General features: G+C 73.0%; 55 protein-coding genes. 28 read left to right on the forward strand and 27 right to left on the reverse strand.

Annotated elements, in window-relative coordinates; translation table 11 throughout:
- Window positions 1-342: 342 nt before the first annotated feature.
- The 5 genes from ACK8OX_RS15970 (at window position 343) to holA (ending at window position 6916) form a co-directional block, all read left to right on the forward strand.
- Window positions 343-1665, forward strand: coding sequence for a porin (locus tag ACK8OX_RS15970; protein ID WP_430665195.1), 1323 nt, complete (start codon window positions 343-345; stop codon window positions 1663-1665).
- Between the two features lie 170 nt (window positions 1666-1835).
- Window positions 1836-2396, forward strand: coding sequence for a DUF3576 domain-containing protein (locus ACK8OX_RS15975; protein ID WP_430665197.1), 561 nt, complete (start codon window positions 1836-1838; stop codon window positions 2394-2396).
- Window positions 2397-2521: 125 nt separating this feature from the next.
- Window positions 2522-5167, forward strand: coding sequence for a leucine--tRNA ligase (gene leuS, locus ACK8OX_RS15980; protein ID WP_430665199.1), 2646 nt, complete (start codon window positions 2522-2524; stop codon window positions 5165-5167).
- A gap of 1 nt (window position 5168) precedes the next feature.
- Window positions 5169-5864, forward strand: coding sequence for an LPS assembly lipoprotein LptE (lptE, locus tag ACK8OX_RS15985; RefSeq protein ID WP_430665201.1), 696 nt, complete (start codon window positions 5169-5171; stop codon window positions 5862-5864).
- A gap of 38 nt (window positions 5865-5902) precedes the next feature.
- Window positions 5903-6916 (forward strand): DNA polymerase III subunit delta, encoded by a 1014-nt coding sequence (holA, locus tag ACK8OX_RS15990; protein ID WP_430665202.1) that lies wholly within the window; start codon window positions 5903-5905, stop codon window positions 6914-6916.
- 22 nt (window positions 6917-6938) lie between these two features.
- Here the strand turns inward: holA and ACK8OX_RS15995 are convergent, their stop codons facing one another.
- The 6 genes from ACK8OX_RS15995 to ACK8OX_RS16020 form a co-directional block, all read right to left on the reverse strand.
- Window positions 6939-7808 carry a ParB/RepB/Spo0J family partition protein gene (locus tag ACK8OX_RS15995; protein ID WP_430665203.1) on the reverse strand — a complete coding sequence of 290 codons (870 nt, stop codon included), beginning with the start codon at window positions 7806-7808 and terminating at the stop codon, window positions 6939-6941.
- On the reverse strand, window positions 7805-8602 hold the full coding sequence (locus tag ACK8OX_RS16000; RefSeq protein WP_430665204.1) for a ParA family protein: 798 nt from the start codon (window positions 8600-8602) through the stop codon (window positions 7805-7807). The genes ACK8OX_RS15995 and ACK8OX_RS16000 overlap by 4 nt, the downstream gene beginning before the upstream one ends.
- On the reverse strand, window positions 8595-9224 hold the full coding sequence (rsmG, locus tag ACK8OX_RS16005; protein ID WP_430665206.1) for a 16S rRNA (guanine(527)-N(7))-methyltransferase RsmG: 630 nt from the start codon (window positions 9222-9224) through the stop codon (window positions 8595-8597). Before rsmG ends, ACK8OX_RS16000 begins: the two co-directional genes overlap by 8 nt.
- A gap of 42 nt (window positions 9225-9266) precedes the next feature.
- On the reverse strand, window positions 9267-11135 hold the full coding sequence (gene mnmG / locus ACK8OX_RS16010) for a tRNA uridine-5-carboxymethylaminomethyl(34) synthesis enzyme MnmG (RefSeq protein WP_430665208.1): 1869 nt from the start codon (window positions 11133-11135) through the stop codon (window positions 9267-9269).
- Between the two features lie 68 nt (window positions 11136-11203).
- Window positions 11204-12532, reverse strand: coding sequence for a tRNA uridine-5-carboxymethylaminomethyl(34) synthesis GTPase MnmE (gene mnmE / locus ACK8OX_RS16015; RefSeq protein ID WP_430665210.1), 1329 nt, complete (start codon window positions 12530-12532; stop codon window positions 11204-11206).
- 110 nt (window positions 12533-12642) lie between these two features.
- Window positions 12643-13023 carry a (2Fe-2S) ferredoxin domain-containing protein gene (locus ACK8OX_RS16020; protein WP_430665212.1) on the reverse strand — a complete coding sequence of 127 codons (381 nt, stop codon included), beginning with the start codon at window positions 13021-13023 and terminating at the stop codon, window positions 12643-12645.
- Window positions 13024-13235: 212 nt separating this feature from the next.
- Between ACK8OX_RS16020 and ACK8OX_RS16025 the strand changes: the two genes are divergently transcribed.
- The gene (locus tag ACK8OX_RS16025) at window positions 13236-13757 is read left to right on the forward strand and encodes a methylated-DNA--[protein]-cysteine S-methyltransferase (protein WP_430665214.1); all 522 of its coding nucleotides are present in this window, start codon (window positions 13236-13238) and stop codon (window positions 13755-13757) included.
- Window positions 13754-14725, forward strand: a complete 972-nt coding sequence (locus ACK8OX_RS16030) for a quinone oxidoreductase family protein (protein WP_430665215.1) — start codon at window positions 13754-13756, stop codon at window positions 14723-14725. The genes ACK8OX_RS16025 and ACK8OX_RS16030 overlap by 4 nt, the downstream gene beginning before the upstream one ends.
- Before the next feature lie 94 nt (window positions 14726-14819).
- On the opposite strand, the gene ACK8OX_RS16035 is transcribed toward ACK8OX_RS16030, so the two are convergent.
- The 8 genes from ACK8OX_RS16035 to hemH form a co-directional block, all read right to left on the reverse strand.
- The gene (locus ACK8OX_RS16035) at window positions 14820-15575 is read right to left on the reverse strand and encodes a GNAT family N-acetyltransferase (protein WP_430665217.1); all 756 of its coding nucleotides are present in this window, start codon (window positions 15573-15575) and stop codon (window positions 14820-14822) included.
- Between the two features lie 2 nt (window positions 15576-15577).
- Entirely contained in the window at window positions 15578-16144 is a 567-nt protein-coding gene (locus tag ACK8OX_RS16040) for an HD domain-containing protein (RefSeq protein WP_430665219.1), read from the reverse strand.
- 173 nt (window positions 16145-16317) lie between these two features.
- A complete protein-coding gene (rho, locus tag ACK8OX_RS16045) occupies window positions 16318-17592 on the reverse strand; it encodes a transcription termination factor Rho (protein ID WP_430665221.1) in 1275 nt (424 codons plus the stop codon).
- Window positions 17593-17862: 270 nt separating this feature from the next.
- The gene (locus tag ACK8OX_RS16050; RefSeq protein WP_430665222.1) at window positions 17863-19713 is read right to left on the reverse strand and encodes an ABC transporter ATP-binding protein/permease; all 1851 of its coding nucleotides are present in this window, start codon (window positions 19711-19713) and stop codon (window positions 17863-17865) included.
- Between the two features lie 175 nt (window positions 19714-19888).
- Window positions 19889-20341 carry a protoporphyrinogen oxidase HemJ gene (gene hemJ / locus ACK8OX_RS16055; RefSeq protein WP_430665224.1) on the reverse strand — a complete coding sequence of 151 codons (453 nt, stop codon included), beginning with the start codon at window positions 20339-20341 and terminating at the stop codon, window positions 19889-19891.
- A complete protein-coding gene (locus ACK8OX_RS16060; protein WP_430665226.1) occupies window positions 20341-20940 on the reverse strand; it encodes a hypothetical protein in 600 nt (199 codons plus the stop codon). Before ACK8OX_RS16060 ends, hemJ begins: the two co-directional genes overlap by 1 nt.
- Before the next feature lie 16 nt (window positions 20941-20956).
- Entirely contained in the window at window positions 20957-21655 is a 699-nt protein-coding gene (locus ACK8OX_RS16065) for an HAD family hydrolase (protein WP_430665228.1), read from the reverse strand.
- Complete coding sequence (gene hemH / locus ACK8OX_RS16070) at window positions 21652-22782, reverse strand: ferrochelatase (RefSeq protein ID WP_430665230.1); 1131 nt, start codon at window positions 22780-22782, stop codon at window positions 21652-21654. Before hemH ends, ACK8OX_RS16065 begins: the two co-directional genes overlap by 4 nt.
- 234 nt (window positions 22783-23016) lie before the next feature.
- Here hemH and ACK8OX_RS16075 point away from each other — a divergent pair, with 234 nt between their 5' ends.
- A complete protein-coding gene (locus ACK8OX_RS16075) occupies window positions 23017-24714 on the forward strand; it encodes a calcium-binding protein (protein ID WP_430665231.1) in 1698 nt (565 codons plus the stop codon).
- A 141-nt stretch (window positions 24715-24855) separates the two neighbouring features.
- On the opposite strand, the gene ACK8OX_RS16080 is transcribed toward ACK8OX_RS16075, so the two are convergent.
- On the reverse strand, window positions 24856-26004 hold the full coding sequence (locus tag ACK8OX_RS16080; RefSeq protein ID WP_430665232.1) for a hypothetical protein: 1149 nt from the start codon (window positions 26002-26004) through the stop codon (window positions 24856-24858).
- A gap of 223 nt (window positions 26005-26227) precedes the next feature.
- Between ACK8OX_RS16080 and ACK8OX_RS16085 the strand changes: the two genes are divergently transcribed.
- Window positions 26228-26548, forward strand: coding sequence for a hypothetical protein (locus ACK8OX_RS16085; RefSeq protein WP_430665233.1), 321 nt, complete (start codon window positions 26228-26230; stop codon window positions 26546-26548).
- 52 nt (window positions 26549-26600) lie between these two features.
- Here the strand turns inward: ACK8OX_RS16085 and ACK8OX_RS16090 are convergent, their stop codons facing one another.
- Together ACK8OX_RS16090 and ACK8OX_RS16095 are read right to left on the reverse strand one after the other, a co-directional pair.
- Window positions 26601-27989: an ATP-binding protein gene (locus ACK8OX_RS16090; protein WP_430665234.1), complete on the reverse strand. Its 1389-nt coding sequence runs from the start codon at window positions 27987-27989 to the stop codon at window positions 26601-26603.
- 7 nt (window positions 27990-27996) lie between these two features.
- Window positions 27997-29193: an ABC transporter substrate-binding protein gene (locus tag ACK8OX_RS16095; RefSeq protein WP_430665235.1), complete on the reverse strand. Its 1197-nt coding sequence runs from the start codon at window positions 29191-29193 to the stop codon at window positions 27997-27999.
- Here ACK8OX_RS16095 and rsmI point away from each other — a divergent pair.
- Window positions 29169-30074, forward strand: coding sequence for a 16S rRNA (cytidine(1402)-2'-O)-methyltransferase (rsmI, locus tag ACK8OX_RS16100; RefSeq protein ID WP_430665236.1), 906 nt, complete (start codon window positions 29169-29171; stop codon window positions 30072-30074). The two genes, ACK8OX_RS16095 and rsmI, sit on opposite strands and share 25 nt — an antisense overlap.
- A 42-nt stretch (window positions 30075-30116) precedes the next feature.
- Here the strand turns inward: rsmI and ACK8OX_RS16105 are convergent, their stop codons facing one another.
- The 4 genes from ACK8OX_RS16105 to hemW all read right to left on the reverse strand — a co-directional run bounded on the left by ACK8OX_RS16105 (window position 30117) and on the right by hemW (window position 33551).
- Entirely contained in the window at window positions 30117-30362 is a 246-nt protein-coding gene (locus ACK8OX_RS16105) for a hypothetical protein (RefSeq protein WP_430665237.1), read from the reverse strand.
- A 96-nt stretch (window positions 30363-30458) separates the two neighbouring features.
- Complete coding sequence (locus ACK8OX_RS16110; protein WP_430665238.1) at window positions 30459-31403, reverse strand: hypothetical protein; 945 nt, start codon at window positions 31401-31403, stop codon at window positions 30459-30461.
- Window positions 31400-32395 (reverse strand): polysaccharide pyruvyl transferase family protein, encoded by a 996-nt coding sequence (locus tag ACK8OX_RS16115; RefSeq protein ID WP_430665239.1) that lies wholly within the window; start codon window positions 32393-32395, stop codon window positions 31400-31402. Before ACK8OX_RS16115 ends, ACK8OX_RS16110 begins: the two co-directional genes overlap by 4 nt.
- Before the next feature lie 4 nt (window positions 32396-32399).
- The gene (gene hemW, locus ACK8OX_RS16120; RefSeq protein WP_430665240.1) at window positions 32400-33551 is read right to left on the reverse strand and encodes a radical SAM family heme chaperone HemW; all 1152 of its coding nucleotides are present in this window, start codon (window positions 33549-33551) and stop codon (window positions 32400-32402) included.
- 17 nt (window positions 33552-33568) lie between these two features.
- Between hemW and ACK8OX_RS16125 the strand changes: the two genes are divergently transcribed.
- Both ACK8OX_RS16125 and ACK8OX_RS16130 read left to right on the forward strand, forming a co-directional pair.
- Window positions 33569-34042 carry a YbaK/EbsC family protein gene (locus tag ACK8OX_RS16125; RefSeq protein WP_430665241.1) on the forward strand — a complete coding sequence of 158 codons (474 nt, stop codon included), beginning with the start codon at window positions 33569-33571 and terminating at the stop codon, window positions 34040-34042.
- Window positions 34042-34434 carry an MAPEG family protein gene (locus ACK8OX_RS16130; protein ID WP_430665242.1) on the forward strand — a complete coding sequence of 131 codons (393 nt, stop codon included), beginning with the start codon at window positions 34042-34044 and terminating at the stop codon, window positions 34432-34434. Before ACK8OX_RS16125 ends, ACK8OX_RS16130 begins: the two co-directional genes overlap by 1 nt.
- Window positions 34435-34458: 24 nt before the next feature.
- On the opposite strand, the gene ACK8OX_RS16135 is transcribed toward ACK8OX_RS16130, so the two are convergent.
- Both ACK8OX_RS16135 and gshB read right to left on the reverse strand, forming a co-directional pair.
- Entirely contained in the window at window positions 34459-34680 is a 222-nt protein-coding gene (locus ACK8OX_RS16135; RefSeq protein WP_430665243.1) for a hypothetical protein, read from the reverse strand.
- Window positions 34681-34751: 71 nt separating this feature from the next.
- Window positions 34752-35696, reverse strand: coding sequence for a glutathione synthase (gshB, locus tag ACK8OX_RS16140; RefSeq protein ID WP_430665244.1), 945 nt, complete (start codon window positions 35694-35696; stop codon window positions 34752-34754).
- Window positions 35697-35836: 140 nt separating this feature from the next.
- Here gshB and ACK8OX_RS16145 point away from each other — a divergent pair, with 140 nt between their 5' ends.
- From ACK8OX_RS16145 to ACK8OX_RS16190, 10 genes are all read left to right on the forward strand, one after another.
- The gene (locus ACK8OX_RS16145) at window positions 35837-36691 is read left to right on the forward strand and encodes a shikimate dehydrogenase (protein WP_430665245.1); all 855 of its coding nucleotides are present in this window, start codon (window positions 35837-35839) and stop codon (window positions 36689-36691) included.
- A gap of 19 nt (window positions 36692-36710) precedes the next feature.
- Window positions 36711-37313: a dephospho-CoA kinase gene (gene coaE / locus ACK8OX_RS16150; RefSeq protein WP_430665246.1), complete on the forward strand. Its 603-nt coding sequence runs from the start codon at window positions 36711-36713 to the stop codon at window positions 37311-37313.
- A 1-nt stretch (window position 37314) separates the two neighbouring features.
- A complete protein-coding gene (gene dnaQ / locus ACK8OX_RS16155; RefSeq protein WP_430665247.1) occupies window positions 37315-38025 on the forward strand; it encodes a DNA polymerase III subunit epsilon in 711 nt (236 codons plus the stop codon).
- A 49-nt stretch (window positions 38026-38074) separates the two neighbouring features.
- The gene (locus ACK8OX_RS16160) at window positions 38075-38845 is read left to right on the forward strand and encodes a (Fe-S)-binding protein (protein ID WP_430665248.1); all 771 of its coding nucleotides are present in this window, start codon (window positions 38075-38077) and stop codon (window positions 38843-38845) included.
- 4 nt (window positions 38846-38849) lie between these two features.
- Complete coding sequence (locus tag ACK8OX_RS16165) at window positions 38850-40295, forward strand: LutB/LldF family L-lactate oxidation iron-sulfur protein (protein ID WP_430665249.1); 1446 nt, start codon at window positions 38850-38852, stop codon at window positions 40293-40295.
- Window positions 40292-40537, forward strand: a complete 246-nt coding sequence (locus tag ACK8OX_RS16170) for a hypothetical protein (protein ID WP_430665250.1) — start codon at window positions 40292-40294, stop codon at window positions 40535-40537. Before ACK8OX_RS16165 ends, ACK8OX_RS16170 begins: the two co-directional genes overlap by 4 nt.
- Entirely contained in the window at window positions 40534-41301 is a 768-nt protein-coding gene (locus ACK8OX_RS16175; protein WP_430665251.1) for a LutC/YkgG family protein, read from the forward strand. Before ACK8OX_RS16170 ends, ACK8OX_RS16175 begins: the two co-directional genes overlap by 4 nt.
- 10 nt (window positions 41302-41311) lie before the next feature.
- A complete protein-coding gene (locus ACK8OX_RS16180; protein WP_430665252.1) occupies window positions 41312-41851 on the forward strand; it encodes a Smr/MutS family protein in 540 nt (179 codons plus the stop codon).
- Window positions 41852-42026: 175 nt separating this feature from the next.
- Window positions 42027-42422, forward strand: coding sequence for a helix-turn-helix domain-containing protein (locus ACK8OX_RS16185; protein WP_430665253.1), 396 nt, complete (start codon window positions 42027-42029; stop codon window positions 42420-42422).
- 79 nt (window positions 42423-42501) lie between these two features.
- Complete coding sequence (locus ACK8OX_RS16190) at window positions 42502-43563, forward strand: NAD/NADP octopine/nopaline dehydrogenase family protein (RefSeq protein ID WP_430665254.1); 1062 nt, start codon at window positions 42502-42504, stop codon at window positions 43561-43563.
- Between the two features lie 24 nt (window positions 43564-43587).
- On the opposite strand, the gene ACK8OX_RS16195 is transcribed toward ACK8OX_RS16190, so the two are convergent.
- Entirely contained in the window at window positions 43588-44640 is a 1053-nt protein-coding gene (locus tag ACK8OX_RS16195) for an NAD/NADP octopine/nopaline dehydrogenase family protein (RefSeq protein WP_430665255.1), read from the reverse strand.
- A gap of 13 nt (window positions 44641-44653) precedes the next feature.
- Window positions 44654-45622, reverse strand: coding sequence for a Bug family tripartite tricarboxylate transporter substrate binding protein (locus ACK8OX_RS16200; protein ID WP_430665256.1), 969 nt, complete (start codon window positions 45620-45622; stop codon window positions 44654-44656).
- A 190-nt stretch (window positions 45623-45812) separates the two neighbouring features.
- Between ACK8OX_RS16200 and ACK8OX_RS16205 the strand changes: the two genes are divergently transcribed.
- The 5 genes from ACK8OX_RS16205 to ACK8OX_RS16225 all read left to right on the forward strand — a co-directional run bounded on the left by ACK8OX_RS16205 (window position 45813) and on the right by ACK8OX_RS16225 (window position 50872).
- A complete protein-coding gene (locus ACK8OX_RS16205) occupies window positions 45813-46742 on the forward strand; it encodes a lysophospholipid acyltransferase family protein (protein ID WP_430665257.1) in 930 nt (309 codons plus the stop codon).
- A gap of 153 nt (window positions 46743-46895) precedes the next feature.
- Window positions 46896-48323 carry a tRNA (N6-isopentenyl adenosine(37)-C2)-methylthiotransferase MiaB gene (gene miaB, locus ACK8OX_RS16210; RefSeq protein ID WP_430665258.1) on the forward strand — a complete coding sequence of 476 codons (1428 nt, stop codon included), beginning with the start codon at window positions 46896-46898 and terminating at the stop codon, window positions 48321-48323.
- A complete protein-coding gene (locus tag ACK8OX_RS16215) occupies window positions 48320-49408 on the forward strand; it encodes a PhoH family protein (protein ID WP_430665259.1) in 1089 nt (362 codons plus the stop codon). The genes miaB and ACK8OX_RS16215 overlap by 4 nt, the downstream gene beginning before the upstream one ends.
- A 97-nt stretch (window positions 49409-49505) precedes the next feature.
- Window positions 49506-49937 carry an rRNA maturation RNase YbeY gene (ybeY, locus tag ACK8OX_RS16220; protein ID WP_430665260.1) on the forward strand — a complete coding sequence of 144 codons (432 nt, stop codon included), beginning with the start codon at window positions 49506-49508 and terminating at the stop codon, window positions 49935-49937.
- Window positions 49934-50872 (forward strand): hemolysin family protein, encoded by a 939-nt coding sequence (locus ACK8OX_RS16225; protein ID WP_430665261.1) that lies wholly within the window; start codon window positions 49934-49936, stop codon window positions 50870-50872. Before ybeY ends, ACK8OX_RS16225 begins: the two co-directional genes overlap by 4 nt.
- Window positions 50873-50941: 69 nt before the next feature.
- On the opposite strand, the gene glf is transcribed toward ACK8OX_RS16225, so the two are convergent.
- Together glf and ACK8OX_RS16235 are read right to left on the reverse strand one after the other, a co-directional pair.
- The gene (glf, locus tag ACK8OX_RS16230) at window positions 50942-52111 is read right to left on the reverse strand and encodes a UDP-galactopyranose mutase (RefSeq protein ID WP_430665262.1); all 1170 of its coding nucleotides are present in this window, start codon (window positions 52109-52111) and stop codon (window positions 50942-50944) included.
- Window positions 52104-53312, reverse strand: coding sequence for a glycosyltransferase family 1 protein (locus ACK8OX_RS16235; protein ID WP_430665263.1), 1209 nt, complete (start codon window positions 53310-53312; stop codon window positions 52104-52106). Before ACK8OX_RS16235 ends, glf begins: the two co-directional genes overlap by 8 nt.
- Window positions 53313-53587: 275 nt before the next feature.
- Here ACK8OX_RS16235 and ACK8OX_RS16240 point away from each other — a divergent pair, with 275 nt between their 5' ends.
- Complete coding sequence (locus tag ACK8OX_RS16240; protein ID WP_430665264.1) at window positions 53588-53992, forward strand: general stress protein; 405 nt, start codon at window positions 53588-53590, stop codon at window positions 53990-53992.
- Window positions 53993-54130: the final 138 nt, after the last annotated feature.

Raw genomic sequence — 54130 nt, forward strand, 5'->3', positions numbered from 1 at the left:
GCTGGGGCGGCCGGCGGTGGCGCTGGGCGGGGTGTCGTCGGCGACGGCGGGGCGGCTGCCGCGGCGGGGCGCGGGGCGGGCCGAGGGGTTCGCGGCCATCAGTGGGCTGGCGCGGGGCGGCCAGCGAAATTCCCGGAAACACGCTGTTGCTTCACCGCCACAGTGTTTCAATGAAGACGCGATGCGCCTCTTTGGCCGGTGGACGTCGGTTCCGGGGCCGGACAATAGTCTCGACGGGCCTGACCGTGACGGGGGAGTAATCCACCAGCATGGCGCCCTGCCGAGGGGGGCAGGCGGGCCGACGCATGCCGGGGGCTACCCGGTACAGGAGGAGTAGAAAGCATGCGCAAGATTCTGCTGGGCACCACGGCGGTGGCTGGCGCTGCGCTTCTGAGCCTGGGCGTCGCCCAGGCCCAGGGTCTGCAGGGCTACCTGGCTGGCGAGCCGCGCGGCACGCCGTCCCCGACGACGGGCGTCCCGGGTTCGGCCGCCGCGCCGGGCACCTTCGGCGTCCGCCTCGGCGGTTACTTCGAGTTCACCGGCGGCTGGGTGGATGACACCGCCGACCGTCGCGCCGTGGCGATCGCTGCCGGCGCTGCCGGTCCGGCCCGCACGGTCGGCCGCGACAGCATCGACTTCAAGACCGACGCCGAGATCGTCGTGATCGTCAACGGCAAGGCCGCGAACGGCCTGGCCTACGGCGCGCAGATCGAGCTGCAGGTCGACAACTTCATCCCGCAGGCCGCCACCACGGCCGGCACGGGCGTCGACACCGACGAGTTCTGGGGCTACGTCTCCTCCCCGACCCTCGGCACCCTGATGTTCGGCGACCAGGACAGCGCCGCGTCGCAGATGGCCGTCTCCCTGCCGGGCGCCGTGCAGCAGCTCGGCATGTCGACGAACTGGGACGAGTTCGTGGCGCTCGCCGCCGACGGCAACCGCTACCTCGTGGCCGACATCAACGACGGCAACGACAGCTCCAAGGTCATCTACCTGTCGCCGCAGTTCTTCGGCTTCGACTTCGGCATCAGCTTCGCGCCGAACCGCCGCGAGGGCGAGGAGTTCCGCTCCGTCGTCTCCGGCCTGACGGCCGGCACGCAGGTGCTGCAGCGCGACCCGAACGACAGCAACCGCAACGAGCTGTCGGGTGCCATCCGCTACCGCGGCACCTTCGGCAACATCGGCGTGGCCGCCGGTCTCGCCGCGCACCGCATGGACGCGCCCGAGAACAACGCGAACCTGCAGGACATCACCGAGTACCAGGCCGGCCTGAACCTGTCCGGCTTCGGCTTCACGGTGGGCGGCATGTATCGCTGGGGCAAGTACGGCGGCGTGACCGGCTCGGCGCTGCCGGCCGGCCGCGCGAACTCCAGCACCTGGGGCCTCGGCGCGACCTACGTGACCGGCCCGTGGGCGCTGGGCGCCTTCTATGCCCGCGCCGAGCGTGACAACGGCGGCGCGCTCGCCGACCGGACCCAGTCGGTGTGGGGCCTCGGCGCCTCCTACCTGCTGGCCCCCGGCATGGAGCTGTTCGCGAACTACACGAGCGTGACCGACAAGAACATCGCGCCTGGCAGCGCGGCCGCTGTCGCGGCGGGCAACGGCCCGCTCGGCAACAACCGCGACATCGACGTGATCGTCATCGGCACCCGCATCACCTTCTGATCCCCTTCGGGGACCGGAAGGCCGAGCGAGGCCGGGAAGGGGGCGGCGGGGCAACCCGCCGCCCCTTTTCCTTTCGCCCCGGGCAAGGGGGCTGTCCTTTTCGCCCGGCGCGGCAGGGGCTAAGAAGCGGCTGCGGGGCCCGGCGCCCCGGACGGCTTGGGATGGAAATCATGCGGCGGCTCTGGAACCTTCTCTCGGTCGGCATCGTCGCCGGCGTGCTGGCCGGCTGCGGCACCCTGGCCGACAATGCGCGGACGCCGGGGCTCGACGAGTACAACGACGACAGCCGCCGCGCCCGCGTGCGCGGCCGCCTGGCCGGCGAGAACGGCATCCTCATCTTCGGCAACGACCGCAGCGGCGCGCAGCAGCGCGCGACCGGCGGCGGCGGCGAACAGGCGGCGGGCATCGGGGTGAACGCCTTCCTGTGGCGCGCCACGCTCGACACCCTGTCCTTCATGCCGCTGACCTCGGCCGATCCCTTCGGCGGCGTCATCGTGACGGACTGGTACTCGCCGCCCGGCACGCCGGGCGAACGCTTCAAGGCCACCGCCTACATCCTCAGCCGCCAGCTGCGTTCCGACGGGGTGCGGGTGGTGGTGTTCCGCCAGGAACTGCGTGGCAGCGCCTGGGTGGATGCGCCTGTCGCCGCCGGCACCGGCACCGAGATCGAGGACCAGGTGCTGAACCGCGCGCGCGAGCTGCGCGCGCAGTCCACGGCCGCCGCCCGCTGAACGCCTGCCGCCGGCACGGGCGCCGGCGGCCCCTTTCGCAGGCCTGATCCGCTCACGCACGCCCTTTGCAGCGGGGCGTCGCGGCTCTATGCGTGCGTCCGAGCAGGATCACGCAGCACAGCACGATGAACGAGATCACCGCCTCCGCCGCCACCCCGTCCCGCGACGCGGTGGCGCGCCACGACTTCGCCGCCGCCGAGCCCCGCTGGCAGGCGGAATGGGACCGGCGCGGCTGCTTCGCCGTGCCGGATGTGCCGCCCGAAGGCAGCAGCAAATACTACGTGCTGGAGATGTTCCCCTACCCCTCGGGCAAGATCCACATGGGGCATGTGCGGAACTACACCCTGGGCGACGTGGTGGCGCGCTACAAGCGCGCGCGCGGGCACCTGGTGCTGCACCCGATGGGCTGGGACGCCTTCGGCCTGCCGGCGGAGAACGCGGCCCGCGAACGCGGCGTGCACCCGGCGAAGTGGACCTACGACAACATCGCCAACATGCGCGCGGAGCTGAAGCGCATGGGCCTGTCGCTCGACTGGTCGCGCGAATTCGCCACCTGCGACGTCGAATACTACGGCCGCCAGCAGAAGCTGTTCCTGGATTTCTGGAAGGCCGGCCTGGTCGAGCGGAAGGAGAGCTGGGTCAACTGGGACCCGGTGGACGGCACCGTGCTGGCCAATGAGCAGGTGATCGACGGCCGCGGCTGGCGGTCGGGCGCGCTGGTCGAGAAGAAGAAGCTCAGCCAGTGGTTCCTGAGCATCACGAAATATGCGCCCGACCTGCTGCAGGCGCTCGACGGCCTCGACCGCTGGCCGGAGCGGGTGAAGCTGATGCAGGCCAACTGGATCGGCCGCAGCGAGGGCGCGCGGGTGCGCTTCCCCCTGGCGGAGCCGGTGGCCGGCATGGCGGAGGTGGAGGTCTTCACCACGCGCCCCGACACGCTGTTCGGCATGTCCTTCCTGGCTGTCGCCGCAGAGCACCCGCTGGCTGCCGCTGCCGCGGCGCGGGACCCGAGGGCGGCGGAATTCGTGGCTGAATGCCGCCGCATGGGTACCAGCGAGGCGGCGATCGAACAGGCGGAGAAGCGCGGCTTCGACACCGGCCTGCGCGTCGCGCATCCCTTCCTGAAAGGCGTGACCTTCCCGGTCTGGATCGCCAATTTCGTGCTGATGGAATACGGCACCGGCGCGATCTTCGGCTGCCCGGGCCATGATGAGCGCGACCATGAGTTCGCGTCGAAATACGGGCTTGCGATCAGGCCCGTCGTGCTGCCGCCGGGCGGCGATCCCGCCGGCTTCTCGGTGGCGGACGCCGCCTACACGGATGACGGCACGATCTTCAATTCCGGCTTCCTCGACGGACTGGCCGTGCCGGCCGCCAAGCGCCGTGCGATCGAGGCGCTGGAGGCGAAGGGCCAGGGCACGGGCGTGGTGAACTGGCGCCTGCGGGACTGGGGCGTCAGCCGCCAGCGTTACTGGGGCTGCCCGATCCCGGTCATCCACTGCGAGGCCTGCGGCGCCGTGCCGGTGCCGGACGACCAGTTGCCGGTGAAGCTGCCCGAGGATGTGGACTTCTCGAAACCGGGCAACCCGCTCGACCACCACCCGGGCTGGAAGCATGTAGCCTGCCCGTCCTGCGGCAGGGCGGCGCGGCGCGAGACCGACACCTGCGACACCTTCGTCGACAGCTCCTGGTATTTCGCGCGCTTCTGCTCGCCCCGCGCGGCGGAGCCGGTGACCGGGGCTGCGGTCGATGCCTGGCTGCCGGTGGACCAGTATATCGGCGGCATCGAGCACGCGATCCTGCACCTGCTCTACAGCCGCTTCTTCACCCGCGCGATGGCGGCCACCGGCCACCTGAAACTGGCCGAGCCCTTCGCCGGGCTGTTCACCCAGGGGATGGTGCAGCACGAAAGCTACAAGGGCGCCGATGGCCGCTGGCTCTACCCGGAGGAGGTGGAGTTCTCGGTCGAGGGCGACGGCACGCGCAGCGCCGTGGTCAAGGGCGGCAACGAGCCCGTGACGATCGGCCGCGTCGAGGCGATGTCGAAGTCGAAGCGCAACACGGTCGATCCCGGCGCCATCATCGGCCGCTACGGTGCCGACACCGCGCGCTGGTTCATCCTGTCGGACAACCCGCCGGAGCGGGACATGGAGTGGACGGAATCCGGCGTGGCCGGCGCCTTCCGCTTCACCCAGCGCGTCTGGCGCCTTGCCGCCAACGCCCTGCCCGCGCTGGCGCCGGCCGGGGCGCCGATGCCGGCCGCAGCCGGCCCGGCGCGCAAGCTGCGGCAGGTGACGCACCGCACCATCGCCGCCGTGACCGAGGCGCTGGAAAGCTTCGCCTTCAACGTGGCCGTCGCGCGCATCCACGAATTCGCGAACGCGATCGCCGAGATGGAGGCGCAGGCCGCCGCCGAAGGCATGGGCGCCGCCCGGCGCGAGGCGTTGGAGATGCTGGCGCGTCTTTCGGCGCCGATGATGCCGCATCTGGCCGAAGAAGTGTACGCCCTGCTGAACCCGGGCGCCGACCGCCTGGTGGCGCAACTGCCCTGGCCCGAGCCGGAGGCCGAGCTGCTGCGGGTGGAGGCGGTCACCCTGGCGGTGCAGGTGCTGGGCAAGCTGCGCGCGACGATCGAGGTGCCGGCCGGCACGGCGGAGGCGGAGATTTTCGCTCTGGCCGAGGCGGACGAGAACGTGCAGCGTGCGCTTGGCGGCAAGCCGATCAAGAAGCGGATCCATGTCCCGGGACGGGTGGTCAACTTCGTTGTCTGATATGGCGCGGGACCACGCCGCCCTGTCCGGGCGGCGCGCCTGGTTGCGCGGCGCGGCCGGGATGGTGGCGCTGGGCGCGGGGGGCTGCGGCTTCCGGCCGCTCCATGGCGAAGGCGGTGTCGCGGGGGCCGAGAGTCCTGCGGTGGCGCAGGAGCTTGCGGCAACGCGCGTGTCGCTCATTCCCGAACGCTTCGGGCAGTTGCTGCGGCGCGGGCTGCAGCAGCGGCTCGGCACCGGCGTCGGCGGGCCGCAGGTGGCGCGATGGGAATTGCGGGTCGGCCCTTCCATCCAGACCGAGGGCCTCGGCGTGCAGCGCGACGGCGCGGTCAGCCGGGTGCGCTACGTCGCGACCGCGAACTGGTGGCTCGTGCGCCTTTCGACCCCGCCCGAGACGGTGGCGAACGGCTTCGAACGGGCGATCGAGGCGTTCAACGTGCCGCCGAACCAGTTCTTCGCCTCGGATTCCAGCCGCGACGCGGCCGAGCGGCGGCTTGCCGAGATGCTGGCCGAGGAGGTGGCAACCCGCGTCGCGATCCGCTTCCGCACCGGCGTGACGGGCGGCACGTCATCGCTGATCCCGCCTGTCGAGGTTCCGGCGGCGCTGCCGGAGCGCCTCGTGCCCGGCGGGCCCGGCCTGCTGGAGCCCGGTGCCGGGACGATAGGCGGCGGGCTTGGCGGCGGGGTGGGGCTGCGGTGAGCGGGCCCGGCTGGCCGCCGCGCTGACCTGGAGGGTCGATGGCCAAGCTCGATGCGCGGCGCGCGGGTGCCGTGCTGGCCGATCCGTCCGGCGTGCGGGCGGTGCTGCTGCATGGCGACGATGCGGGCCTGGTGCGCGAACGCGCGGAGGGCTTGGTGCGGGCCGTCCTCGCCGGCGCGATGGACGACCCGTTCCGGATGGCCGAACTCGGCCGCGACGAAGCGGCAAAGCCGGGCGTGCTGGCGGGGGAGGCGGCGTCCCTGGCCATGACCGGCGGGCGGCGCGTGGTGCGCCTGCGCGAGGCGACGGATGCCCATGCCAGCGCCCTGAAGGAGGCCCTTGCGACGGCAGGCGAGGCGCTGCTGGTGCTGGAGGGCGGGGAGCTGACGGCGCGGTCCAAGCTGCGTGTCCTGGCGGAAGCCGCGCCCGAGGTGGCGGTGATCGCCTGCTACCGCGAGCGGGGTGAGGAGCTGGCCGGCAGCATCGGGCGGCTGCTGAAGGAGCAGGGCGTCGGCGCCGATCCGGCGGCGCTGTCCTGGCTGGCGGCGCGGCTCGGCGAGGATCGGATGCTGATGCGGCGCGAGGTGGAGAAGCTCGCGCTCTATGTCGGACCGGGCGGCAGGGTGGACGAGGAAGCGGCGCTGGCCTGCGGCGCGGAAGGCGATGCGCTGGAGCTGGACGAGGCGCTGATGGCGGCGACGGCGGGCGACGTGGCGGCGGCGGACAGGGCGCTGGACGCGGTCTTCGCGGAAGGCACGAGCCCGGTGCAGGTCCTCCGCGCGGCGCTGCGGCACCTGCAAAGACTGCATGAGGCGGCACTGGCGGGCGGCGATGCCGGGGTGCTGCGCCCGCCGGTCTTCTTCCGCCACAAGGGCGCCTTCGACCGGGCGCTTCGCATCTGGCCGGCGCCGGCGCGGGAAGCGGCCGGCGCCGCGCTGCTGGAGGCGGAGAAGCGCACCAAGACGACCGCCTTCCGGGACGCGGATGCGGCCCTGGCGCGCGCCGCGGTGGCAGCGGTGGCACGGCAGGCGGCGGGCTTCGGCCGCCGCTGAGCGCAGCCGCCCGGCAAGCCGCTCAGCCGGTGCCGGCCAGCAACCTGATCACGCCGTCCAGCTGGTCGAGGTCGCCGTAGCGGATCACGACCTCTCCCCCCTTGCCCTGGTGCCGGACGCTGACCTTGAGGCCGAGCTTCTCCGTCAGGTCCCGTTCGAGGGCGGCGATCTCCCGGTCCCGCACCGGCGCGCCGCCGGGTGGGCGGGCGCCGTCGGGGCGGGGACGTGAGGCCAGCGCCTCGGTCTGGCGGACATTGAGCCCACGCGCGACCACCTGCGCGGCCAGCCGGCCGGGATCGGGGGCGCCGATCAGGGCGCGGGCATGGCCGGCGGAGAGGACCCCGTTGCGCACGAGGTCGCGCACCGGCGAGGGCAGGCCGAGGAGGCGGATGGTGTTCGCCACATGGCTGCGGCTCTTGCCGACCGCCTGGCCGAGCGTCTCCTGCGTCAGGCCGAATTCCTCGAGGAGGCGGCGGTAGCCTTCCGCCTCCTCCATCGCGTTGAGGTCGGCGCGCTGGAGGTTCTCCACCAGGCCGGCAGCCATGGCCTCCCGGTCGCCGAGCTCGCGCACCACGACGGGGACTTCGTGCAGCTGGGCCAGCTGCGCGGCGCGCCACCGGCGCTCGCCGCCGATGATCTGGTAGCTGCCGGGGGCATCCGGCTTCTCCCGCACCAGGATGGGCTGGAGGATGCCGTGTTCCCGCACGGAGGCCGCGAGTTCGTCGAGGCTGGTGCGGTCCATGCCGCCGCGCGGCTGGAAGGGCCCGGGCTCGAGCGCCTCGACCGGCACCGAACGCAGGGCGGCGGAATCCGGCGGGGCGGGGGCGTCCGGGATCAGGGCGGACAGGCCGCGCCCGAGGCGGGAGGCGGGCTTGCGGGTGGTGCTCGTCATGGTTTCCGCGCCCGATCGCGCTTGAGGAACTCGGCCGCGAGCCGGACATAGGCCTGCGCGCCGGGTGAACGGAAGTCGTAGAGCAGCACCGGAAGCCCGTGGGAAGGCGCTTCGGTGACGCGCACGTTCCGCGGGATCACGGTGTCATAGACCTTGTCCTTGAAGAAGCTGCGCGCGTCGCTCGCGACCAGCTCGGACAGGTTGTTGCGGCGGTCCACCATCGTCAGGACGATGCCGTCGAGGCCGAGCCGCGGGTTCAGCGCGCGCTTCACGCGGTCGATCGTGCGCGTGATGTGGCTGATCCCCTCGAGCGCGAAGAACTCCGTCTGCAAGGGGACGATGACGCCATCCGCGGCGACCAGGGCGTTCAGCGTGATGAGGCCGAGCGAGGGGGGGCAGTCCAGGAAGACGAAGTCGAATCCGGCGAGCGCCGCGGCATTGGCGGCGAAGGCATTGGCCAGGCAACGCTCGCGCTGGTCCCGCCCGACGAGTTCGATCTCGGCGCCGGCGAGGTCGGGGTCGGCGGGCAGGAGGTGCAGGTTCGGGATCTGCGTGGCGCGGGCAAGGGCCGGAAGGGGCTGTCCTTCCACCAGCAGGGCGTAGCTTCCGGGGCTGCGTTCGTTGCGGGGGATGCCGAGGCCGGTGGACGCATTGCCCTGCGGGTCGAGGTCGAGCAGCAGCACCTTCCTGTCGGAAGCAAGCGCCGTGGCAAGGTTGATGGCCGTGGTCGTCTTGCCGACGCCGCCCTTCTGGTTGGCGAAGGCCAGGATGCGCGGGGGCTTGCCGTCAGGCATCAGCGGCGCTGCAACGGATGTCGTGGATGCGGAGGATGGTGGCCTCGGGGTCGGTCCGGCTTGCGAACTGCTCGGCGCGGAATGTCCATTCGACGGATGCGGCGGTCAACTCGGCGCTCGCCGTGCGCCCTTTCGGGAAGATGGCGGTCCCGCCCGGGGCGAGCAGGCGGGAGGCATGGCCCAGCAGCACCGAAAGCGGGGCGAGGGCGCGCGCGGTGACGACGCCCACCGGTGGAAGCCGCAGGTTCTCGATCCGTGTCGCATGCACGCGGACGTGGCGCAGGCCCAGCCGGGCGGCGGCTTCGGTCAGGAAGGCTGCCTTGCGGTGGTCGGACTCGACCAGATGGACGGGGCGATCGGTGGCCGCGGCAAGGACGAGGCCGGGGAAGCCGCCGCCGGAGCCGAGATCGGCGAGCGCAGTCGCGTCGTCCGGCAGGAGCGACAGGAGTTGCAGCGAATCGGCCAGGTGGCGGGTGCGGATCGCCTCGGGCGCGGCATCGGCGACGAGGTTGATCCGGGCATTCCAGCGCAGGAGCAGGTCGAGGAACGCGTCGAGGCGCCGGAGGGCGGCCGCGTCGAGCCGGGGCTCGGGGAGCGGTGCGGGCAGGGGGCGGCCCGGCATGTCCGACCCTTCATCCGGTCTTGCTTGAACCACGTCGAATCCTCAGCCCTGCGCGCCGCGCCGGAGATGGACGGCGAGGGCCGCGATGGCCGCCGGGGTGATCCCCGGAACCCGCCCGGCACTGCCCAGGCTGGCGGGACGGGCGCGGGAGAGGCGGCCCTGCATCTCGTTCGAGAGGCCCGGAACGCGGGAGAAGTCGAGACCATCGGGGATCGCCAGGCGCTCCTCACGCTCCAGCAGGCGCCGCTCCGCTTCCTGCCGACGGAGATGCGGGGCATAGGCGGCCTCGGCCTCGACCTGCAGGGCGACGTCGGATGGCAGCTCGGCGAGCCAGGGAAACACGACCGCGGCGGCCACGGCGGTGATGCCGGGAAGGGCGAGCACCTCGAGCGCGGTGCGCCGGCGGCCATCCTGGTTGATGTCGATCCCGGCCTCCGCCAGGGCGGCCGGCGTGGCAGTGGCCGAGGCGGCGCGGGCCATCGCATCCGCGACCGCGCCAGCGAAGGCTGCGTGGCGCCGCGCCCGTTCGCCCCCGATGCAGCCCCAGGCCATGCCCTGCCCGGTCAGCCGCAGCCCGGCATTGTCGGCGCGCAGGCTCAGGCGATGTTCGGCCCGGGCCGTCAGCATCCGATAGGGTTCCGACACCCCTTGCAGCACCAGGTCGTCGATGAGAACACCGATATAGGCTTCGGACCGTCGCAGCACCCGGTCTGGACACGCCCCGCCCGCCCGCAGCGCGGCGTTCAGCCCGGCCATCACGCCCTGCCCCGCCGCTTCCTCGTAGCCGGTGGTGCCGTTGATCTGCCCGGCCAGGAACAACCGGGGGACCGACTTCACCTCGAGCGATGGATGCAGCACGCGGGGATCGACATGGTCGTACTCGATCGCATAGCCCGGCTTCAGGACCCGTGCCCTCGACAGCCCGGGCATCGAGGCGATCAGCCGCGCCTGGATGTCCTCCGGCAGGCTGGTGGAGATGCCGTTGGGATAGACGGTGTCGTCGTCCAGGCCTTCCGGTTCCAGGAACACCTGGTGCCTGTCGCGGTCGGCGAAGCGGACGACCTTGTCCTCGATGGACGGGCAGTAGCGTGGGCCGGCCCCCTGGATGCGCCCGCCATAGACGGCGCTGCGGTGCAGGTTGGCCCGGATCAGCGCATGGGTTTCGGGCGTGGTGCTGGTGATGCGGCAGACCACCTGCGGGTTGCGGATGCGGTCCGTCAGCCAGGACAGGGGCTCGGGCGGGTCATCCCCGGGCTGCGGCTCCAGCATGTCCCAGTCGATGCTGCGCCCGTCGAGCCGGGGCGGCGTTCCGGTCTTGAGTCTTGCCAGGGGCAGGCGAAGGCGTTCCAGCGCGAGGGCCAGGCCGATCGCGGGCGCATCGCCACGGCGGCCGGCGGGGATCCGCTGCTCGCCCAGGTGGATTTCGCCCCGCAGGAAGGTGCCCGTCGTGATGACGAGGGCGCCGCAGGCGATGCGGAGGCCGCCCGCCAGGATGACCGCGGAAACCTCGCACTCTCGGCCGATCTCCAGGTCCTCGGCGCTGCCTTCGTGAAGGGTCAGGTTGGGGGTGGCGTCCAGCAGTTGCCGGACGGCCCGGCGGTACAGCTTGCGGTCGGCCTGCGCGCGAGGCCCGCGCACCGCCGGCCCCTTGCTGCGGTTCAGCAGCTTGACATGGATCGCCGCCATATCGGCGGCGCGGGCCATCAACCCATCCAGCGCGTCGATCTCGCGCACCAGATGCCCCTTGCCGATCCCTCCGATCGCGGGGTTGCAGGACATCTCGCCGATCGTGTCGAGGCGATGGGTCAGCAGCAGGGTCCGGGCGCCGCAGCGCGCGGCCGCCGCCGCGGCCTCGCATCCGGCGTGCCCACCGCCGACCACCACGACATCGAAGCGCATCGTCCCGTCCATGCGGCGCGATATAGCGCATTCCGGGCCGATGTCTGTTGCCTAGGATGCAGACGCGGCCTGCGTGCGCCCTATTTCCCGATGCAGAAGTCGCGAAAGACGGAATCGAGGATGGCCTCCACTTCGACCCTTCCCGTCAGGCGCCCCAGCGCCTGCAGCGCCGCGCGGTAATCCTCGGCGGCGAGTTCCGGAAGGCGGGCCTGCTGCGCGGCGGCCAGCGCGGCCATCGCCTCGGCGATCGCGGCCCTGTGGCGTGCCCGCGTCAGCACGGGAGCGGCGCCGATGCCGGCGAGACGCTGCGCTTCCTGCGCCAGGGCGGCGCGCAGCCCGGCGAACCCGTCGCCGGTGCGGGCGCTGACGGGCAGGACCCGGCGGCCCGCGAGTTCGACCGGCACGGGGGCGAGATCGCTCTTGTTCACCACCACCAGGCTGTCCGCGCGCTGCCCCAGGAGGTCGAGCGTTTCCCGTTCGGGCGTGCGGTCCGCGGCGAAGACGGCCATGACGATGTCGGCATTCCTGCCCAGCGCCTCGGCGCGACGCACGCCCTCCTCCTCGATCTCGTCCGTGGTGCTGCGCAACCCGGCGGTGTCGGAGATGAAGGCCGGCACACCCGCGAGGTCGAGGCGGCTTTCCACCACGTCGCGCGTCGTGCCGGGCCGGGCCGAGACGATCGCGGCCGGGCGGCCGAGGAGAAGATTGAGCAATGACGACTTGCCGGCGTTCGGCGCGCCGAGGATGGCGACCGACAATCCCTCCCGCATCCTCTCTCCACGGCCACCGTCGTCGAGATGGGCAGCCATCTCGGCAGCGAGCGCATGGGCGGCCAGGCGCGCCTTCTCGTCCAGGTCGCTCGGCAGGTCGTCCATCTCGAATTCGATCGCTGCTTCCTGGTGGGCAAGGATGCGGGTGGCCCTCGCGACCCAGTCTCCATAGAGGTGCGACAGGGCGCCGTCCGCTTGGCGCAGGGCCTGGCGGCGCTGGCCCTCCGTCTCGGCCTGGATGAGGTCCGCGATCGCCTCGCACTGCGTCAGGTCGAGCTTGCCGTGTAGGAAGGCACGGCGCGTGAATTCGCCCGGCTCCGCAGGCCGGCATCCCAACCGGATGAGGGCGCCCGACACCGCCTCCCAGACGGCGGTGCCGCCGTGCAGGTGCAGTTCCGCCGCGCTCTCGCCCGTGTAGCTGGCCGGGCCGGGGAACCACAGGACAAGCGCGTGATCCAGCACCTCCCCGCTGCCGGGCGCGAGGAGGCGCCGGAGGCTTGCATGGCGCGGGCGCGGCAGCCTGCCGCAGAGGGCCGAAAGGACCCGCCCGCTCTCTCCACCGGACAACCGGACCAGGGTGACTGCGGCTGCCCCTGTTCCAGATGCGCGCGCGAAGATGGTGTCGAGGGCACCGGTCACGCAGCAATCCAGCCGCGAACCTGCCGCGTCGAGTGTTTCACGTGAAACACTCCAGTGGTGACAGGGATGTGGCAGGACGCGGTTTCAGGGCAGCCGGCAGGGTGCATCGGTCACCCCTTCCCGACGATGTCCTGCTCCGTAATCATGAGCCGGTGCGCCCTTCCGCCCTGGACGAGATGCGCTTCGAGGATCTCGTCCACATCGCCCCGGGTCTTCGGGCTGTACCAGATGCCCTCCGGATAGATGACCATGGTCGGCCCGAATTCGCATCGGTCCAGGCAGCCGGCCTGGTTCACCCGGACCTGCTTCAGCCCGAGCTCCTTGGCCCTCGCCTTCATGTAATCGCGCAGGTCCTCGCTGCCGCGCGCCGCGCAGGACCCCCGGCGGTGTCCGTCCGGCCGCCGGTTGCAGCAGACGAAGACATGGGCCCGGAAGTAGGGCGGCGGGTCCGTTTCCGACATTGCGGGGATCGCGTCAGGAAGGTCGGTCACGGCAATCTCCTTGGGTCGGGCGCCTGGTCCCGCGATGTAGCGGCCGGGGCGCGCTGCCGCCAGGGCCGGGCATGGCCCGACATGCGCCTTCCACCTCGGCCCTAGCCAGCCCCGCAGCGCCCGGCCCGGTCGCGCCGATCCTCCCGCAACGCACCCCCGCTTGACGGAAGGCCGCCGGTTGTGGCGCATGGCGCGCCTCCTGGATCCCCGGAATGCCGCAACTCACCTGCCTCACCCCGATCGGCGAGATCACCGTCTCGGAAGAGGACGGCAGCATCGTCGCACTCGACTGGGGCCGCGGTCGCGACCAGACGCGCAGCACGCTGCTGGTGGAAGCAGTGGGACAGATCCAGGACTACTTCGACGGACGCCGGATGCGTTTCGACCTGCCCCTCGCGCCGCATGGCTCCGCTTTCCAGCGGCGTGTCTGGCAGGCCCTCCAGGACATTCCCCCGGGAGAGACGCGGTCCTATGGCGACCTTGCCCGACTTCTCGGCTCCGCTGCCCGCGCCATCGGCCAGGCGAATGGCGCGAACCCCATCCCGATCCTGATCCCCTGCCACCGCGTCGTCGCCACCGGCGGCATGCTTGGCGGCTATTCCGGCGGGGAGGGACCTGCGACCAAGCGCTGGCTGCTCGACCACGAGCGCCGGGCCGGATGCTCGCCGGGCGATCCGCTCGCCCTCCTCGCCCCGATGGGCAGAACCAACCTTCCAGGGACCGCATCGTCATGAACCATGCCATCCGCGTCCACGAATATGGCGGCCCCGAGCAGATGATCTGGGAGGACGTGCCCCTGCCGGCGCCGAAGCCCGGCGAGGCCCTGGTGCGCCACCGTGCCGTCGGCCTGAACTACATCGACGTGTATTTCCGCACGGGCCTCTACAAGGCACCGTCCCTGCCCGCGACGATCGGGATGGAGGCGGCCGGCGTGGTCGAGGCGGTCGGGGAAGGCGTGACCCATGTGGCGCCCGGCGACCGCGTCGCCTATGCCACCGCCCCGATCGGCGCCTATGCCGAAGCCCGCACCATCAAGGCGGACCGTCTGGTCAAGGTGCCGGACGCGATCTCGCTCGAGCAGGCGGCGGCGATGATGCTCCAGGGAATGACCGCCTGCTTCCTGCTGACCCGCACCTACAAGGTCCAGCCCGGCCAAACCATCCTCATCCACGCCGCGGCGGGCGGCGTCGGCCTGATCATGACGCAATGGGCCAAGCATATCGGCTGCACCGTGATCGGCTGCGTCAGCACGGAGGAGAAGGCCGCCCTCGCCCGCGCCCACGGGGCCGATCACGTCGTGGTCGGCATCGAAGCGCTTCCCGCACAGGTGAAGGAGATCACCGGAGGCGCGATGCTGCCCGTCGTCTTCGACAGCGTCGGCCGCGACACCTTCACCACATCCCTCGACTGCCTTGCCCCCTACGGCATGATGGTGTCCTTCGGGAATGCCTCGGGTCCGGTGACGACCGATATCGGCATCCTCGCCGCCAAGGGCTCGCTCTACCTCACGCGGCCGACCCTCGCGACCTACACCGCGAAGCGCGAGGACCTGGAAGCGCATTCCGCGGCGCTCTTCGACGTGGTCGCGCAGGGCAAGGTGAACATCCGGGTCAATCAGACCTTCGCCTTGAAGGATGCGGCCGAAGCGCACCGTGCCCTCGAGGCACGGAGGACGACCGGCAGCACCGTCCTGCTCCCGTAGTGCCCGCCCGCGCCAGGGATTGGCGGCGGCGTGACCCGGAGCCCTGGGTCACGCCACCGCCGAAGGCAAACCGGGCACAGGCCCGCCGGATGGCTCACGCCCGGACCAGGTACCGGTAGCGATACCGCTCCCGCAGCCCGAGCCCGGCATTGAGCGCGAGCGACGCGGCATTGGCGCAGGACACCTGCGCATAGGCGAACTCCGCCCCCATCCCGCGAGCCCAGCACCCCGCCGCCGCCATCACCCGCTGCCCAAGGCCGCGGCGGCGGAATTCCGGTCGCACCGCCAGATCGAACAGCCCGGCAAGGGGGCCATCGGCCGTCGCGAAGGCGCAGGCGGCCGGGACGCCGCCCTCGTGCAGCAACAGCCAGGCTGCAGGCATGCCCAGCAGGTCCTTCATGCCGAGCTTCTCGGCCCGCCGCGCCGGAACCTGATGCTCCGCCGTGCCGACGACCTCCATCCATTCGGGGTCCGGACCATCGAGGACCGTCACCGCGTCATCGGCGCGCGCGAAGCCGGCAAGCGGCCCGCAGAGCACCTGGCTCTCATCCACCTCCCGGTAGCCCCGGCCCAGCAACAGCGGGCCCAGCCCGATCGGGTCGAGGGGTGTCGAGCGGAAGCGGCAGGCACGCCCGAACCGGGCATAGAAGGCTTCCACCCGGGCGACCCTCTCCGGCAGCGCCGGGTCCTCGGCGGGGTCGAGCGAGCACGCCGAATTGGCGCGTCCCGTGCCGCCCAGGAAGGTCCTGACCACGAAGGGTCCCTCGAACAGCAGGCGTGGCGCGGGCACCGCGGCCAGCGTCGCTCGCTCGATCGCGCGGATGCCGGGCAGGCCTGCATCCCCGGCCATGCTCACGCCTCCGCCGCCAAGCGGGCCATCACGTCGCGATAGGTGCGGTCGAACAGGGCGTCGAGCGCGGGGCTCGCGCCCTTCAGCCCGGCCGCCACGCGGCCGGCCCAGCCGACATACTCGACCTTGCGACCATGGTCCCAATGCGGCGGCGGGCTATCGGCGATGGCGCGCAGGTTGGAGATCTTGTCCGCCAGCTTCAGCATCTTCGCCCCCGCGCTCCGCCCCGCCGCATGGCGCACCTGCAGCGCCTTCCGGGTCTCCTTGGGAAGGGAGGTGTCATCCGTCGCCTCGGCAACCAGGCCGGCCACGGCCTCGCCGAATTCCGCGACGAGATGCCCATGCGTGACCGGCTCGGGGTCGTCGCCGCTGTCCTCCACCGTGTCATGCAGCAGGCCGGCCAGCACCGCCTCCTCCGGCGCGCCATGCTCGGCAAGGATCTGCGCCACTTCGAGGACGTGGTTCACATAGGGCTCGGCGGACGCCCCCTTGCGGCGATGGGTGGCATGCACGCGGGCGGCGAAGACGGCCGCGCGCAGCAGCCGTGCTGACAGGGATGGCTCTGGCATCGTCGGGCTGAACTCCTCGGCCGCATCCTGCGCGATGCCACACAAGGCTGCCCAGGGGGGGAGGGCGGCCATGCGCCGCATCGGCGGCGGCCCGGCGCCGCGCGAAGGGCCGTCAGCCGTTCATGCCGCCGCGCCCCCGCCGCACGGCGGGGGGGGCGCGGCGGCGGACACCGTCAGGTGTTCATCGCGTCGAAGAAGTCCTGGTTGGTCTTGGAATACTTCAGCTTGTCCAGCAGGAACTCCATCGCGTCCTGCGTGCCCATCGGGTTCAGGATGCGGCGCAGCACCCACATCTTGGACAGCATCCCGCGCTCCACCAGCAGTTCCTCCTTGCGGGTGCCGGACTTGGTGATGTCGATCGCGGGGAAGGTCCGCTTGTCGGACAGCTTGCGGTCGAGGATGAGCTCCGAATTGCCGGTGCCCTTGAACTCCTCGAAGATCACCTCGTCCATGCGGCTGCCGGTGTCGATCAGCGCGGTCGCGATGATGGTGAGCGAGCCGCCTTCCTCGATGTTGCGCGCCGCGCCGAAGAAGCGCTTCGGGCGCTGCAGCGCATTGGCGTCCACGCCGCCCGTCAGCACCTTGCCCGAGGACGGCACGACCGAGTTGTAGGCGCGGCCGAGGCGCGTGATGGAATCCAGCAGGATCACCACGTCCCGCTTGTGCTCCACCAGGCGCTTCGCCTTTTCCAGCACCATCTCGGTGACCTGGACGTGGCGCGTCGCCGGCTCGTCGAAGGTCGACGCCACGACCTCGCCGCGCACGGTGCGGGCCATGTCGGTCACCTCCTCCGGCCGCTCGTCGATCAGCAGCACGATGAGGAAGACGTCGGGGTGGTTGGCGGTGATGGACTTGGCGATGTTCTGCAGCATCACCGTCTTGCCGGTGCGCGGCGGCGCGACGATCAACGCGCGCTGGCCCATGCCGATCGGCGCGACCAGGTCGATGACGCGGTGCGTGTAGTCCTTGGTCGGACCCTTCGCCACGCTCTCGATGTCCGGGTTCTCCATCTTGAGCCGGCGCGTCGGGTAGAGCGGGGTGAGGTTGTCGAAGTTGATGCGGTGGCGCAGCGCCTCGGGCGGCTCGAAGTTGATCGTGTCCACCTTCAGCAGCGCGAAGTAGCGCTCGCCGTCCTTCGGCGCGCGGATCTGGCCCTCCACCGTGTCGCCGGTGCGCAGGCCGAAGCGGCGCACCTGCGCGGGGGAGACGTAGATGTCGTCCGGCCCGGGCAGGAAGTTGGCCTGCGGGCTGCGCAGGAAGCCGAAGCCGTCGGGCAGGATCTCCAGCGTGCCGTCGCCGTAGATCGCCTGCTCGTTCTCCGCCAGCGTCTTCAGGATCGCGAACATGATGTCCTGCTTGCGCAAGCTGGACGCGTTCTCGATCTGCAGCGACTCGGCGAAGGCGAGCAGGTCGGCCGGGGTCTTGGCCTTGAGTTCGGAAAGATGCATGGCGTCGCGTCCGTCGTGCGCGAGGAAGGGGCAGGCGGAACCCCGGGACCGGTGGGACAGGCGGCGCGCCGCTAGGCGCGGCCAGCATGCCCTTGACCGTGCCGCGCGCCCGATAAGAGGGCTTGAACCGCGGCAACCTGGGGGCTGGAAGGGAGGGATCGGCGATGTCCCGATGGGCACCGCAGGCTGGAGACCGCCCGCAATCCCGTGTCGTGACGCCCGGCCGACTGCCGGTAGGCACCGCGAACCTAGGGGTCGCCGCGCCGACCGTCAACCGGCAGATGGAACAGGCTGCCGCGGATTCAAGGCCCTGCGGGCATAGGTGGCATCCCCCCGCCGCGACAGGCCGAGCAGCGCCGTCGCCGGCGGGTGGCCTCCCGCTTCCCGCAGCGGCGGCACCGCCACCAGCCTCGCCCCGCCGGGCCCGGGCACCATGGCCAGCACGCGATCGTGATGCGGCACCAGCGTCGACCGGTGGCCGATGGACAGCACCGCCGCATCCGGCAGCAGGTCCCGCAGAGCCGCGAACATCGCGCCCTGGTTCGCCTCGTCGAGCGCGGAGGTCGCCTCGTCCAGGAACACCCAGCGCGGGCGGTGCAGCAGCAGCCGCGCGAAGGCGAGCCGCTGCTGCTCGCCGAGCGACAGCACGCGGTCCCAGCGCGCCTCCTCCGCAAGGCGCCCGGCCAGCCCGGGCAGCCGGCAGCGCAGCAGCGCGGCCCGCATCGCCTCCGGCGCGAAGGCGTCCGGCGCGGCGGGATAGGCCAGCGCCGCGGCAAGCGTGCCGAGGGGCAGGTAGGGCCGCTGGGGCAGGAACATGCTGGCGCTCGGGCAGGGCGCCCGCAGCCCGCCCCCGCCCCAGGGCCACAGCCCGGCGATGGCGCGGAACAGAGTGGACTTGCCGCTGCCGCTCTCTCCCATGATCAGCACGCGCTCGCCCGGGCGCAGCGTCAGCGCGGCCTCGGCGACCAGGGTGCGGCCGCAGGCGGTGTCGAGCACGAGGCCGGCCACCTCCAGCTGCTCCGCGCCCTCCTCCCGCCGCAGCGCGCCGGGGCGGCCCGCCGCCTCGCAGGCGCGTTCGAGCTCCACCACGCGGGCGACATGGCCGCGCCAGTCGGCCAGGCGGGGCCAGTTCTCGGTGAACCAGGTCAGGGCGCGGACCACCTCGTGGAAGGCATGTGCCGACTGCATCAGCATGCCGAGCGTGATGGCGCCGGCGAAGAAGCGCGGCGCGGACAGTCCCATCGCGACCGCGCCGGCCACCGGCATGTAGCAGCACCCCAGCCACATCAGCGCGCGTTCCGAGCGGAACATGCGGTGCATCGCGGCCTCCACCCGGGCGAAGGCCGCGGCCAGCCCCCGCCGCTCATCCGCCTCGCCCCGGATCAGCGCGATCGCCTCGCTGTTCTCGCGCAGGCGCACCAGGGCGAAGCGGTGATCGCCCTCGGCCGCGTTGCGGTCCATGTGGATGCGGGGGAGGCTGCGGCCGAGCCGCCAGGTGATCGTCGCGCAGAGCCCGGCATAGAGCAGCGCCGCCCAGAGCAGACCGCCCGGCACCGGCAGTTCCGCCCCGCCCCCAAGCGGCAGCGCGAAACCGGCCGAGAGATGCCACAACATCCCCGCGAAGGACAGCAGCAGCACAACGGCGTAGAGGAAGCCCAGCACCAGGTCGACGGCGATGGCCGTCGCCCAGCGCGTGTTCTCCCCGATGCGCTGGTCAGGGTTGTCGGCGCCGCCCTGGCCGATCTCCATCCGGTGGTGCCGGCTGCCGGTCAGCATCGCCGCCTGGAGCTTCAGGACCAGCCAGCGCCGCCACCGCATGCCGAGGATCTGCCGCGACCAGAGCCGCCCGACATTCACCGCCATCAGCGCCGCGATCAGGCCGGCGAAGACGCCAATCTGCGCCAGGAAGGCTGCGCCGTCCCGAGCCTCGAGCGCGTCGAAGGACGCGCGCTGCCAGAACGCGAACCCCCAGTCGATCGCAAGCTGCATCAGCATCAGCCCGATGGCCGCGACGGTCAGCCCACCGGCGACCAGCGGCTCCGCGGCGAACCAGTTGCGGGCGAGGCGCCAGGCATCGCGCAGGGCGCCCGTCTCGGCGGGCGGGGAGGTCTCGTCTGCCATGCGGGCTCCTGCGCGTCGAAGGAGCCCCGAACGGTATACAACCTACACGGCACACGCAATCGTGAGCTCCCGCCGCCGTGATCTCCGTGACACGAAAGCCACATGCGGTCCGGAACGAAACGCAGGAGGTCTCTCGCCTCCGCTCGCTCGGCCCGGCTTCGCCCCAAGCGACTCCTCAGAACGGCTTCACGATCACCATGACGACGATCAGGATCAGCGCCAGCGTCGGCACCTCGTTCAGGATGCGCCAGGCGCGCTCGGTCCGCGGCCGCTCGTCGCGCAGGAATCGCTTCCGCGCGAGGCCGAGGTCATGGTGCACCCAGGTCATCACCACGATGCCGAGCAGCTTCCCGTGCCACCACCCGGCCCGCCAGTCCACGATGCCCGGCGTCAGCACCAGCATGATGCCGAACAGGTAGGCCGCAATCATGGCGGGGTTCATGATGGCGCGCAGCAGCCGCCGCTCCATCACCTTGAACATCTCGGACCGCGCATCCCCGGCCGGGACCTGCATGTGGTAGACGAACAGCCGCGGCAGGTAGAACAGCCCGGCCATCCAGGCGAAGACGGAAATCAGGTGGAACGACTTGGTCCAGGGGTACCAGTCGGCCAGCGCGTCGATCGTCATCAGCTTCCCTGCTGTTCGCAGCTTTCGGCCGGCCGGCCGAACCCGATCCACCGGCCGCCCGGCAGGCCGAGGCAGCCGAGTTGCCACTCGCCCTCGAAGCTCCGCCCGCCCACCGTCAGCCGCCCGTGCCCATGCGGCCGCCCGCGCAGCACGCCGCCCTCGTAGACGATGCCGAGCCGCGGCACCTCGACCCGGCCGGACACCAGCATGTCGTCCACGAAGTCGCCGGTCTCGACCACCCGCACCTCGTCATCCTCGAGGTTCAGCAGCGTGCCCCGGCCCACCGCCTTGCCCGCCCGCAGCGTGCCTTCATGCACCATCTCGTGCCGCGTCCCGCCCTCGCGCCAGGCGAAGCTGCTGCGCCCCGGCCCTTCCGCACCGCCCTCAGGGCAGGCGCCGGTCCAGCGATAGGCGAAATCGGTCGCCTCGCGCGGGAAGCCGCTCATCCAGGCCCAGCAGCCATTGGAGGGATCCACGACATAGCCCTCTCGCCCACCCGGGCGCAGCAGCCGGTCGCCGGGCGGAGCCGGAGGCGGCTGGGCAAGGGCGGGGCCGGCAAGCAGTAGCAGCATTCCCAGCCGGGCCAGGCGGTGCGGCATGGCCGTCCCCTTCGTCTCAGCCCGCGGCGCGCGGGCGGCGTGTTCCGGGAAGTCCGATCAGCGCCGGCAGTTCCGCCATGGAGGCGAAGGGCTCCGCCCCGGCCTCGCGCAGTGCCTCGGCGGGGGTGGCATGGGCGAAGCCCAGCACGCGGCAGCCTGCGGCGCGGCCGGCGCGCGCGCCCGTGACGCTGTCCTCCACCACCACGCAGCGATGCGGGTCGGCGCCGCAGGCCGCGGCGGCGGCTCGGTACATGTCGGGCGCCGGCTTCGGGCGGGCCACGTCCTGGTAGCTGAAGGCGCGCCCGCGGAAGACCTCCGCGAGGCCCAGCCGCTGCATCTTGGTCGAGAGCTCGGCGCGGGAGGAGTTGCTCGCCACCGCCAGCCCCACCCCCGCGGCGCGGATCGCCTCCACCGCCGCGACCGCGCCGGGCATCGGCTGCAGCTCCTCCCGCAGGCCGCGGATGACGCGGCGGACGAGGGTGTCGACGAAATCGGCCGGCACGCTGTCCGGGCCGAGCCGGGCCTGCACCAGCGGCACGATCGATTCCCAGGACAGGCCGATGAAGCGGCGCTCGCAGGCCTCCGCGTCCATCTCCCAGCCCAGCGCGGTGATCTCCTCGGCGAGGATGCGGTTGTGCAGCCCCTCGCTGTCGGCCAGCACGCCGTCGCAGTCGAACAGCACCGCCTCCGGCAGGGGGACCAGGCTGCCGGTCACGCCGCCACCTGGCCCTTGCGCGCGGCGTTCGCCCGTTCATGCGGGCAGTCGCGGTGCTGCTTCGGGCATTGCCGGGCCCCGGCGAAGGAACAGAGGCTCCGCCCCCCCGTCCGCGCGCGGCGCACCAGCCCGGCCAGGGCGGCGATGAAGGCGGCGTCGGCATTCTGGGCGGGGGCGCGGAAATAGGCGGGAAGGCCCATCTTCTCCGCCTCCTCGCGGTATTCCACGTCCAGCTCCACCAGCGTCTCGGAATGCTCCGAGGTGAAGGCGATGGGCACCACCAGCACCGCCGCCTTGTCATGCGCCGCCCGTTCCAGCTCGTCCTCGGTCGAGGGGCCGATCCATTTCTGCGGCGTCACGCGCGACTGGTAGCAGACCACGTGGTCGAGCCCGGGCAGCGCCAGCCGTTCCACCACCTGCGCGACCGACTGCTCCACCTGCCACTGGTACGGGTCGCCGGCGGCGACGATGCTCTCCGGCAGGCCATGGGCGCTGAACAGCACCCGCAGCGGCACCGCGGGGTCGAGCGTGGCGCGCGCCTCGTCCCAGGCCTTGCGGACGATGGCGGCGGTGGCGTCGGCGAAGCCGGCATCCGAATGGAAGCAGCAGAGCGTGGTGGTCGGCACGTCGAGCTTCGCCTTCGCCGCAGCCCTCTCCCACGCGATGGCGGAACTGCCGGTGGTGGTGGTGGAATACTGCGGGTAGAGCGGCAGCAGCAGCACCTCGTCCGGGTTCCAGGCCTTCACGGCCGCCGCCGTCTCGTCGCTCATCGGGTGCCAGTAGCGCATGGCGACGAAGCACTTCGCCTCCACCTCCCCGCCGTCGTCGAGCGCGGCTTCCAGCGCCCGCGCCTGCTCCAGCGTCAGTTCCAGCAGGGGCGAGCGGCCGCCGAGGATGGCGTAGTTCTCGGAAGCGGGCCTGGTCCGCCGCCAGGCGATGATCCGGCCGAGCCAGGGGCGGATGAAGCCCGGCACCCGCAGGATGGCCGGGTCGGTGAACAGGTTGACCAGGAAGGGCCGCACGCTCTCCGGCGCGTCGGGGCCGCCGAGGTTGAACAGCACCACGGCCAGCCGCCGCCTCTGGGCATCGGCATCCGGGGTGGGCGCGGGCGTGACGGGAAGCTGCATGGGGGCCGACATGCCACGTCGCGGCCACGGGTCAAGGGCGCCGCACAGCTTTCCCCGCCGATACCGCCTTTCGCCACCCCAGGCCGGCCCGGCGCCCGGCGCGACGTGCCGGGCAGCCGACCGGCTTCGCTCCATGAGACGGCATCAATGCCAAAAAATCGCGCGGTGGTTGATAACGCGAGAACGATACGGCAGCATCCGGAACATTCCTTTTTCGTACTCATGGAGAGGCTTATGTCCGCAACGACGCTGACCGGCGGCCTTCTTGCCGATACACTCACCGGCACCACCGACGCCGAGGTGATCCTCGGCCTCGCGGGCGACGACGCGCTCGGCCTCGGCTCCGTCACCGGCTCGCTCGCGGACACGATCGACGGCGGAAACGGCGCCGACACCCTCCTCGGAAGCGCGCAGGGTGACCGCCTTGTGGGCGGGCTCGGCAGCGACGTGCTGGAAGGAAGCCTCGGCGCCGATACGCTGGTGGGCACCGCGGGCGTCTTCATCACCATCCCCGGCGGCCAGTTCGAGCTCGACATCGCCTCCTATCGCACGGCTTCCGCCGCGGTGGTGGCCAGCCTGCGCCATTCCAGCCTGAACGCGGATGGCACGCCGCGCGGCACGCCGCAGCAGGCCTTCGACGCAACCTTCAACCAGGGCGAGGCGGCGGGCGACCGCTACCTGGGCATCAACGGGCTGGTCGGCTCCAACTTCAACGACAGCCTGGTCGGCCACACCAACATCGCCTCGCTGCTCAGCGGCGGCCTCGGCAACGACACGCTGCTCGGTGGCGGCGGCAATGACAGCCTGGCGGGCGGCGCGGATGCCGACAGCCTCTCGGGCGGCGGCGGCGCGGACAGCCTCGGCGGCGGCACGGGCAACGACACGCTGCGCGGCGGCGCGGGCGACGACACGCTCGAAGGCGGCGACGGCGCCGACCTGGTGGATGGCGGCGCGGGCGCCGACACCCTGGCGGGCGGCACGGGCGACGACACGCTGGTGGCCGGCACCCTCAACCTCGATGACGACCTCGCCTCCGGCGGCGCCGGCAACGACTACCTCTATGGCGGCGCGGGGAACGACACGCTGTCCGGCGACGATGGCGACGACCGCGCCTTCGGCGAGGCCGGCAACGACGTGCTGGCGGGCGGTTCGGGCAACGACACCCTGCTCGGCGGCGACGGCGCCGACAGCGTCTCGGGCGGTGACGGCATCGACCGGCTGGAAGGCGGGACGGGGAACGACACCCTGCTGGCCGGCGCGGGCGACGACCGCGCCTTCGGCGACGCGGGCGCCGATAGCGTCCTCGGCGGGGACGGCAATGACAGCCTGTTCGGCGGCGCCGGCAACGACATCTCCGCCGACACGCTCGACGGCGGCGCGGGCAATGACCGGCTGGACGGCGAGGCCGGGGACGACGTGCTGCTCGGCGGCGCCGGGCTCGACCTGGCCCTCGGTGGCGCCGGGGGCGACAGCCTCTCGGGCGGGGCGGACAGCGACAGCCTCTATGGCGGCGACGGGGCCGACACGCTCGATGGCGGCGACGCGGGGGATCGCCTCCAGGGCGATGCCGGTGACGACCTGCTGCGCGGCGGCGCCGGGGCGGACATCCTCTACGGGCTCGACGGCGCGGACACGCTGCTGGGCGGCGCGGGGGCGGACACGCTTGCGGGCGGCGCGGGGGCGGACCGCTTCGTCTTCGGCACGGGCCCCGACAGCAGTGCCGCCGAGGCCGACCTGGTCTGGGGTTTCCAGCGCGGGCTCGACAGGATCGACCTGTCCGGGCTGGGCATCGGCTTCGCCGACATCAGCTTCGCCCTGGCCGGCGGCATCACGCAGGTGACCGTCGATCTCGGCGCGACCGACCTGGTGTTCGGGATCAACCGCCCGATCACCCTGACGGCGTCGGACTTCATCTTCGGCCTCGCCGGCTGACGGCCCGGCCGGCATAGCCGGCCGCAACCCAGGGGCCGCCCTTCGCAGGAAGGGCGGCTCCTGTCGCTTCGGGTGCCGGCCGCACGGGTCGGCCCATCATGCCGGCATGGACTCCAGGCGTGCCGGGCAGACGGGCCGGCGTCAGACCGCGGCGCTGCGCGGCAGGCCGGCGCTGCGGGTGACCTGGGCCTGCAGGCGCGCGATCTCCTCCGCCAGCGGCCGGTGGACCTCGCGCCGGCCGCCCTTCGGCTGCAGCTCGAACAGGCCGTTGGCGCAGTAGCGGTCCTCGTCCCAGCCGAGATGCGACAGCACGGGATAGAGGCAGACGCCGTGGACGTTCACGCCCTCGGCGCGGGCGGCCAGCACCTCCTCCGTCACGTAGCGGAGCCAGGTCGGACGGGGCCAGCCCTCGATGCTGGTCTCGGCCACGAAGATGTCGCGCCCGGCATAGCGCGCGGCGGCATCCTTGATCAGCTCGCGGAAGGGCCGGAAGCGCGCGGCGTCGAAGACGCTCAGCGGCTCGCCGTGGTGCAGCCACTGGTTGTTCCAGTAGTAGTTCACGCCCACCACGTCGAGGATGTCCTCGGCCCCGCCGAGCTCCGGCTCCTCGCGCCCGGCCAGCATGTCCCAGGCCTGCCACTGGCTGAGGTTGTGCAGCCGCACCTCCTCCGCCTCCGCCGGCTCCCGCGGGACGATGTTGATGACGGGATCGATCGCGGCGCAGCGCGTGCCCGGCGCGGCGTCGCGCACGGCGCGGGTGCCGGCAATGGCGGCGCGCACCAGGTTCCGCTTCAGGTCCATCCCGCGCCCCGTGGCATGCGGGGAGCAGCGTTCCATGTCGCCGCCGGCGAAGGCGAGGAAGGAGATCTCGTTCACCGGGCAGACGAAGGGCGCGCGGCCCGTCTCCTCCACATGCAGACGCGCGAAGGCTGCGGCGTAGCGGGCGAAGCGGTCCACGAATTCCGGTGCGAAGACGTCGAGGTCGTCCGGCCAGCCATAGTGGCAGAGATCCCAGATCACCTGGCAGCCCGCCCGTTCCGCCGCCCGGATCATCGGCAGGACGGAGGACCAGTCGTACCGTCCGGGCGAGGTCTCGACCAGGTGCCAGCGCACGCCGTCGCGCGCCGTGCGGATGCCGTGCTCGCCGAGCTGGCTGTAATCCTCGAAGGCCAGCATGTCGTGGTGCGTCGCCGCGATCATGTCGAGCCGGCGGCGCGACATGTTGCGATGCGTGGAACATTCGAAGCCGCCCATGAAGAACGAGCGGAAAAGCGGGGTCTGCGGGGTCACGCGACACTCCATGGCAGCAACCGAACTGGGAGGGGACGCACGCGGTAACGCCCGTGACGCCGGGGGATTCCCGGGTCGCCATCACGCGCGCGTGAGGCGGGCGCCCGTTTATCCGGTATCGTATACTATGCAGTCCAGACTTTTCGCGTCATGCGTGTGTCGCATCTCGTCAACTGCTTGAAATCAGGTGCGAAATCCCCATCTGAAAGCAATGTCAGACAAGGTGGCTTTTCGCAGGCCGCCGCGCCCCGGCGCGGCCGTGGCCCTGCTGTCGGCGGCGCTCCGGGCGCACCGTGCCCTCTCCCTGCGCTACCACGGTGCCTGGCGCGTTGTGCAACCGCATGTGCTCGGCCGCAGCGCGCGGGGGCGGCTGTCGCTCCTCGCCTGGCAGGTCGCGGACGAACGCGGGGAGGCGCATGGGCCAGGTTGGCGGCTGTTCGACCTCGGTCAGCTGGAAGGGCTGGAGCCGCGGCGGGAAGGCTTCCGCCCGCGCGGCGGCACGGGCCCGCGTTCCCCCATTGCACGCCCCATCGCCGCCGCCTGACCAGGGCACAACCGGCCACCACGGGGCATCCCGGCTTCGGGCGGCGCCGGCCTCACCCCTCGGCGGGAAGCCAGACGAGGAAGGCGGCCCCCGCCCCCTCCTCGCTCTCGATCGCCAGCTGCCCGCGATGGCGGTTCACCACATGCTTGACGATCGCGAGCCCGAGGCCGGTGCCCCCGGCATGGCGGGCGCGGCCGCGGTCGACGCGATAGAACCGCTCGGTCAGGCGCGGCAGGTGGTGCCGCGCGATGCCCGGACCGTCATCGGCCACCGCCAGCACGACGCCGGGCCGCGACGGCCAGCGCCCGCCGGGTTCGGCCCGCGCGACCGAAAGCCTGACCGTCCCGCCGTCCCGCCCGTAGCGGACGGCGTTCTCCAGCAGGTTCCGCACCACCTGCGCGAGCTGCCCCGCATCCGCAGGCGCCGCCACGGCGCCCTCGGCCAGCGCGGATTCCAGCGTCACGGCCCGGCCGGCCAGGATCGGGGCCATCGCCGCGGCTTCGGACGCCGCGAGCAGGCCGAGGTCGACGCGGCCGGTGGGCGGCTGGTGTTCGGTGATCTCGATGCGCGACAGGCCGAGCAGGTCGTCGATCAGCCGGCGCATCCGCTCCGACTGCTCAGCCATGATGCCGAGGAAGCGGGCCTGCGCCTCCGCATCCCCCTGCGCCGGGCCGCGCAGCGTCTCGATGAAGCCGATCAGCGAGGCGAGCGGGGTGCGCAGCTCGTGGCTGGCATTGGCGACGAAATCGACGCGCATCCGTTCCACCGCGCGGTCGCGCGTGCGGTCCGACAGCAGCAGGACCACCCGCCCGCCATCGGCCAGGGGCGGCTCCATCGGGATGACATGCACCAGCAGTTCCCGCGCCACCGGCACGGGAAGCGACACATCGACCTGCCGCGGCGCCGCATCGGCCAGCGCGGCGTCCAGCGCCTCGGCCAGGGCGGGGTGGCGGCGCAGCGCGGCAAGGTCGCCGCCGCCCGCCGCGGTCCCGAACAGCAGCCGCGCCGCGGCATTGGCGCGAAGTTCCTGGCCGGCGGCGTCCAGCACCACGAGGGGGTCCGGCAGCTTCTCGACGATCGCCTCATCCGCGCGGCGCAGCCGCACCACCAGTTCCGCCCGTTCCCGCTGGCTGCGCGCCAGCCGGCGGACGCCCTCCGCTATCTCGGCGACCGAGGGCAGCAGCGGCGGGCCCGGGATCTCCGGCAACTCGGCCTCCCCGGCCTCGGCGCGGCGCATCGCATCCGACAGGCGCCCGAGGCTGCCGAGCCAGATCCGCGCCAGCGCCAGCGCCGCCGCCGCCACGGCCAGCAGCGCCAGCAGCCCCGGCAGGACCGTGACCTCCCCGGCCAGCAGGAGCGCCAGCAGCGCCAGCGACGGCACGCCGCCGATCAGCGCCGCGGCGCCGAGCAGGCGGCGGGCGGGCGGGCCCTGCGGGAGCACCGGCCGGCTAGAAGCCGGCGCCGCCCGGCGCGGGTGCGGCCTCGACGATCACCGGATCGCCGCCAGGCGACAGCGCGTAGATCGCGAGGCCCCGCAGCGTCTGCCCGCCCGGCAGCAGCCGCACCGGGCCATCGGCGCCGGCGAAGGGCTGCACGGCGGTGACGCCCTCCACCGGCGTGCCGCTGCGCAGCGCCCGCGCGGCGAGCGCCGCGGCGTCATAGGCGGCGGCGGCGATGCGGGGCGGCGTCTCGCGGAAGGCGTCGCGGTAGCGCGCCTCGAACCGGGCGCGGGCGGCACCGTCGGGGCCGGGGAACCAGGCCCCGCCCAGCGCGCCCTCGCTGCGCAGCGCGGGGTCGTTGAGCCAGAGCGCGGTGCCGAGCAGCCGGGCCGGCGGCTGCCCTTCCGGCGTGTCGGCCAGCCAGCCCGCGGCGAAGCGCCGGGCGCGTTCGCCGGACTCGCCGATCAGCAGGGCATCCACCGCGCCCGCCGCGCCGCGTGCCGCGCCGGCCGCCATGGCGGGATCGGCATTGGACGGATGCAGCGCGATCGCCGGGACGGGAAGCCCGAGGTCGGAGGTCGCCCCGCGCAGCGCCACGGCCAGCGCGCGGCCGAATTCGGTGTCGGGCGCGGCCAGGGCGAAACGCTGGGCACCCCCCTGCGCGGCCGCGGCCACCACGCGGCGGACCTGCTGCTGCGGCGTGGTGCCCAGCACCCAGGCGCCGTCGCCCGCGCGCTGCGCGTCGTTGGTGAAGGCCAGCACCGGCACGCCCGCGGCGCGCGCGGCGGGGATGACCATCGCGGCCTCGCCGCTGGTCAGCGGGCCGATCAGCACGCGCGCGCCATCCGCGATGGCCGCCCGCGCCGCGGCCTGCGCGCCCTGCGGCGTGCCGCCGGTGTCGCGGGGGGCGAATTCCACACCGCCCGGCGCCTCGTCGAACAGGGCCATGTAGCCGGCGTTCAGCATCGCCTGGCCCAGCGGCGCCTGCGGGCCGGTCAGCGGCAGCAGCATCGCCGCCCGGGCCGGCTGCGCCACCGGCGCCGGGGCGCCGCCGATCGGCGGCGCGATGCCGACGAAGGACGGCCGCGGGGGTTGCGGGGCGCAGGCGGCCAGGCCCAGAAGGAGGCCGGCGGCCAGGCTTGCCCCCAGGCCTGCGAAGGCACGGCGCGGCGCGGCCAGGGATGGAGACGGAACCGGACGTGGCAAGCGACGACCCTCCTGTGCGGACGCCATCGGACCCGGCCCCGCCGGGGCTGTGTCTGGTGGCGACACCGATCGGCAACCTGGGCGACCTGTCGCCCCGGGCCCTCGAGACGCTGCGCGGCGCCGAGGCCGTGCTGTGCGAGGACACCAGGGTAACCGGCCAGATGCTCTCCCGTTATGGCGTGTCGGCGAATTTGCTGCCACTCCATGACCACAACGAGGCCGAGATGACGCCGCGGCTGCTGGACCGGTTGCGCGCCGGCGCGCGGCTGGCGCTGGCTTCCGATGCCGGGACGCCGCTGGTCTCGGACCCCGGCTACCGCCTGGTGCGGGCGGCGATCGAGGCGGGGATCCCGGTGACGGCGGTGCCCGGGCCGAATGCCGCGGTGGTGGCGCTGACGCTGTCCGGCCTGCCGCCGCAGCCCTTCCTGTTCCTGGGCTTCCTGCCGCCGCGCACCGGGCCGCGCGCGGCCGCCATCGCAAAGCTGCGCGCGGCGGAACGGGCAGGGCTGTCCGCCACCACCATCCTGCACGAGGCGCCGCACCGGCTGGCCGAGGCCCTGGCCGCGCTGGCCGAAGGCCTGGGCGGGGAGCGTCCGGCCGCGGTGGCGCGGGAACTCACGAAGCGCTTCGAGGAGGTGCGCCGCGGCACGCTGGCGGAACTTGCGGCGCATTACGCGGGGCACGAGGCGCGGGGGGAGATCTGCGTCGTCGTCGGCCCGGCGCCGGAGGAGGCGACGGTGGCCGAGGAGCTGGACGCGCAGCTGCGTGCCGCCCTGTCGCGGGAGAGCGTGCGCGACGCCGCCGCCCTGGTCGCCGCCGCCACCGGCCTGCCGCGCAAGCAGGTCTATGCGCGCGCCCTGGACCTCTCCCGCGGGGGATGAGGCGGATGCGGCCTGCCGGGCCAGGGCCGCCGGCTGGCGGCCTCATCGCCGCGGCCGCACCGGCCAGGGCAGGATGAGGTCCATCCCCGCGATCGGGATCTCCGCCCCGCCCGCGCGCAGCACGCCGCGCACGCCGGTCACCTCCACATGCCGCGCGCAGAGGCTGGGCAGGGGGGAGTCGGGCTCGGCCTCGATGGCCGCGTAGATCCCGGCGGGCGTCAGGCCGACCGTCTCCTCGAAGGCGATCACCTCCCGCCCGTCGCACGGATCCCCGGCATCGCGTCGCATCGCATCCTCCCCCTTCGGCAGCCCGATGGCCGCAGGATGGGCGGGCAGGGTGCGGCGGCTCCAGGACGGAGAGGCGATAGGGGCGAGAGGCGCCGCCTATGCCGGGCCGGGGCGCGGATGAACCAGTTCCGACCCGCGCGGCAGCTCGTTCGCCAGGGTCGCGAGGCAGGAGACGATCCGCCGGTCCGCACCGAGCGCGATGCCGAGCACCGGCACCCCCGCCCCGATGGCGAGGGAGGCCGCGAGGTCGCGGTTGGTGACGACCACCCGGCAGCGGGCCGCCAATCCCTTGAGCCGCGCGGGCGAGAGCTGCCGCCGCCAGACCGCCGGGTCCGCCAGCTCGGGCAGCAGCCAGGGCGCGCCGGGCAGCACCGCCTCGGCGAAGTCGTGGCTGCCCGACAGGTCGTCGCCGGTCATGCCGGGGGGCAAGGTGGGCAGCGGAAGGACCGGCCAGCCCGCGGCCGGCGCCAGCAGGCGCCGCAGGGCGGGCACGCGCGGCGCCCAGGACCGCCGCATCTCCTCCCCGCCGCGGATCGCCAGGCCGAGGATCGGCCCGGCGGGCAGGCCGGCGGCAAGAGCAGGATCGGGCAGGACGTGCCGCTCGGGATAGGGATCGATGCGCGCCGGCGCGGCGAGCCGCCAGAGCGTCAGGACATTCAGCGTCCGGTGGTCGCGCAGACGGATGGCGGCGGCGCGTTCCAGCACCTCGATCCCGGCCGGCGCCTCCCTCCGCGCCGCCTCGCCTTCCAGCGCCAGGGCGTGGACCCGCAGCGTCGCGCCAGTCGCCAGCGCGCGTCCGGCGACATTCAGCGCCCCCTCCAGCGCGGCGCGGTCGAGGAAGGCGCCGGCGATCACCACCTGCCCGATGCCGGGCGGCAGGGTGCCGGGGGGCACCGGCGCGAAGCCCGGCGGCGCGCCTGCCGCACGGGTGGCGACCAGCAGCGGCGGCGCATGCGGCAGGTGCAGCTGCGCATGGGTCAGCAGCGCGCGCGAGAGCAGGTCGCGGAACGGCGCCTCGGCGAGCAGCAGCGTCGCGGTCACGGCCGGGCCGGGCCGCAAGGCGGAGGCGTGTCGAGGCCGAGGCAGCGCGAGCCGGGCGGCAGCCGGTGCGCCATGGCCACGAAGGTCCGGCGCAGGCTGTCATCTTCCAGCGGATGCAGGCCGATGACGCGGACGCCCGCGCCGATGGCATGGATGGCGTTGTGCTTGCGCTGCGTCACCAGCGCGTCGCAGCGCGCGATCAGCCCCTTCAGCCGGGCCGGCGTCAGCTCCGCCCGCCAATGCGCGCGGTCGAGCAGGATGGGTGCGGCGATCTCCATGCGGGGCAGGACCTCGAACAGGAATTCGCCGACGCCCTGCATGTCGTCCTCGCGCGCGCTGTCCATGTGCAGGGTGCTGACGATCGGCACCACCGCATGCCCCTCGAATTCCGCGAGAAGGGCGCGCACCCGCGCCGCGTCCTGGTCCAGGTACGGCCGCAGCGAGGGGATGATGGACAGCCCGAGCAGCCTCACATCCCGCGGCAGCAGGGCATCCGCGAGGGTGGGGTCGGGTGGGATGTCGGCTTCCGGGTGGAAGGTGATGCGCGGCATCCGGCCGAGCCCCGCCTCGGCCACCATCTCGAAGGAGACGTAGTCGCGCACGGTGAAGCTCGCCAGCCGCGCGATGACGCCGCGCGCATCGGCATCGAGCCAGGACAGGTCGTCCTTGATCCGCGCGACACCGAGGTTGTGCAGATGCACCTCCGCGCCCTGTCGCATCGCCCGCGCCATCCAGGGCATCCAGGCGGCGAAGGCCTCCGCTATGCCGAACATCCCGCCGCCGAAGACCACGCGCGCGGGGCGCAGGGCGAGCATCTCCGGGCCTTCGCGGAAGCAGCCGGCAAGGCCGGGGACGCAGCGGATGGTCCAGGCGGGGTCGGCCGAGAGGGCATGCGCCTCGCCACCCGGGAAGGCGCGCATCGCCTCCATCAGGCAGAGCTCGTCACCGAGATTGCCGAAGCCGTAGGCGCCGAGGAAGGCGGTGACGCTCATGCCCCTAACGCAACAGCACCGGCAGCAGCGCGTCCAGCCGCAGCCGCCCATCTGGCGTCGCGACCAGCCGCCCGTCGCGCCAGGCGAGCAGCCCTTCCTCCGCCAGGCCATCCAGCATCCGCAGGTCGACAGCCTGGTCGAAGGGGAGCGTGCTGCGCGCCTCGATCCGGCGGGGGTCGACGCCCTCGGTCAGGCGCAGGCCCATCAGCAGCGCCTCCCGCGCGCGGTCGAGGGGGGAGAGGGCTTCCTCCTCCGTGACCGCGTGCCCATCGCGGTTCACGCGGGCGAGCCATTCCTCCGGCGCGCGGTGGCGCCGGGCGGCGAGCAGCGTGCCGTCGGGCATGGTCAGGCGCTGATGCGCGCCCGCGCCGATGCCGAGGTAGTCGCCGTAGCGCCAATAGGCGAGGTTGTGGCGGCTCTCTGCCCCAGGCTTCGCGTAGTTGGAGACCTCGTAAGGCAGCAGGCCGAAGCGCGCCGCCTCCTCGGCGGTCGCGGCGTAGAGCCGCGCGGCGTCGTCGCCTTCCGGCAGGCTGAAGGCGCCGCGGCCATGGAGGGTGGCGAACTGCGTCCCCGGCTCGATGGTGAGCTGGTAGAGCGAGAGATGGTCGGCCGCCAGCGCCAGCGCCCGCCGCAGCTCCGCCCGCCAGGCGGCTTCGTCCTGGCCGGGGCGGGCATAGATCAGGTCGAAGGAAAGGCGGGGGAAGGTGGCGCGCGCGAGTTCGAGGGCGGCCACCGCCTCCCGCGCGTCATGCCGCCGACCGAGGAAGGCGAGCGCGGCGGGGTCGAGCGATTGCACGCCGAGCGAGACGCGGTTGACCCCGGCATCCCGGAAGGCCCGCAGCTTCCCCGCCTCCACACTGGTCGGGTTGGCTTCCAGCGTGATCTCGAAGTCGGGCAGGGGGTCGAACAGGGCGGTGGCGTCCGCGATGAGGGCGGCGGCCGTCTCCGGCGCCATCAGGCTTGGCGTGCCGCCGCCGAAGAAGACGGAGGCGAGGGGGCGACGTCCGGCGCGCGCGGCTTCCCGCGCCAGTTCCGTCCGCAGCGCGGCGGCGAAGGCGGCCTGGTCGACGCGGTCCCGCACATGGCTGTTGAAGTCGCAATAGGGGCACTTGGCGGCGCAGAAGGGCCAGTGGATGTAGAGGGCGAGCGAGTCCATGGACGGGGGACATAGGTATGTCGGGGGGTTCTGTCGAACGGGTTCGGGCGGCGCTGGCAGCGGCAGGTCACGACGACACCGTCCAGGCCTTCCCCGAAGGCACCCGCAGCGCCGCCGATGCCGCGGCGGCGGTAGGGTGCGAGGTGGCACAGATCGCGAAATCTATCGTCTTCCGTGCCGGCGAGAGGGCGGTGCTGGTCGTGGCTTCCGGCGCCAACCGCGTCGACACCGCCAAGGTCGAGGCCGCGACGGGGCTGAAGGTCAGGCGCGCCGATGGCGGCTGGGTGCGGGACGTGACGGGCTTCGCGATCGGCGGCGTGGCGCCGCTGGGCCACTTGGCGCCGCCGGTCGTGCTGGTGGACGAGGACCTGTTCGCGCTCGATCGGGTCTGGGCCGCCGCCGGTTCGCCGATGCACGTCTTCGCGACGACGCCGGGGGCGCTGCTGCGGATCTCGGGCGGGACGCGGGCCGATGTGAAGGAGGGCGCGTGATGCTGCCCGTCACCGCGCTCTATGCCGGGGTCCTCGCCTTCGGCTTCCTCTGGCTCTCGGTGCGGGTCATCAAGGCGCGGCGGGTCTACCGCGTTGCGCTCGGCACGGGGCAGCACCGGCTGGTGGAGCGGGCGGTGCGGGCGCATGGCAATTTCGCCGAATACGTTCCCCTCGCCCTGCTGGTGCTGGCACTGCTGGAGATCAACCGCTTGCCCGACTGGGGGCTGCACGCCCTGGGCACGGCACTGCTGGCCGGCCGTGCCCTGCACGCGGCCGGCATCTCGCGGGAGCCGGAGGTGCTCCGCTTCCGCGTGACGGGGATGAGCCTGACCTTCGCGGTGCTCGGCATCGGCGCGGCGGCCCTGCTGGGGTTGGCGCTAGCAGGGCTGTAGCCGGCGCGGCCGATGCCTGGCAGGTCAGTCGCCCTTGGGGTCCGGATGGACGGCCCAGGGCCCCTTCGCGGCATCGCCAGGGTTCGGCGTGTCCTGCTCCTCGCCGAAGCCGGTGCCGTCGGTGGTCAGGCCGCGGGCGTCCTTCCGGCCGCCAATGGGCTGGCCGCGGGCGCCGGTGGCGGTGCCGGTCGTGTCCTCTCCGGTCGCGCCCTGGTCGCGGCGGATGTCGGGCATCTTGCGGGCCATGTCTGTCGTCCCCTTGGTGAGGGGCGGGGAACGCGGCGCCGCGCGGCGCGGTTCGGCGGCCAGCGCCAGGCTCAGCGTCGCGCCTCGATCGCGTCCCAGATGGCGCGCTCCAGGTGAACGCCGTCGAAGCGCGCGATCTCCTGCAGGCCGGTGGGGGAGGTGACGTTGATCTCGGTGAGGTAGCCGCCGATGACGTCGATGCCCACGAAGATCATCCCGCGCGCCTTCAGTTCCGGCCCGATGGCGGCGCAAATCTCCTTCTCGCGGTCGGTGAGGGTGGTGGGTTCCGGCCGGCCGCCGACATGCATGTTGCTCCGCGCCTCGCCGGCCGCGGGCACGCGGTTGATCGCGCCCATCGCCACGCCGTCCACAAGGATGATGCGCTTGTCGCCCTTGCGGACATCCGGGACGTAGCGCTGCACCACCAGGGGCTCGCGCGACCGCTCGGTGAACATCTCCAGCAGGGAGTTGAGGTTGGGGTCGTCGTGTTTCACGTGAAACACCCCGGCGCCGCCATTGCCGAACAGCGGCTTCAGGATGATCTCGCCATGCCTGTCCCGGAAGCGGCGGATCTGGCGGATGTCGGCGCTGATCAGCGTCTCGGGCATCAGGTCCGGGAAATGGGTGACGTAGAGCTTCTCCGGCGCGTTGCGCACGCTGGCCGGGTCGTTCACCACCAGGGTCTCCGGGTGGATGTGCTCGAGGATGTGGGTGGCCGTGATGTAGGCCATGTCGAAGGGCGGGTCCTGGCGCATCAGCACCACGTCCACCCGCGACAGGTCGAGCTCCTCCGCCGGGCCGAGGGTGAAGTGGTTGCCCTTCTCGCGCCGCACCTCGACCGGCTGGGCATGCGCCACCACGCGCCCGGCGATCAGCGCCAGGTCGCGGACATGGTAGTGCCACAGCGCATGGCCGCGCGCCTGCGCTTCCAGCATCATCGCGAAGGTGCTGTCACCGTCGATGTTGATTGAGGCGATCGGGTCCATCTGGACCGCGACCTTGAGGCTGCGTGCCATGGCGGTGGTCTCTCCCAGGGCTGTCGCGCCATCCTGTCGCACCGGGCGGGGCGGGAAGGAAGAGGGGGCGGGCGGCATTGACCCGGGCGCGCGGGCGCGGTCACCTCCCCGCCATGCGCACCCTCACGGGAAAAACCGTCATGGCCGGCCTGCTGGGCTGGCCGGTCTCCCACTCACGCTCGCCGCGGCTGCATGGCTACTGGCTCGCCCGCCACGGCATCGACGGCGCCTACATCCCCTTGCCCGTCCGGCCGGAGCGGTTCGAGGGCGCGGTGAAGTCCCTGGCCGATCTCGGCTTCGCCGGCGCCAATGTCACCCTTCCCCACAAGGAAGCGGCCTTCGCCCTCTGCGACGAGGTGGACGCCGTGGCCCGGCGCGCGGGCTCGGTCAACACCATCGTCATCCGCGACAGCCGCCTGATTGGCACCAGCACGGACGGCTTCGGCTTCCTGGAATCCATCCGCGAGCAGGCGCCCGGATGGTTGGCGTCCGACGGACCGGCCGTCATCCTCGGCGCCGGGGGTGCGGTGCGGGCCGTCGCGGCCGCGCTGCTCGATGCCGGCTGCCCGCGGCTGACCCTGGTGAACCGCACGCCGGCGCGGGCCGAGGCGATCGCGGCCGATCTCGGCGGCCCGGTCGAGGTCGCGGCCACGCCCCCCCTGCGCGACGCCGCTCTGCTGGTCAACGGCACCTCGCTCGGCATGGCCGGCGAGCCGCCGCTCGAGATCGACCCGGCGCCGCTGCCGCCCGGCGCGGTGGTGGCCGACATGGTCTATGTGCCCCTCGAGACACCCTTGCTGGCGGCCGCGCGCGCGCGCGGCCTGCGTGCGGTGGACGGGCTCGGCATGCTGCTGCACCAGGCCCGGCCGGGTTTCGAGGCGTGGTTCGGCGTCGCACCGGCGGTGGATGCGGAGCTGCGCGACTTCATCGTGGCCGACCTCGCCTCGGATCGCGCCGCACTGCCGGGTGCCATGCCGCCGCGGCGCGGGACATGACCGCGGTGCCGGTCCCGCGATGAAGGTGCTCGGCCTGACCGGCAGCATCGGCATGGGCAAGTCGACCGCCGCCCTCACCTTCCGCCGGCTGCGCGTGCCGGTTTTCGACGCCGACGCGGCGGTGCACCGGCTGCAGGGCAGGGGGGGCGCCGCCGTCCGCCCGATCGAGGCCGCCTTCCCCGGCACGACCCGGGACGGCCGCGTCGACCGGGAGGCGCTGCGCAGCCGCGTCCTCGGCGACCCCGCCGCGCTGAAGCAGCTGGAGCGGATCGTCCACCCCCTGGTGCGCGAGGCCGAGCGCCGCTTCCTCGCCGCCACGCGGCGGCGAGGGGAACGCCTCGCCGTGCTCGACGTGCCCCTGCTGTTCGAGACGCGGGGCGAGGGCCGGGTGGACCAGGTCATCGTCGTCTCCGCCCCCGCCGCCACCCAGCGCGCCCGCGTGCTGGCCCGCGGCGGCATGACGCCGGAACGCCTGGCCGCCATCCTCGCCCGCCAGATACCGGATGCGCTGAAGCGCCGGAAGGCGGACCATGTCGTGCGCACCGGGCTTTCCCGCCACGCCGCGCAGCGCCATATCCGGCGCATCGTGGCCGCGCTGCGCGGGCCGGGACCGGGGGGCTGAGATGCGGCAGGTCGTGCTGGATACCGAGACCACCGGCCTCGACCCCGCCTCCGGCGACCGGGTGATCGAGGTCGCGGCGATCGAGATCTACAACTTCATGCCCACCGGCCAGACCTTCCACGTCCTGGTCGACCCCGAGCGCGACATCCCGGAGGAAGCCACCCGCGTCCACGGCTTCACCGCCGAGATGCTGCGCGGCAAGCCCCTTTTCGCCGCCATCGCCGACGACCTCCTCGCCTTCCTCGGCGAGGACGAGATCATCGCCCACAACGCGCCCTTCGACTTCGGCTTCCTCGACGCCGAGCTGGTGCGCGCCGGCCGCCCGAAGCTCGACCGCACGCGGATGCTGGACAGCCTGGCCATCGCCAAGCGCCGCTATCCCGGCCTGCCCAACAGCCTCGATGCGCTGTGCCGCCGCCTCGGCGTCGACAACTCGATGCGCAGCAGCCACAACGCGCTGCTCGACGTGAAGCTGCTGGCGGAGGTCTTCCTCCAGCTGATGGGCGGCAAGCAGCCGGGCTTCGACCTGGCCGCCGCGCCCAGCCGCCGCGACGCTGCGGCGGTGGTGGTGGAAGCGGTGGGGCCGGTGAACCGCACCCCCCGTCCGATCCAGCCTTCGGAAGCCGAACTCGCCGCGCATGCCGCCTTCGCGAAGCGGCTGAAGGACGCGCTCTGGCTCAAGCCCCCCTTCGCCGAGGCGCCGGGCGAGTGACCGGAGCCCGGCCCTCCCCGAACGCCCCCGAAACCCCTAACTTGGGCGGATGCCCCAGACCCGCCCGCGCGTCGCGCTGTTCGTCACCTGCCTGGTGGACCTCTACCGGCCTTCCGTCGGCTTCGCGGCGCTGAAGCTGCTGGAGGAGGCAGGGTGCCAGGTGGAGGTGCCGGCGACGCAGACCTGCTGCGGCCAGCCCGCCTACAATTCGGGCGACCGGATGACGACGAAGGACCTGGCCCGCGCGGTGATCGACGCCTTCCTGCCCTATGACCACGTCGTCGCGCCCTCCGGCTCCTGCGCCGGCATGATCGGCCACCACTACCCCGGCCTCTTCGCCGATGATCCCCATTACCGCGGCAGGGCCGAGGCACTGGGCGCCAAGACGCATGAACTGGTCTCCTTCCTCACCGACGTGATGGGGGTGGAGAGGGTGGCCGCGCGTTACGACGGCGTGGTGACCTACCACGACAGCTGCGCGGGGCTACGCGAACTCGGCGTCAAGGCGCAACCACGCCGGCTGCTGGCCGGGGTGGACGGCCTCAGCCTGAAGGAGATGGCGGAGCCCGAGATCTGCTGCGGCTTCGGTGGCACCTTCTGCGTGAAGTATCCCGACATCTCGACCCGCATGGTCGACGACAAGGCGAAGGACATCGCCGCCACCGGCGCCGACACGCTGCTGGCCGGCGACATGGGCTGCCTGCTCAACATGGCCGGCCGCCTGAAGCGCGAAGGCGCGCCGGTGAAGGTGCGCCACGTCGCGGAGGTGCTGGCGGACATGACGCGCGATGCGGCCCCCATCGGCGAGGCGAAGGCATAGGAAGATGGTCCAGGTTACCTCCCCCGCCTTCAAGCGCAACGCCGCCCGCGCGCTGGACGATCCCGGCCTGCAGAAGGCGCTCGGCAAGGCCAAGGGCGCCTTCCTCCAGCGCCGCGCCGTCGCCGTCGCCGCCCTGCCGGAATTCGAGGCGCTGCGCGACATCGGCCGCGACATCAAGAACCACACGCTGGCCCATCTCGACCACTACCTCGAGCTCTACGCCGCGAATGTGGAAAGGGCCGGCGGCCAGGTGCACTGGTGCAGCACGGCCGAGGATGCCCGCGCCGCGGTGCTGGAGATCTGCCGCAGGGCCGGCGCGCGCACCGTCACCAAGGGCAAGTCGATGATCTCCGAGGAGATCGGCATCAACGACCACCTGGAGGCGCACGGCATCCAGCCGATCGAGACCGACCTCGGCGAATACATCATCCAGCTCCGCAAGGAGCATCCGAGCCACATCATCGCCCCCGCCTTCCACCTGAACCGGGAGGACTGGGAAGCCGATTTCCGCCGCGCCCACACCGACCTGCCCGCCGACCGCGTCTTCAACGAACGCCGCGACATCCTGGCCGAGGCCCGCAGCCGGCTGCGCCAGAAATTCCTCGCCGCCGATGTCGGGATCACCGGCGCCAACTTCCTGATCGCGGAGACCGGCAGCAGCGTCATCGTCACCAACGAGGGCAATGGCGACCTGACCCAGACCCTGCCGCGGGTGCACATCGTGCTCGCCAGCATCGAGAAGACCGTCCCGACGCTGGAGGACGCGACCAGCCTGCTGCGCCTCCTGGCGCGGTCCGCCACCGGCCAGGACTTCTCCGTCTACACCACGCTGTCCACCGGCATCCGGCGCGAGGGCGACCTCGACGGGCCGGAGGAATATCACGTCGTGCTGCTGGACAACGGCCGGTCGAACATGATCGGCACCGAGTTCCAGGAGATGCTGCGCTGCATCCGCTGCGCCGCCTGCATGAACCACTGCCCCGTCTACGGCGCGGTCGGCGGGCATGCCTATGGCTGGGTCTATCCCGGCCCGATGGGCAGCGTGCTGACCCCCACCCTGGTCGGCGTGGACAAGGCCGGGCACCTGCCCAACGCATCGACCTTCTGCGGCAAGTGCGAAAGCGTCTGCCCCGTGAAGATCCCGCTGCCGAAGCTGATGCGCCACTGGCGCGAACGCGAGTTCGAGCGGCACCTGACGCCGCCCTCCATCCGCCGCAACCTCGGTCTCTGGGCGTGGCTCGCGAAGCGGCCGGCCGCCTACCGCGCGGCGACGCGGCTCGGCATCGGCGCGCTGTCGCTGCTGGCGCGCGGCCCCTGGATGAAGGGGGCGGGCGCCTTCCGCACGCTGCCCTTCGCCGGCGGATGGACGCGGGGCCGCGACCTCCCGGCGCCCGAGCCCGGCGGCACCTTCATGGCCCGCTACGCGAAGGCGCAGCGGACCCGGCGATGAACGACGAGGCCGAGCGCGTCCCGCGCGTGCCCTTCCCCGCCGGGCCGCCCCACCCGGCCGCGCGCCAGGCACTGCCCGCGCGCGTGCCCCCCCGCCCCACCGGCACGCTCGAGGAGATCCTCGCCCGCATCGAGGCCGAGGCGCCGCCCTCGCGCCTCGCCACCGACCTCGACCGCATCGAACGCGCACTGTCCCGCCTGGAACAGGCGATGCGCGAAGCCCTGGAAGACGATCAGCGATGAGCAAGGACGCCATCCTCGGCGCCATCCGCCGCGGCCTGAAGCGCGGCCCCCTGCCGGCCGACCAGGCGGCGATGGTCGAAGGGCGCCTCGCGCGCCATCCGCGCCACCTCATTCCCGCCCGGTCCCGCCTGCCGCGGGCCGAACAGGTCGCGCTGTTCATCCGCAACGTCGAGAAGGAATTCGGCACGGTCGAGCGCATCCCCGACCTCGCCGCAGTCCCCGCCGCCATCGGCGACTACCTCGCCGCCCAGAACCTGCCCGCCCGCCTCGTCATCGCGCCGCATCCCGAATTGCAGGGCCTCGACTGGTCCGCCCGCCCGATGCTGGAGGTCGAGGCACGGCGCGCGCGCGATGGCGACCAGGTGTCGCTGCAGCATGCCTGGGCGGGGGTGGCGGAGACGGGGACGCTGTTCTTTCCCTCCGACGCCACGCGCCCGACCACGCTGAACCTGCTGCCCGACACCGAGATCGTGCTGCTGCGCGCCTCCGCCATCGTCGGCGCCTATGAGGAAGCCTGGGACCGCCTGCGGGCCGAGCGGCGCGACGCGCTGACCGGCGGCTTCATGCCGCGCAACCTGATGCTGGTGACCGGCCCGAGCCGCAGCGCCGACATCGAGCAGACGCTGGAACTCGGCGCGCATGGCCCGCGCCGCCTGCATGTCCTGCTGGTCGAGGACGAGCCCGCCCCGCGCCTGGCGACGCCGGAGGAGGCGCGCGCCGAGGCCATCGCCCAGCCCGGCGGCCCCGCGGCGCCCGGCGACTGACGCAGGGCCGATGCCGCCGCGACGCAAGGGGCTGACGAAGCCGGACCAGGCGCTGTGGCGCGCCTACACGGCGGACATCCTGCCGCTGTTCGGACATGCAAGGCCGCCCGACCCGGACCCCCCGCCGCCCACGCCGGCGCCGCCCGCCGCGCCGGTCGTCGCCCACAAGCACGCGCCGCGGCCGATGCACAACCCGCCAGTGGAACTCCGCGTCGGCGAGCAGCCCGGCGGGCTGGACCACCGGCGCTGGAAGGCGCTGCGGCGGGGGGACCTGCGCGCGGAACGCACGCTCGACCTCCACGGCCGCCGCGCCAACGACGCGCATCTGGCGCTGCGCGCCTTCCTGCACGCCGCCGCCGCCGATGGCGTGCGCCACGTCACCGTGGTGACCGGCAAGGGCCCCGCGCCGGAAGGCGGGGTACTGCGGCGGGAATTGCCGCACTGGCTGAACGCGCCGGACCTGCGGCCGCTGGTGCTGGGCGCGGCGCACCCGCATCCCACCAATGCCGGCGCGGTGAACATCCTGCTGCGCCGGAAGCGCGCCAGGTGAGAGACCGGCATGTCGGCCGAACCCGCGGATGCGGCCGCCCTGCGCAGGAAGACAGGACGACGGGCCGCGGATGCGGCCCCGCGCGCAGCGCAACCGCATGGCCCCGCGCCGCAGCGCGTCGGCGCGCCAGCCAAGGCCGCGGATGCGGCCGCCCGGCGCATGAGGGCTCAAGAACATGACCCCCTTCGGCGCCCGCCTGCGTCAGCTGCGCCGCGCGCGGCGGGTCACGCTGAAGGACCTGGCCGCGCATCTGCAGGTCTCCTCCGCCTATCTCTCCGCGCTCGAACACGGCCATCGCGGCCGCCCCTCGCCGGGGCTCGTGCACCAGGTGAACGAGTTCTTCGGCCTGATCTGGGACGAGGCGGAGGAGCTGGCGGAGCTCGCGCGGCTGTCGCATCCGAAGGTCACCGTGGACACCGCCGGCCTGTCGCCCGAGGCCACCGCGCTCGCCAACCGCATCGCCGATTCCATCCGCCGCCTCACCCCGCAGACCGTCGCCGCGATGCACGCCCTGCTGGACCGCGAGGCTCCGCCCGAGAAGCCCCGCCTGCGCCGCGCCGCTGGGCGATAGACCGCGCCCGCAACGGCCGTGCCGCCTTGCGGCGCCGGCCGCGGGGCGCGAGGCTGCGCGCGCGACGGAGGGCAGGGGGATGAGGCTGGCGGTCCTGGGCGCGGGGGCGATCGGCCCGGCCGCGGCAGTGCTGGCGATGAGCCGCGGGCACCGGGCGGTGGTCTGGTCCCCGTCGGGTGCGGGGATTGCGGGGCTCGAGGACGGGATCGAGGCGGAGGGGTTGATCGAGGGCCACTTCCCCCTCGCCGCCACCGCCTCGCTCGGGGATGCGTTCCGTGGCGCCGATGCGGCGCTGCTGGCGGTGCCGGCCCATGCCTTCGCGGCCGTGCTGCCGCGCATCGCCGCCGCGCTGCCGCCCGGCCTGCCGCTGCTGGTCGCGCCCGCCGCCTCGCTCGCCCCCGTGGTGCTGGACGTGCTGATGGCCCGGCGCGGCGCGCCGGCGCGGCGCGCGCCGGTCGGCGCCATGGCGACCACCCCCGGCGGCGCGCGGCGCACCGCGCCGGGGCGCGTGCGGGTCGCGATGCTGCGGAGCGCGGTGGAGATGGCCGCCGTTCCCGCCGCCGCCGCGCCGGAGATGGCGGCGCTGGCGCGGGCGCTGTTCGGGATGGATGTCCCGCTGTCGCCCGATGCGCTGCATGCCAGCCTGCTGAACCTGAACCCGATCGCGCACGCCGCCCTTGCGCTCACCAACGTGACGCGGATGGAACGCGCCGAGGACTGGCCGCAATACGCCATGATGACCCCCTTCGCCTGCAACCTCATGCTGGCGATGGAAGGCGAACGCGCGGACCTCGCCGCCGCCCATGGGCATGTGCTGGAGGGCATCGCGACCGCGCTGCACCGCGCCAACGGCGTGCCGATCGCGCCCCTGCACGAGATGACGGCGCGCATCGCCGCGGCGCGGCCGGAGGTGCGCGGCCCGCGGACCACGGAAAGCCGCTACGTGATCGAGGACGTGCCCTTCGGCCTCTCCTACTACCTCGCCCTCGCCACGGCGCGCGGCGTCGCGATGCCCGTCACGGATGGCGTGGTCCGCACCCTCGAAGCCCTGTGGGGCCGCGACCTCCGGCGGAACCCGATGCTCGACGCGCTCGACCTCCGTGACCTTCCGCGCCTGCTGGCCGAAGGCGCGGGGCGGTAGCGCCCGGCCCGCGCCGCGGCCCGCCTACCGGGGATGCCCGTCGCGCAACAGCCGCGGCAGCGCCCCGAGGTCGAGCCCTTCCAGAAGGTCGTCCCCCGTCAGCGTCGCGCCCCACATCGCCTCCAGCACCGCGACGCTGGCCGCCGTCAGCGGCATCGCGACGCCCTTCGCCGCCGCCAACCGCAGCCACAGCGCCAGGCCGTAGGTCACGCATTCGGCCAGGTGCGCGGCATCCAGCCCCATCGGCCCCGGCGTCGCGCCGCGCGCCACTTCCAGCGCGCGGGCCATCTCGTGCAGCGACGCCTGCTTCACCCCGCCCGCGCGGTGCAGCTGCGCCGCCAGGGTCGGCACGGCGTGGCCATGCGCCGCGGCCAGCGCCACGCGCTCGGCATCCAGCCGTTCCATCACGCGGCAGACGGCAGGCGTCATCTGGCCATGCACGTCCCACGGCTCCGCGCCTTCGATCCGGGTCAGGTTCCCCATCGCGAGCGCCGCCTGCCACACCGGCTCCGCCGTCGCCAGCGCGGCGCCCAGCACGTCGGAGAGCGGGGCGAAGGGCACGCCGAACAGCCCGGCGCAGAGCCGCGCGAGGTCGGGCGCGCGGCCGGCCGGGACGGCGCCGATCTCCACCTGCTCCCGCACGGCCTGGATGCGCACCGCATCGGGCCCGGTGCGGCTGGCCACTACCGGCGGCACCGCCATGGCGCCCACCGGGCAGGCCGCGCCGCGCATCGCCATCAGCCGGTCCAGCAGCAGTGGCGCCAGCGAATGGCCCGGCGCCAGCAGCACCGGCACGCCCGCGGGCAGCATCGGCGCCACGCGGCGCAGCACCGGGCCCAGCGCATGGGGCGGCACGCTGACCAGCACCGCTTCCGCCCCCGCAAGCGCCCGGCCGACATCGACCGCCACCTCGATCCGCGCGGTGCCGGCCAGCGCGCCTTCCACCGTCAGCGTCGCGCCGATGCCGTGCGTGCCTCCGCCGCGCGGCGACCAGAGCACCACCGAATGGCCCCGGCTGACCGCCAGCGCCGCGGCGGCCGGGCCGACCGCGCCGGCACCGAGGATGGTCAGTCGCATGCGGGCGGCGGCCTCAATCCAGCGAGATGTTCAGCGGCGCCGCCACGCGCGTCCAGCGCGCCAGGTCGTCGCGCAGCAGGGTCGCGAATTCGGCCGGGCCGCTGCCATTCGCGGTGGCGCCGAGCCCCTCCAGGCGGGGCTTCACCAGGCCGCCTTCCAGCGCCGCGGCGAATTCGCGTCGCCACCGCTCGACCACCGGCGCGGGGGTCGCGGCAGGCGCCGCCACCCCGGTCCAGATCGAGGCCTCGAAGTCGCGCACGCCGCCCTCGATCAACGTCGGCACGTCCGGCGTGGCGGGGAAGCGTTCGCGGGAGGTGACGCCGAGCACGCGCAGCTGCCCCCCCGCGAAGCCGAGCACGGAGGGGACGGAGACGAACATCAGCGCGATGCGCCCGGCCATCAGGTCGTTGAAGGCGGCCGCGGCGCCGCGATAGGGCACATGCTCGACATTCAGCCTCTCCCGCGCCTTCAGGTCCTCCATGATGAGATGCGTGTTGGTGCCCGTCCCGGTGCTGGCATAGGGCAGCGGCTCCGGCGCGCGGCGGGCGAAGGCGAGGAGGGAGGGGATGTCGGAGGCGGGCAGGTTCGGCGCGGCGAGCAGCGCGACGGGGCTGTCCGACAGGTGGATGACCGGCGCGAAATCCGCGATCGGGTCGTAGGGCAGGCGCCGGCCGATCGCCTTGGCGATGGTGAGCTGCCCCGCCGTGGCCAGCAGCAGCGTGTGGCCGTCCGGCGCGGCGCGGGCGACTTCCTGCGCGCCGATGATGCCGCCCGCGCCGGCACGGTTCTCCACCACCAGGTTCTGGCCCACGGACTGGGAGACGGCCTGCGCGAAGAGCCGGCCGAGCACGTCCTGGCTGCCGCCCGGCGCGAAGGGCACCACCAGCCGCACCGGCCGGTCGGGCGCCCAGGGCGCCTGCGCCCGGGCGAGGGCCGGCGCGGCAAGGGCGGCGCCGAGCAGGAGGCGGCGCGGGATCGGCATGGGATGGCTCCGTCGGCGATGCGGCATAGGCCCCAACCTGCCGCGCCGCCGCAAGATCGGCAACGCGCCCCATGCCGCCGGCGGCACGGTCCGTCGGCCGTCCCGGCCGGGCGGGGAGGCGACGGCGCCTTCACCATCATGTCGTTCCTCCTTCATTGCCCTGTCGTCGGGCGCGGTCTAAGGCGCGGTCATGGAAGCCACCGCCCGCCTGACCACCCCGGAGGCGCTGCGCCCGCGGCGGCTGCGGCGGCGCAAGGCGATCTCCTTCTCCGCCTCGGACCCCGACAGCATCTGGGGCGACGTGCTGGGGCTGCGGCCGCTTGGCGGGCGGTTCAGGGCGGTGCGGCGGATGGTAACGGCGCTGGCCTGGACGCTGCTCTGCATCCCGGTCCAGGCCCTGCTGCTGCTCCTGCCGGGCCGCGGCAGGCTGGTCTTCCCCAAGGTCTACTACGCGGTCCTCTGCCGGCTGATCGGCCTGCGCATCCAGGTGGTGGGCGAGGCCACGCGCGACCGCCCGGTGCTGTTCGTGTCCAACCACACCTCCTGGCTCGACGTGCTGGTGCTGGGCGCGACGCTCGAGGCCTGCTTCGTCGCCAAGTCCGAGGTCGGGACCTGGCCGCTGATCCGCACGGTCGCGCGGCTCGGCCGCACCGTCTTCGTCAGCCGCAGCCGCAGCGGCACGAAGGGGGAAGCCGGCGCGATCCGCGAACGCATGGGCCGCGGCGACAGCATCATCCTGTTCCCCGAGGGCACGACGAGCGACGGCGGGCGCGTGCTGCCCTTCCGCAGCGCCTTCCTGTCGGTGGCCGACCATGCGCGGCTGGTGCAGCCGGTCTCGGTGGTGTTCGACCGGTTGGGCGGGCTGCCGGCCTGCCGGCGCGACCGGCCGCTTTTCGCCTGGTACGGCGACATGGACATCGGCAGCCATTTCTGGCGCCTGGCGCGGCGGCCCGGGGCGCGTGCGACCGTGGTGCTGCACGCGCCGGTCGACCCCGCCGCCTATCCCGACCGCAAGGCACTGACCGCCGCCTGCGCCGCAGTGGTGGCGGAAAGCTGCGGCGTGCTGCGGCAGAACCGGCCGCCGGTGCCGCTCGTCGCGCCGGCAGCGCTTCGAGCTTGACCCGGCTCGATCCGCACCCGCAGGCTTCCCGCGTGACTGCGACCCGCACGCCCCTGCGGTGCCGGCCCGAAGCTTGACCCGGGCACGGCAACTCCGCACATCCCCCGCTTCGCCCCGCCGGAGGCCCGGCGGGCCGGCGGAGTTTTCGGCCCGATGAGCGTTCCCGACCCGCGCGCGGCGGACCGCGCGACCCCGCCCCGGAAGCGGCTCTACATCCGCACCTGGGGCTGCCAGATGAATGTCTACGACAGCGCCCGCATGGCGGATGTGCTGGCCCCGCTCGGCTATGCGCCGGCCGAGGCGCCGGACGGCGCCGACATGGTGGTGCTGAACACCTGCCACATCCGGGAGAAGGCGTCGGAGAAGCTGTTCTCCGAACTCGGCCGTCTGCGCCCGCTGAAGCAGGCGAAGGAACGGGAAGGCGGGCGCATGATCCTCGCCGTCGCGGGCTGCGTCGCCCAGGCCGAAGGGGCGGAGATCGCGGCCCGCGCCCCGCATGTCGACCTCGTGCTCGGCCCGCAGACCTACCACCGCCTGCCGGAGCTGGTGGCGCGGGCGAGCCGCGCGGCCGGCGCGGTGATCGACACCGACTTCCCCGCCGACCAGAAATTCGACCACCTGCCCGAAGCCGCGGCCCCGCAGGGCGTCACCGCCTTCCTCACCATCCAGGAAGGCTGCGACAAGTTCTGCTCCTTCTGCGTCGTCCCCTATACCCGCGGCGCCGAATACTCCCGCCCCGCCGCCGCCGTGCTGGAGGAGGCGCGGCGCCTAGTGGCGCAGGGCGCGCGGGAGGTCACGCTGCTCGGGCAGAACGTGAATGCCTGGCACGGGGAAGGCCCGGATGGCCGCGTCTGGGGCCTCGGGCGGCTGATCCGGGAACTCGCCGGGCTCGATGGGCTGGCCCGCATCCGCTACACCACCAGCCACCCGCGCGACATGGATGACGACCTGATCGCCGCGCATGGCGAGGTGCCGGCCCTGATGCCCTTCCTGCACCTGCCGGTGCAGTCGGGCTCGGACCGGATGCTCGCGGCCATGAACCGCGGCCACGGGGCGGCGGAGTACCTGCGGATCGTCGACCGGCTGCGCGCGGCGCGGCCCGACCTGGCGCTGTCCTCCGACTTCATCGCCGGACATCCGGGCGAGACGGAGGCGGACCATGTGGCGACGCTCGACCTCATCCGGCAGGTCGGCTTCGCGCTCGCCTTCTCCTTCAAATACTCGGCCCGCCCTGGCACGCCGGCCTCCGGCGCCCCATTTCAGGTCGCGGAGCGCGACCGTGACCGCCGCCTGCAGGAGATCCAGGCCTTGCTGCGGGAACAACAGGCCGCATTCAACCGTTCCCGCACCGGCATGCAGTGCGACATCCTCTTCACCGGGCCGGGGCGGCACCCCGGACAGGTTGCCGGGCGGAGCCCCTGGCTCCAGCCGGTCTTCGCCGAAGGGCCGACCACGCTTGTCGGGCAGGTGCATCGCTGCACCGTGACCGCGGCCCATCCCAACTCGCTTGCCGTGCAGGTCGACGGCAGCGCGATCGGACCACCAGACCGGAACCCCGAACAGGAGAAGGCCGCCGCTTGAACACCCCCCCCGCCGCTGTCGCCCTCCGTCCCGGTGACGCCCGCGCCAGCCAGCGCGCCGCCTCTCCGGATGCCCCGTCCAGCCGCGTCGTGACGCTGCAGTTCGACGACAACGCGCTGCTGCCGCTGCTCTACGGGGAACACGACCGCAACCTCGCCCGCATGGAGATGCGGCTGGGTGTCAGGGTCGGCAGCCGGGGCAACCGGCTGACCATCACCGGCACGCCGGAGCGGACGGAGGTGGCCGAGGCGGCGCTGGGGGCCTTGTGGCGACGGCTGCAGAAAGGCGAACACGTGGGTGCGTCCGAGGTGGAGGCCGCCATGCGCATGGCGGAAGGCGTGCAGGAGGCGGATCCCCGCCTGCCCCTGCAGGACATCCCGGCGATCCGCACCCGCAAGGGTGCGATCGCCCCGCGCACGCCTGCCCAGGCCCAGTACATCGACATGCTGGCGCGCCACGAGATGGTGTTCGGCATCGGCCCGGCCGGCACCGGCAAGACCTACCTCGCGGTCGCGCAGGGGGTGGCGCTGCTGCAGGCGGGCCGCGTCGACCGCATCGTGCTGTCGCGCCCGGCGGTGGAGGCGGGGGAGAAGCTCGGCTACCTGCCCGGCGACCTGAAGGAGAAGGTGGACCCCTATCTCCGCCCGCTCTACGACGCGCTGCACGACATGATGCCGGCGGAACAACTGACCCGCCGCATGACGGCAGGCGAGATCGAGGTCGCGCCCCTCGCCTTCATGCGGGGCCGCACGCTCGCGCATTGCTACGCCATCCTGGACGAGGCGCAGAACACCACGCCGGCGCAGATGAAGATGTTCCTCACCCGCATGGGGGAGGGATCGCGCATGGTGGTCACCGGCGACCCGACCCAGGTGGACCTGCCGCCCGGCCAGAAATCCGGCCTGGCGGAGGCGCTGTCCATCCTCGACGGCGTGGACGGGATCGCGGTGGCGAGATTCGCCGAGCGGGATGTGGTAAGGCACCCGCTGGTGGCCCGCATCGTGGCCGCTTACGGGCGCGCGGACGATGCCGCGCGCGGCGGCCGGGGCCGGTCGGGTTCGGAGAGAGATGGAACCGGAAAGTAGTCGTCCCGGCCCGCGAGGGGCCGGGAAGTGGATCGAGGACAGGACCGCCGCCACGGAGGTGTCGGTGGTCCTGGCGGCGCCGGGATGGCGCGCCGCCGTGCCCAGGCCGGAGGAGGTCGCGCGCCGCGCCGCCGCCGCCGCGCTGGCCGAAGCGGGTGCGACCGGCGCGGTCACCGTGCTGCTGGCCGATGACCGCGCGGTGAAGCGGCTGAACGGCACGCACCGCGCCAAGGCCAAGCCGACCAACGTGCTGTCCTTCCCCGCCGGCGCGGGCGGCCATCTCGGCGACCTCGCGCTCGCGCTCGGCGTCGTCCGGCGGGAAGCACGGCAGGCCGGGCGGCGCACCGCCGACCACCTGGCGCATCTGGTGGCCCATGGCGCGCTGCACCTTGCGGGGCACGACCACCTGGCCGCCGGCGAGGCGCGGCGGATGGAACAGGCGGAGGCCCGCGTCATGCGCCGCCTCGGCCGTCCGAACCCCTGGAAGGAAGGTCGCGCGGGGGGCCCGCGGGGACGGGGCGCGGCATGAGCGGCAACGGCAACGGGGCCGGGCACGGCCATGGCGGCCAGCCCGACCGCCGCAACACCTTCTTCGCGCGCCTGCAGGGCCTGCTGCGGAAGCGGGAGGCCGAGAGCGTCCGCGACCGGGTGGAGGAACTCCTCGAGGACCGGGACCAGGAGCCGGGCGGCCTGCCGGACGATGGCGAAACCGGGCTCGACCTGCATGAGCGCGTGCTGCTGCGCAACGTCCTACGGCTGCGCGACCGCACCGCCTACGACGTCATGCTGCCGCGCGCCGACATCCTCGCGATGCCCGAGGACCTGACGCTCGACCAGGCGATCCGGCTGATCCAGCGCGAGGGGCACAGCCGCTTCCCCGTCTACCGCCAGAACCTCGACGACATCGTGGGCATGGTCCACATCAAGGACGTCATCGCCGCGGTGGGCCGGGACCCGGCCGCCTTCTCGATGAAGGCGATCCTGCGCAAGCCGCTGTTCGTGGTGCCGACCGTCCCGGTGCTCGACCTGCTGCTGCAGATGCGCGCGGCGCGCATCCACATGGCGCTGGTGGTGGACGAATACGGCGGCATCGACGGGCTGGTGACCATCGAGGACCTGGTGGAAACCATCGTCGGCGACATCAGCGACGAGCATGACGAGGTGAACCAGCCGACCATCCAGGAACGCCCGGACGGCACGATCGAGATGGACGCCCGCACCACCATCGAGGCCTTCGAGGCGAAGATGGGCAGCGTGCTGACGGACGAGGAGCGCGCCGCCGACATCGACACGGTGGGCGGCCTGGTCTTCACGCTGGCCGGGCGTGTCCCGGCGCGGGGCGAGCTGATCGGCCACCCGAGCGGGCTCGAATTCCGCGTGCTGGAAGCCGACCCGCGCAAGATCCGCCGGCTGCGCGTCCGCCGCCCGGGCGTGGGCGGGGAGATGCCGAAGGCGGCTGAGTAGCAGGAGAATCACCCCCGCTCCGCCCCCCCCCCGCATCCGCGGGAAGGAAGCGGAGCGGGGGAGTTTCGGCTACTCGCCCGCCGCCACGGCCGCCACGCGGCGGTCGTCATTCGCGGCCTCGGGCGGGACCACCTTCTGGATGCGCTCGAAGGTCGCCAGCGCCTGCCCGACCACCTGGTCCATGTTGTAGTAGCGGTAGGTCGCAAGCCGCCCGACGAACCAGGTGTCGCGCTCGGCATCGGCCAGCGCCTCGTATTTCTTGTAGAGCGCGGCGTTCTCCGGGCGGGGGATCGGGTAGTAGGGGTCGCCCTCCGCGCTCGGGAATTCGTAGGTCACGCTGGTCTTCGGATGCACCTGCCCGGTCATCCACTTGTATTCCGACACGCGGGTGAAGGGCGTGCCCTCGGCCGGGTGGTTCACCGTGCCGGTGGGCAGCGCCCATTCGCGGTCCAGCGTCTCGTGCCGGAAGGTCAGGCTGCGATAGGGCAGCTTGCCGTGGCGGAAGCCGAAATACTCGTCCACCGGCCCCGTCCAGACCAGCCGGCGGAAGCTGAAGCGCCGGCGCGCCTCGGCGAAGTCCATCCCGGTGCGGACGGTGATGTTCGGATGGTCCAGGATCTTCCGGAACATCGCCGTGTAGCCGTCGCGCGGCATGTACTGGAAGCGGTCGGTGAAGTAGCGGTCGTCGCGGTTGGTCCGCGTCGGCACGCGGGCCGTCACGCTCTTGTCCAGCTCGCTGGGGTCGAGCGCCCATTGCTTGCGGGTGTAGCCGCGGAAGAACAGCTCGTAGAGCTCGCGCCCCACCTTGCCGACCACCACGTCCTCGCTGGTGCGGACCTGCTCCACCTTCTCGGCGCGTGCCTCCATCCAGCCCTCGACCTCCGCCTCGGTCAGGTTCAGGCCGTAGAGCCTGTTGATGGTGTCGAGGTTGATCGGCATCGGCACCAGCGTGTCCTCGCCGGTGGTCGGGCTCCTCACCTGCGCCAGCACGCGGTGCTCATAGGGGCGCCATTCGGTGAACTTCGACAGGTGGGCGAAGATCTGCTCGCTGTTGGTGTGGAAGATGTGCGGGCCGTAGCGGTGGATCAGCACACCCGCATCGTCCGGGTGGTCATAGGCGTTGCCACCGATATGGTCGCGCCGGTCGATCACCAGCACCTTCTCGTTGCGCACGGAGGCCAGACGCTCCGCCAGGATCGAGCCCGCGAAGCCCGCACCCACGATCAACCAGTCAAACATGGTTCGCCCCCGCCACACGCGCCACCACCGCCGCGGACGCACCTGCGCCCGCGGATCCCTGCACCCTGCCCTTCGCCTCGCGGATCAGGGACGCCATCCTGTCCCAGGTGCGGTCCCAGGAACCGGAGGCGAGCCGCGCATCGACGCGCGCCAGCCATTCGCCACGCGGGCGGCGCAGCAGCAGCTCGGCCTTCTCCGCCATCTCCCGCGCATCCTGCGCGATCTCGACCAGGCCGGGATCGCCATAGTCGCGCACCACGTCGGTGACGGCGGTGGAGACCACCGGCAGCCCGGCCGCCAGGAATTCCGGCGTCTTGGTCGGGCTGATGAAGCGCGTGCTCTCGTTGATGGCGAAGGGCATGAAGCCCAGGTCCCAATGCGCCAGATGCGCCGGCAGGTCCTTGTAGTCGCGCCCGCCAAGCCAGTGGATGTTCGCCGTGCGCGGCAGCATGGCGGGGTCGATCTTCACCACCGGCCCGATCATCACCAGCGACCAGTCCGGGCGCAGCGCGGCCAGCTGCGCCACGAGGTCGATGTCCATCCGCTCATCCACCACGCCGAAGAAGCCGAGCCGCGGGCGGGGGATGTCGCGCATCGCCTCCGGCTCGGGCAGGGCCTGCCGCGCCCGGCCGAAATGCGCCGCGTCGATCGAGGAGGGGAAGCAGTGCACGGCGCGGTGCCTGCCCCGCTTCGCCTCGTAGAGGCTGCGCCCGCCGGTGAAGACCAGGTCGGCGCGGGCCAGCAGGCGGCGCTCCATCTCCAGCATCGCGGGCGGGGCGCCCCGGAAGGCCGACAATTCGTCCATGCAGTCATAGACGGTGACGTCGGCCTGCACCTGTCCGGCCAGCCCCATGAACATCGGCGAGTAGAACCACAGCACCAGCCGTCGCCCCGCGCGGGGCGCGAGCAGCGTCTCGAGCAGGGCGCGCTGCGAGGCGATGGACATCTCGGGCGACAGGCCCGCCGGCAGCACCGGCCGCACCACCGTCACGCCGCCCGGCCGCGCCATGGTCTCAAGCCGCGGGGTCGCGCCCGGCTCCTCCACCGGCTCCTCGAAGAAGATCACCTCGTGCTCCGCCGCGGCACGCGTCATCAGGTGCTGCGGGCGCTGGAAGACGAAGTCCCAGCGCAGATGCGACAGGCAAAGCAGCACAGGCCGGCTGTCGGCATTGCGGCCTGGACAAGGCGGAGCCTCGTTCATTTTCGTCTCCCATGGTCAGGTGGGCCGGCGGCGGGGCATGCAACAAGGCTGTTGCGCGGCCGAACGGACCGCTGCCCCCGGATCGCCTGGACGTCCTGGATGCCGTCTCAACGCCGGTTGCTGCACTGCGGTTCCGGCCCGTGGCCGTGGCGCCGGGACCGTCGCGGGACCGCACCGGCCCGGCCGCGCATCGCGTGAAAAAGCCCCCACCCGTCCCACCGCACCCTGCCGTCCCGCGTTGCGGCACCTTCGAGAACAGCAGGAAGGCCGGACCCATGACGGACAAGGAGGATGACGGCGCGGCCCGCCCGGCACGCCCCAATCCCGGCAACTTCGCCCATGACCCGGCCCGCGCGGCCGCCGCGGGACGCCGCGGTGGCCTGGCCCAGGGCCGCGCGAGCAACCCCGCCAACTTCGCCAATGCGCGCGACAAGGCGGCCGAGGCCGGGCGGCGTGGCGGCCAGGCCCAGGGCCGTGCGAGCAACCCCGCCAACTTCGCCAATGACCGGGAGAAGGCGGTGGAGGCCGGGCGCCGCGGCGGGAAGCTCAGCCAGGGCGGCGGCGGCGCGGCGGCGAACCCCGGCAACTTCGCCAATGACCGGGAGAAGGCGGTGGAGGCCGGGCGCCGCGGCGGCCGGGCGCGCCTGCGCGGCACGGGCGCCGAGACCCCGGGGCAGTAGCCCTCGAGACCGGCGTTGCCCTGACTGTCGTCAGGTCAATGCCGGTCCAGTCCCCTTTGACCCGGCGATTCATACTGACCGGCGTGAATGCTGACACATTCACGCCCCTCAGACGCCGGGCGGGCCGCATCCGCGGCC

The organism is Falsiroseomonas sp. CW058 (assembly GCF_050563535.1).
GTDB lineage: Bacteria > Pseudomonadota > Alphaproteobacteria > Acetobacterales > Acetobacteraceae > Falsiroseomonas.

What these genes read in the sequence shown, in the direction of transcription:
- ACK8OX_RS15970 (WP_430665195.1), top strand. Translation starts at nt 343, where the DNA reads ATGCGCAAGATTCTGCTGGGCACCACGGCGGTGGCTGGCGCTGCGCTT.
- ACK8OX_RS15975 (WP_430665197.1), top strand. Translation starts at nt 1,836, where the DNA reads ATGCGGCGGCTCTGGAACCTTCTCTCGGTCGGCATCGTCGCCGGCGTG.
- leuS (WP_430665199.1), top strand. Translation starts at nt 2,522, where the DNA reads ATGAACGAGATCACCGCCTCCGCCGCCACCCCGTCCCGCGACGCGGTG.
- lptE (WP_430665201.1), top strand. Translation starts at nt 5,169, where the DNA reads ATGGCGCGGGACCACGCCGCCCTGTCCGGGCGGCGCGCCTGGTTGCGC.
- holA (WP_430665202.1), top strand. Translation starts at nt 5,903, where the DNA reads ATGGCCAAGCTCGATGCGCGGCGCGCGGGTGCCGTGCTGGCCGATCCG.
- ACK8OX_RS15995 (WP_430665203.1), bottom strand. Translation starts at nt 7,808, where the DNA reads ATGACGAGCACCACCCGCAAGCCCGCCTCCCGCCTCGGGCGCGGCCTG.
- ACK8OX_RS16000 (WP_430665204.1), bottom strand. Translation starts at nt 8,602, where the DNA reads ATGCCTGACGGCAAGCCCCCGCGCATCCTGGCCTTCGCCAACCAGAAG.
- rsmG (WP_430665206.1), bottom strand. Translation starts at nt 9,224, where the DNA reads ATGCCGGGCCGCCCCCTGCCCGCACCGCTCCCCGAGCCCCGGCTCGAC.
- mnmG (WP_430665208.1), bottom strand. Translation starts at nt 11,135, where the DNA reads ATGGACGGGACGATGCGCTTCGATGTCGTGGTGGTCGGCGGTGGGCAC.
- ACK8OX_RS16025 (WP_430665214.1), top strand. Translation starts at nt 13,236, where the DNA reads ATGCCGCAACTCACCTGCCTCACCCCGATCGGCGAGATCACCGTCTCG.
- ACK8OX_RS16030 (WP_430665215.1), top strand. Translation starts at nt 13,754, where the DNA reads ATGAACCATGCCATCCGCGTCCACGAATATGGCGGCCCCGAGCAGATG.
- ACK8OX_RS16035 (WP_430665217.1), bottom strand. Translation starts at nt 15,575, where the DNA reads ATGGCCGGGGATGCAGGCCTGCCCGGCATCCGCGCGATCGAGCGAGCG.
- ACK8OX_RS16040 (WP_430665219.1), bottom strand. Translation starts at nt 16,144, where the DNA reads ATGCCAGAGCCATCCCTGTCAGCACGGCTGCTGCGCGCGGCCGTCTTC.
- rho (WP_430665221.1), bottom strand. Translation starts at nt 17,592, where the DNA reads ATGCATCTTTCCGAACTCAAGGCCAAGACCCCGGCCGACCTGCTCGCC.
- ACK8OX_RS16050 (WP_430665222.1), bottom strand. Translation starts at nt 19,713, where the DNA reads ATGGCAGACGAGACCTCCCCGCCCGCCGAGACGGGCGCCCTGCGCGAT.
- hemJ (WP_430665224.1), bottom strand. Translation starts at nt 20,341, where the DNA reads ATGACGATCGACGCGCTGGCCGACTGGTACCCCTGGACCAAGTCGTTC.
- ACK8OX_RS16060 (WP_430665226.1), bottom strand. Translation starts at nt 20,940, where the DNA reads ATGCCGCACCGCCTGGCCCGGCTGGGAATGCTGCTACTGCTTGCCGGC.
- hemH (WP_430665230.1), bottom strand. Translation starts at nt 22,782, where the DNA reads ATGCAGCTTCCCGTCACGCCCGCGCCCACCCCGGATGCCGATGCCCAG.
- ACK8OX_RS16075 (WP_430665231.1), top strand. Translation starts at nt 23,017, where the DNA reads ATGTCCGCAACGACGCTGACCGGCGGCCTTCTTGCCGATACACTCACC.
- rsmI (WP_430665236.1), top strand. Translation starts at nt 29,169, where the DNA reads ATGGAGACGGAACCGGACGTGGCAAGCGACGACCCTCCTGTGCGGACG.
- ACK8OX_RS16105 (WP_430665237.1), bottom strand. Translation starts at nt 30,362, where the DNA reads ATGCGACGCGATGCCGGGGATCCGTGCGACGGGCGGGAGGTGATCGCC.
- ACK8OX_RS16115 (WP_430665239.1), bottom strand. Translation starts at nt 32,395, where the DNA reads ATGAGCGTCACCGCCTTCCTCGGCGCCTACGGCTTCGGCAATCTCGGT.
- hemW (WP_430665240.1), bottom strand. Translation starts at nt 33,551, where the DNA reads ATGGACTCGCTCGCCCTCTACATCCACTGGCCCTTCTGCGCCGCCAAG.
- ACK8OX_RS16125 (WP_430665241.1), top strand. Translation starts at nt 33,569, where the DNA reads ATGTCGGGGGGTTCTGTCGAACGGGTTCGGGCGGCGCTGGCAGCGGCA.
- ACK8OX_RS16130 (WP_430665242.1), top strand. Translation starts at nt 34,042, where the DNA reads ATGCTGCCCGTCACCGCGCTCTATGCCGGGGTCCTCGCCTTCGGCTTC.
- ACK8OX_RS16135 (WP_430665243.1), bottom strand. Translation starts at nt 34,680, where the DNA reads ATGGCCCGCAAGATGCCCGACATCCGCCGCGACCAGGGCGCGACCGGA.
- gshB (WP_430665244.1), bottom strand. Translation starts at nt 35,696, where the DNA reads ATGGCACGCAGCCTCAAGGTCGCGGTCCAGATGGACCCGATCGCCTCA.
- ACK8OX_RS16145 (WP_430665245.1), top strand. Translation starts at nt 35,837, where the DNA reads ATGGCCGGCCTGCTGGGCTGGCCGGTCTCCCACTCACGCTCGCCGCGG.
- coaE (WP_430665246.1), top strand. Translation starts at nt 36,711, where the DNA reads ATGAAGGTGCTCGGCCTGACCGGCAGCATCGGCATGGGCAAGTCGACC.
- dnaQ (WP_430665247.1), top strand. Translation starts at nt 37,315, where the DNA reads ATGCGGCAGGTCGTGCTGGATACCGAGACCACCGGCCTCGACCCCGCC.
- ACK8OX_RS16160 (WP_430665248.1), top strand. Translation starts at nt 38,075, where the DNA reads ATGCCCCAGACCCGCCCGCGCGTCGCGCTGTTCGTCACCTGCCTGGTG.
- ACK8OX_RS16165 (WP_430665249.1), top strand. Translation starts at nt 38,850, where the DNA reads ATGGTCCAGGTTACCTCCCCCGCCTTCAAGCGCAACGCCGCCCGCGCG.
- ACK8OX_RS16170 (WP_430665250.1), top strand. Translation starts at nt 40,292, where the DNA reads ATGAACGACGAGGCCGAGCGCGTCCCGCGCGTGCCCTTCCCCGCCGGG.
- ACK8OX_RS16175 (WP_430665251.1), top strand. Translation starts at nt 40,534, where the DNA reads ATGAGCAAGGACGCCATCCTCGGCGCCATCCGCCGCGGCCTGAAGCGC.
- ACK8OX_RS16180 (WP_430665252.1), top strand. Translation starts at nt 41,312, where the DNA reads ATGCCGCCGCGACGCAAGGGGCTGACGAAGCCGGACCAGGCGCTGTGG.
- ACK8OX_RS16185 (WP_430665253.1), top strand. Translation starts at nt 42,027, where the DNA reads ATGACCCCCTTCGGCGCCCGCCTGCGTCAGCTGCGCCGCGCGCGGCGG.
- ACK8OX_RS16190 (WP_430665254.1), top strand. Translation starts at nt 42,502, where the DNA reads ATGAGGCTGGCGGTCCTGGGCGCGGGGGCGATCGGCCCGGCCGCGGCA.
- ACK8OX_RS16195 (WP_430665255.1), bottom strand. Translation starts at nt 44,640, where the DNA reads ATGCGACTGACCATCCTCGGTGCCGGCGCGGTCGGCCCGGCCGCCGCG.
- ACK8OX_RS16200 (WP_430665256.1), bottom strand. Translation starts at nt 45,622, where the DNA reads ATGCCGATCCCGCGCCGCCTCCTGCTCGGCGCCGCCCTTGCCGCGCCG.
- ACK8OX_RS16205 (WP_430665257.1), top strand. Translation starts at nt 45,813, where the DNA reads ATGGAAGCCACCGCCCGCCTGACCACCCCGGAGGCGCTGCGCCCGCGG.
- miaB (WP_430665258.1), top strand. Translation starts at nt 46,896, where the DNA reads ATGAGCGTTCCCGACCCGCGCGCGGCGGACCGCGCGACCCCGCCCCGG.
- ACK8OX_RS16225 (WP_430665261.1), top strand. Translation starts at nt 49,934, where the DNA reads ATGAGCGGCAACGGCAACGGGGCCGGGCACGGCCATGGCGGCCAGCCC.
- glf (WP_430665262.1), bottom strand. Translation starts at nt 52,111, where the DNA reads ATGTTTGACTGGTTGATCGTGGGTGCGGGCTTCGCGGGCTCGATCCTG.
- ACK8OX_RS16235 (WP_430665263.1), bottom strand. Translation starts at nt 53,312, where the DNA reads ATGAACGAGGCTCCGCCTTGTCCAGGCCGCAATGCCGACAGCCGGCCT.
- ACK8OX_RS16240 (WP_430665264.1), top strand. Translation starts at nt 53,588, where the DNA reads ATGACGGACAAGGAGGATGACGGCGCGGCCCGCCCGGCACGCCCCAAT.